General features: G+C 37.8%; 61 protein-coding genes and 2 pseudogenes (2 of these 63 running past the window's edge). 6 read left to right on the forward strand and 57 right to left on the reverse strand.

Translation table 11 applies throughout. The features are described from left to right. Both BFJ97_RS01145 and BFJ97_RS01150 read left to right on the forward strand, forming a co-directional pair. Nucleotides 1-426, forward strand: partial view of a DUF1700 domain-containing protein gene (locus BFJ97_RS01145; RefSeq protein WP_068982819.1) — the 3' portion only. Its footprint begins 174 nt before the window's first position; only the last 426 of its 600 coding nucleotides appear in the window; its start codon lies off the left edge, out of view; it ends in the stop codon at nt 424-426. After that, on the forward strand, nt 426-1,259 hold the full coding sequence (locus BFJ97_RS01150; protein ID WP_068982820.1) for a DUF4097 family beta strand repeat-containing protein: 834 nt from the start codon (nt 426-428) through the stop codon (nt 1,257-1,259). The genes BFJ97_RS01145 and BFJ97_RS01150 overlap by 1 nt, the downstream gene beginning before the upstream one ends. A 414-nt stretch (nt 1,260-1,673) precedes the next feature. Here the strand turns inward: BFJ97_RS01150 and BFJ97_RS01160 are convergent, their stop codons facing one another. From BFJ97_RS01160 to BFJ97_RS01190, 8 genes are all read right to left on the reverse strand, one after another. Next, entirely contained in the window at nt 1,674-2,657 is a 984-nt protein-coding gene (locus tag BFJ97_RS01160; RefSeq protein ID WP_068982822.1) for a biotin--[acetyl-CoA-carboxylase] ligase, read from the reverse strand. Between the two features lie 204 nt (nt 2,658-2,861). Continuing rightward, nucleotides 2,862-2,993 (reverse strand): hypothetical protein, encoded by a 132-nt coding sequence (locus BFJ97_RS25370; RefSeq protein ID WP_302621778.1) that lies wholly within the window; start codon nt 2,991-2,993, stop codon nt 2,862-2,864. A 20-nt stretch (nt 2,994-3,013) separates the two neighbouring features. Next, nucleotides 3,014-3,268 carry a CPCC family cysteine-rich protein gene (locus BFJ97_RS01165; RefSeq protein ID WP_068982823.1) on the reverse strand — a complete coding sequence of 85 codons (255 nt, stop codon included), beginning with the start codon at nt 3,266-3,268 and terminating at the stop codon, nt 3,014-3,016. Nucleotides 3,269-3,543: 275 nt separating this feature from the next. Next, nucleotides 3,544-4,722: a CCA tRNA nucleotidyltransferase gene (locus BFJ97_RS01170; RefSeq protein ID WP_068982824.1), complete on the reverse strand. Its 1,179-nt coding sequence runs from the start codon at nt 4,720-4,722 to the stop codon at nt 3,544-3,546. Beyond that, nucleotides 4,709-5,854, reverse strand: a complete 1,146-nt coding sequence (gene bshA, locus BFJ97_RS01175; RefSeq protein ID WP_068982825.1) for an N-acetyl-alpha-D-glucosaminyl L-malate synthase BshA — start codon at nt 5,852-5,854, stop codon at nt 4,709-4,711. The genes BFJ97_RS01170 and bshA overlap by 14 nt, the downstream gene beginning before the upstream one ends. Nucleotides 5,855-5,887: 33 nt before the next feature. Further along, nucleotides 5,888-6,292 (reverse strand): methylglyoxal synthase, encoded by a 405-nt coding sequence (mgsA, locus tag BFJ97_RS01180; RefSeq protein WP_068982826.1) that lies wholly within the window; start codon nt 6,290-6,292, stop codon nt 5,888-5,890. Nucleotides 6,293-6,311: 19 nt separating this feature from the next. Continuing rightward, the gene (gene dapB, locus BFJ97_RS01185; protein WP_068982827.1) at nt 6,312-7,109 is read right to left on the reverse strand and encodes a 4-hydroxy-tetrahydrodipicolinate reductase; all 798 of its coding nucleotides are present in this window, start codon (nt 7,107-7,109) and stop codon (nt 6,312-6,314) included. After that, nucleotides 7,109-7,444 carry a nucleotide pyrophosphohydrolase gene (locus BFJ97_RS01190; RefSeq protein ID WP_068982828.1) on the reverse strand — a complete coding sequence of 112 codons (336 nt, stop codon included), beginning with the start codon at nt 7,442-7,444 and terminating at the stop codon, nt 7,109-7,111. The genes dapB and BFJ97_RS01190 overlap by 1 nt, the downstream gene beginning before the upstream one ends. A gap of 115 nt (nt 7,445-7,559) precedes the next feature. On the opposite strand from BFJ97_RS01190, the gene BFJ97_RS01195 reads away from it, so the two are divergent. Further along, nucleotides 7,560-8,429 carry a YitT family protein gene (locus BFJ97_RS01195; RefSeq protein WP_068982829.1) on the forward strand — a complete coding sequence of 290 codons (870 nt, stop codon included), beginning with the start codon at nt 7,560-7,562 and terminating at the stop codon, nt 8,427-8,429. 178 nt (nt 8,430-8,607) lie between these two features. Here the strand turns inward: BFJ97_RS01195 and BFJ97_RS01200 are convergent, their stop codons facing one another. The 24 genes and pseudogenes from BFJ97_RS01200 to BFJ97_RS01310 all read right to left on the reverse strand — a co-directional run bounded on the left by BFJ97_RS01200 (nt 8,608) and on the right by BFJ97_RS01310 (nt 30,664). Continuing rightward, nucleotides 8,608-9,282 (reverse strand): zinc metallopeptidase, encoded by a 675-nt coding sequence (locus BFJ97_RS01200; RefSeq protein WP_068983475.1) that lies wholly within the window; start codon nt 9,280-9,282, stop codon nt 8,608-8,610. Between the two features lie 60 nt (nt 9,283-9,342). Beyond that, the gene (locus BFJ97_RS01205) at nt 9,343-9,939 is read right to left on the reverse strand and encodes a DUF1405 domain-containing protein (RefSeq protein WP_068982830.1); all 597 of its coding nucleotides are present in this window, start codon (nt 9,937-9,939) and stop codon (nt 9,343-9,345) included. A 469-nt stretch (nt 9,940-10,408) separates the two neighbouring features. Beyond that, entirely contained in the window at nt 10,409-11,197 is a 789-nt protein-coding gene (locus BFJ97_RS01210) for a menaquinol-cytochrome c reductase cytochrome b/c subunit (RefSeq protein ID WP_068982831.1), read from the reverse strand. Between the two features lie 42 nt (nt 11,198-11,239). Then, nucleotides 11,240-11,914, reverse strand: coding sequence for a menaquinol-cytochrome c reductase cytochrome b subunit (gene qcrB, locus BFJ97_RS01215; RefSeq protein ID WP_068982832.1), 675 nt, complete (start codon nt 11,912-11,914; stop codon nt 11,240-11,242). A gap of 14 nt (nt 11,915-11,928) precedes the next feature. Next, nucleotides 11,929-12,435: a ubiquinol-cytochrome c reductase iron-sulfur subunit gene (locus BFJ97_RS01220; protein ID WP_068982833.1), complete on the reverse strand. Its 507-nt coding sequence runs from the start codon at nt 12,433-12,435 to the stop codon at nt 11,929-11,931. A 154-nt stretch (nt 12,436-12,589) separates the two neighbouring features. Next, complete coding sequence (locus BFJ97_RS01225) at nt 12,590-13,039, reverse strand: YpiF family protein (RefSeq protein ID WP_068982834.1); 450 nt, start codon at nt 13,037-13,039, stop codon at nt 12,590-12,592. A gap of 272 nt (nt 13,040-13,311) precedes the next feature. Beyond that, nucleotides 13,312-13,869: a ReoY family proteolytic degradation factor gene (locus tag BFJ97_RS01230; RefSeq protein ID WP_068982835.1), complete on the reverse strand. Its 558-nt coding sequence runs from the start codon at nt 13,867-13,869 to the stop codon at nt 13,312-13,314. Between the two features lie 14 nt (nt 13,870-13,883). After that, the gene (locus tag BFJ97_RS01235) at nt 13,884-15,134 is read right to left on the reverse strand and encodes a tetratricopeptide repeat protein (RefSeq protein ID WP_068983476.1); all 1,251 of its coding nucleotides are present in this window, start codon (nt 15,132-15,134) and stop codon (nt 13,884-13,886) included. Between the two features lie 121 nt (nt 15,135-15,255). After that, nucleotides 15,256-16,542: a 3-phosphoshikimate 1-carboxyvinyltransferase gene (gene aroA / locus BFJ97_RS01240; protein ID WP_068982836.1), complete on the reverse strand. Its 1,287-nt coding sequence runs from the start codon at nt 16,540-16,542 to the stop codon at nt 15,256-15,258. 83 nt (nt 16,543-16,625) lie between these two features. After that, a complete protein-coding gene (locus BFJ97_RS01245; protein ID WP_068982837.1) occupies nt 16,626-17,723 on the reverse strand; it encodes a prephenate dehydrogenase in 1,098 nt (365 codons plus the stop codon). Then, nucleotides 17,720-18,820, reverse strand: coding sequence for a histidinol-phosphate transaminase (gene hisC, locus BFJ97_RS01250; protein WP_068982838.1), 1,101 nt, complete (start codon nt 18,818-18,820; stop codon nt 17,720-17,722). The genes BFJ97_RS01245 and hisC overlap by 4 nt, the downstream gene beginning before the upstream one ends. Nucleotides 18,821-18,838: 18 nt before the next feature. Beyond that, nucleotides 18,839-19,207 (reverse strand): chorismate mutase, encoded by a 369-nt coding sequence (aroH, locus tag BFJ97_RS01255; RefSeq protein ID WP_068982839.1) that lies wholly within the window; start codon nt 19,205-19,207, stop codon nt 18,839-18,841. Continuing rightward, nucleotides 19,204-20,295 (reverse strand): 3-dehydroquinate synthase, encoded by a 1,092-nt coding sequence (gene aroB / locus BFJ97_RS01260; RefSeq protein ID WP_068982840.1) that lies wholly within the window; start codon nt 20,293-20,295, stop codon nt 19,204-19,206. The genes aroH and aroB overlap by 4 nt, the downstream gene beginning before the upstream one ends. 3 nt (nt 20,296-20,298) lie before the next feature. Continuing rightward, on the reverse strand, nt 20,299-21,480 hold the full coding sequence (gene aroC, locus BFJ97_RS01265; protein ID WP_068982841.1) for a chorismate synthase: 1,182 nt from the start codon (nt 21,478-21,480) through the stop codon (nt 20,299-20,301). Nucleotides 21,481-21,830: 350 nt separating this feature from the next. Continuing rightward, on the reverse strand, nt 21,831-22,601 hold the full coding sequence (locus tag BFJ97_RS01270) for a CheR family methyltransferase (protein WP_068982842.1): 771 nt from the start codon (nt 22,599-22,601) through the stop codon (nt 21,831-21,833). Between the two features lie 84 nt (nt 22,602-22,685). Then, nucleotides 22,686-22,925 (reverse strand): hypothetical protein, encoded by a 240-nt coding sequence (locus BFJ97_RS01275; RefSeq protein ID WP_368072731.1) that lies wholly within the window; start codon nt 22,923-22,925, stop codon nt 22,686-22,688. 148 nt (nt 22,926-23,073) lie between these two features. Then, nucleotides 23,074-24,699, reverse strand: a complete 1,626-nt coding sequence (locus BFJ97_RS01280; protein ID WP_068982844.1) for a long-chain fatty acid--CoA ligase — start codon at nt 24,697-24,699, stop codon at nt 23,074-23,076. A gap of 244 nt (nt 24,700-24,943) precedes the next feature. Beyond that, on the reverse strand, nt 24,944-25,705 hold the full coding sequence (locus BFJ97_RS01285; RefSeq protein ID WP_068982845.1) for a 3-hydroxyacyl-CoA dehydrogenase: 762 nt from the start codon (nt 25,703-25,705) through the stop codon (nt 24,944-24,946). Between the two features lie 15 nt (nt 25,706-25,720). Next, nucleotides 25,721-26,869, reverse strand: coding sequence for a thiolase family protein (locus BFJ97_RS01290; RefSeq protein WP_068982846.1), 1,149 nt, complete (start codon nt 26,867-26,869; stop codon nt 25,721-25,723). Nucleotides 26,870-27,150: 281 nt separating this feature from the next. Then, nucleotides 27,151-27,306 (reverse strand): annotated as a pseudogene (locus tag BFJ97_RS01295) (nucleoside-diphosphate kinase); the annotation flags it as partial. A gap of 156 nt (nt 27,307-27,462) precedes the next feature. Then, nucleotides 27,463-27,531: pseudogene (locus BFJ97_RS25595) on the reverse strand (SHOCT domain-containing protein); the annotation flags it as partial. A gap of 200 nt (nt 27,532-27,731) precedes the next feature. After that, nucleotides 27,732-28,466, reverse strand: a complete 735-nt coding sequence (locus BFJ97_RS01300) for a hypothetical protein (RefSeq protein ID WP_068982848.1) — start codon at nt 28,464-28,466, stop codon at nt 27,732-27,734. A gap of 368 nt (nt 28,467-28,834) precedes the next feature. Beyond that, nucleotides 28,835-29,623: a DUF2971 domain-containing protein gene (locus BFJ97_RS01305; protein ID WP_068982849.1), complete on the reverse strand. Its 789-nt coding sequence runs from the start codon at nt 29,621-29,623 to the stop codon at nt 28,835-28,837. A 471-nt stretch (nt 29,624-30,094) separates the two neighbouring features. Then, nucleotides 30,095-30,664, reverse strand: coding sequence for a recombinase family protein (locus BFJ97_RS01310; RefSeq protein WP_068982850.1), 570 nt, complete (start codon nt 30,662-30,664; stop codon nt 30,095-30,097). 186 nt (nt 30,665-30,850) lie between these two features. Here BFJ97_RS01310 and BFJ97_RS01315 point away from each other — a divergent pair, with 186 nt between their 5' ends. After that, nucleotides 30,851-31,462 (forward strand): hypothetical protein, encoded by a 612-nt coding sequence (locus tag BFJ97_RS01315; protein WP_068982851.1) that lies wholly within the window; start codon nt 30,851-30,853, stop codon nt 31,460-31,462. Nucleotides 31,463-32,079: 617 nt separating this feature from the next. After that, entirely contained in the window at nt 32,080-33,099 is a 1,020-nt protein-coding gene (locus BFJ97_RS01320; protein WP_068982852.1) for a GTP pyrophosphokinase, read from the forward strand. Between the two features lie 84 nt (nt 33,100-33,183). Here BFJ97_RS01320 and BFJ97_RS01325 read toward each other — a convergent pair whose 3' ends face one another. The 24 genes from BFJ97_RS01325 to prsW form a co-directional block, all read right to left on the reverse strand. Further along, a complete protein-coding gene (locus tag BFJ97_RS01325) occupies nt 33,184-33,717 on the reverse strand; it encodes a hypothetical protein (RefSeq protein ID WP_068982853.1) in 534 nt (177 codons plus the stop codon). Between the two features lie 239 nt (nt 33,718-33,956). Next, nucleotides 33,957-34,721 carry a hypothetical protein gene (locus tag BFJ97_RS01330; RefSeq protein WP_068982854.1) on the reverse strand — a complete coding sequence of 255 codons (765 nt, stop codon included), beginning with the start codon at nt 34,719-34,721 and terminating at the stop codon, nt 33,957-33,959. 21 nt (nt 34,722-34,742) lie between these two features. Continuing rightward, nucleotides 34,743-34,922, reverse strand: coding sequence for a hypothetical protein (locus BFJ97_RS01335; RefSeq protein WP_068982855.1), 180 nt, complete (start codon nt 34,920-34,922; stop codon nt 34,743-34,745). Between the two features lie 462 nt (nt 34,923-35,384). Then, nucleotides 35,385-36,674, reverse strand: coding sequence for a hypothetical protein (locus BFJ97_RS01340; RefSeq protein ID WP_068982856.1), 1,290 nt, complete (start codon nt 36,672-36,674; stop codon nt 35,385-35,387). A gap of 933 nt (nt 36,675-37,607) precedes the next feature. Continuing rightward, nucleotides 37,608-38,300, reverse strand: a complete 693-nt coding sequence (locus tag BFJ97_RS01345) for a tyrosine-type recombinase/integrase (RefSeq protein ID WP_254660093.1) — start codon at nt 38,298-38,300, stop codon at nt 37,608-37,610. Nucleotides 38,301-38,311: 11 nt separating this feature from the next. Next, nucleotides 38,312-38,644, reverse strand: a complete 333-nt coding sequence (locus tag BFJ97_RS25020) for a hypothetical protein (protein ID WP_254660094.1) — start codon at nt 38,642-38,644, stop codon at nt 38,312-38,314. 116 nt (nt 38,645-38,760) lie between these two features. After that, nucleotides 38,761-39,177, reverse strand: coding sequence for a nucleoside-diphosphate kinase (gene ndk, locus BFJ97_RS01350; protein WP_068982857.1), 417 nt, complete (start codon nt 39,175-39,177; stop codon nt 38,761-38,763). An 86-nt stretch (nt 39,178-39,263) separates the two neighbouring features. Continuing rightward, complete coding sequence (gene hepT, locus BFJ97_RS01355; protein ID WP_068982858.1) at nt 39,264-40,238, reverse strand: heptaprenyl diphosphate synthase component II; 975 nt, start codon at nt 40,236-40,238, stop codon at nt 39,264-39,266. A 19-nt stretch (nt 40,239-40,257) separates the two neighbouring features. After that, on the reverse strand, nt 40,258-40,962 hold the full coding sequence (locus BFJ97_RS01360) for a demethylmenaquinone methyltransferase (protein ID WP_068982859.1): 705 nt from the start codon (nt 40,960-40,962) through the stop codon (nt 40,258-40,260). A gap of 15 nt (nt 40,963-40,977) precedes the next feature. Then, the gene (locus BFJ97_RS01365) at nt 40,978-41,745 is read right to left on the reverse strand and encodes a heptaprenyl diphosphate synthase component 1 (protein ID WP_068982860.1); all 768 of its coding nucleotides are present in this window, start codon (nt 41,743-41,745) and stop codon (nt 40,978-40,980) included. A 364-nt stretch (nt 41,746-42,109) separates the two neighbouring features. Continuing rightward, nucleotides 42,110-42,328: a trp RNA-binding attenuation protein MtrB gene (mtrB, locus tag BFJ97_RS01370; protein ID WP_049666799.1), complete on the reverse strand. Its 219-nt coding sequence runs from the start codon at nt 42,326-42,328 to the stop codon at nt 42,110-42,112. Nucleotides 42,329-42,391: 63 nt separating this feature from the next. Beyond that, the gene (folE, locus tag BFJ97_RS01375) at nt 42,392-42,961 is read right to left on the reverse strand and encodes a GTP cyclohydrolase I FolE (protein WP_068982861.1); all 570 of its coding nucleotides are present in this window, start codon (nt 42,959-42,961) and stop codon (nt 42,392-42,394) included. 337 nt (nt 42,962-43,298) lie between these two features. Then, the gene (locus tag BFJ97_RS01380) at nt 43,299-43,571 is read right to left on the reverse strand and encodes an HU family DNA-binding protein (RefSeq protein WP_004232618.1); all 273 of its coding nucleotides are present in this window, start codon (nt 43,569-43,571) and stop codon (nt 43,299-43,301) included. Between the two features lie 199 nt (nt 43,572-43,770). Continuing rightward, a complete protein-coding gene (spoIVA, locus tag BFJ97_RS01385; RefSeq protein ID WP_068982862.1) occupies nt 43,771-45,249 on the reverse strand; it encodes a stage IV sporulation protein A in 1,479 nt (492 codons plus the stop codon). 94 nt (nt 45,250-45,343) lie between these two features. Beyond that, complete coding sequence (locus BFJ97_RS01390; RefSeq protein ID WP_068982863.1) at nt 45,344-46,135, reverse strand: hypothetical protein; 792 nt, start codon at nt 46,133-46,135, stop codon at nt 45,344-45,346. Nucleotides 46,136-46,157: 22 nt separating this feature from the next. Further along, nucleotides 46,158-46,370 (reverse strand): DUF2768 domain-containing protein, encoded by a 213-nt coding sequence (locus BFJ97_RS01395; RefSeq protein WP_083226873.1) that lies wholly within the window; start codon nt 46,368-46,370, stop codon nt 46,158-46,160. A 532-nt stretch (nt 46,371-46,902) separates the two neighbouring features. Next, nucleotides 46,903-47,919: an NAD(P)H-dependent glycerol-3-phosphate dehydrogenase gene (locus BFJ97_RS01400; protein WP_068982864.1), complete on the reverse strand. Its 1,017-nt coding sequence runs from the start codon at nt 47,917-47,919 to the stop codon at nt 46,903-46,905. A gap of 190 nt (nt 47,920-48,109) precedes the next feature. Next, the gene (der, locus tag BFJ97_RS01405; protein WP_068982865.1) at nt 48,110-49,420 is read right to left on the reverse strand and encodes a ribosome biogenesis GTPase Der; all 1,311 of its coding nucleotides are present in this window, start codon (nt 49,418-49,420) and stop codon (nt 48,110-48,112) included. A 197-nt stretch (nt 49,421-49,617) separates the two neighbouring features. Continuing rightward, nucleotides 49,618-50,754: a 30S ribosomal protein S1 gene (gene rpsA, locus BFJ97_RS01410; RefSeq protein WP_068982866.1), complete on the reverse strand. Its 1,137-nt coding sequence runs from the start codon at nt 50,752-50,754 to the stop codon at nt 49,618-49,620. Nucleotides 50,755-50,856: 102 nt separating this feature from the next. After that, complete coding sequence (cmk, locus tag BFJ97_RS01415) at nt 50,857-51,531, reverse strand: (d)CMP kinase (RefSeq protein WP_068982867.1); 675 nt, start codon at nt 51,529-51,531, stop codon at nt 50,857-50,859. A 198-nt stretch (nt 51,532-51,729) separates the two neighbouring features. Then, entirely contained in the window at nt 51,730-52,395 is a 666-nt protein-coding gene (locus tag BFJ97_RS01420) for a flagellar brake protein (RefSeq protein WP_068982868.1), read from the reverse strand. 87 nt (nt 52,396-52,482) lie between these two features. Then, the gene (locus BFJ97_RS01425) at nt 52,483-53,766 is read right to left on the reverse strand and encodes a PepSY1/2 domain-containing protein (protein WP_068982869.1); all 1,284 of its coding nucleotides are present in this window, start codon (nt 53,764-53,766) and stop codon (nt 52,483-52,485) included. Nucleotides 53,767-53,781: 15 nt separating this feature from the next. After that, nucleotides 53,782-54,600, reverse strand: coding sequence for a spore cortex-lytic enzyme (gene sleB / locus BFJ97_RS01430; protein ID WP_068982870.1), 819 nt, complete (start codon nt 54,598-54,600; stop codon nt 53,782-53,784). A 366-nt stretch (nt 54,601-54,966) separates the two neighbouring features. Continuing rightward, nucleotides 54,967-55,641, reverse strand: coding sequence for a glutamic-type intramembrane protease PrsW (gene prsW, locus BFJ97_RS01435; RefSeq protein ID WP_068982871.1), 675 nt, complete (start codon nt 55,639-55,641; stop codon nt 54,967-54,969). A gap of 337 nt (nt 55,642-55,978) precedes the next feature. Here prsW and BFJ97_RS01440 point away from each other — a divergent pair, with 337 nt between their 5' ends. Continuing rightward, complete coding sequence (locus tag BFJ97_RS01440) at nt 55,979-56,947, forward strand: asparaginase (RefSeq protein WP_068982872.1); 969 nt, start codon at nt 55,979-55,981, stop codon at nt 56,945-56,947. Nucleotides 56,948-56,975: 28 nt separating this feature from the next. On the opposite strand, the gene BFJ97_RS01445 is transcribed toward BFJ97_RS01440, so the two are convergent. Beyond that, a protein-coding gene (locus BFJ97_RS01445) for an aminotransferase class V-fold PLP-dependent enzyme (protein ID WP_068982873.1) crosses the window boundary here: on the reverse strand, nt 56,976-57,671 show its final stretch. Its footprint extends 846 nt past the window's final position; 696 of the gene's 1,542 nt are visible here — the last part of the coding sequence; its start codon lies beyond the right edge, outside the window; its stop codon occupies nt 56,976-56,978.

Here is a 57,671-nt window from a genome sequence, read left to right on the forward strand (position 1 = left end):
ATGGCGGACTCTGCATTAAGGGATTTAGATGAAACCTCGACTTCGACTAAGAAGAATGTAACTGCTATTTGGCTCATCATTCTAGCAATATTATCTGCCCCACTTTCAATACCGTTATTGGCAGTTGCTATAGCACTTATTTTTTCATTTGGTGTAGTCATTTTCAGCGTTGTCTTTGCTATTATTGCAACTGTACTTAGTATCATTTTCGGTGGAATCGTTGCACTTATTTCAGGCTTCTTCATTTTAACGGAGGACTGGCCGACAGCATTACTCTTTATGGGTATTGGCTTTATTGTTACAGGTTTAGGCATCTTGCTTTTCCCAGTCGTTGCTCGTTTTATTAAAAAAATAGTCGTTATTTGTGTTGAAGCACTAGCTAGACTATTCCATAAAATAACGAAAAAGCGGAAGGAGGGTTACTAATGATGTCTCGACATACACATATCGCTATGACTATGATTGCTTTTGGCATACTGTTGGCGCTAGTTGGTTATTTCTCTGGTGGAAAATGGAGTTTTATGTTAACTGATGAAGGCATCCAGGTACCCAAGAACAATAATCTAGTAAACCATTCTTTTGAACTAGATGATTTTACTAGCATCAATATTGTCAATGACTATGGAAATGTTGAAATTGTTACTAGCGATCGTTATGCATTAGAAACGAATGTTGTGGAAGATGATGATATTACGTACAGCATTAAAGATAAAGCATTAACTATCGAAACGAAGGGTAAGAAAAAAAATGAACTACAACTCGGATTTGGTAGCTTTAATACTCCTTCCATCACAATCTACGTTCCTAAAGATGTGGAATTGAAAACCGTTGACATCGATAGCAATTTTGGAGATATGACCATTCGTGATCTAAACTATCAGCAGTTAAATCTGATTAAAAATTATGGAGATATACTATTTAAAAACACTACTGGTGATAAAACAGAGATTACTCAATCGTTTGGTGATATGAAGCTACAGCAATTTTCAAGCAATGGCTTCGTTGTCGAAAGTGAGAATGGTGATATTAACATCGATGGTACATTAAATGGTCAATCCACTATTACGTCTAACTTTGGAGATACTACACTTGACTTGCAAAACAAAAAAAGTGAAATTGGCTTTGAATTAAACACGGACTTTGGGGATCTTTCGGTTGATAAGAAGGAACAAAACGGCAAAGCATCACAATCATATAAAGGGGATAACCAACTAAAAGCAACAATTTCACACGGTGACTTGGTGTTAACGTTGAAATAAAATGAGCATCGGCAATTTAGATGATAGAAGTGGTTGTTCGTCGGTTGGACTCTTATTTGCGCTGCTAAAGTTTGTTGTTCCGCCGGTTGCACTCCCTTTTGCGCCGCTAAAGTCGGGTTTTGCGCCGCTAAAGTCGGGTTTTCCGCCGGTTGCACTCCCTTTTGCGCCGCTAAAGTCGGAGGTTCCGCCGGTTGCACTCCCTTTTGCGCCGCTAAAGTCGGGTTTTCCGCCGCTTGTTCTCCCTTTTGCGCCGCTAAAAGCCGCTACTCCGCCGCTTGTTCTCCCTTTTGCGCCGCTTAAAGCCGCTACTCCGCCGGTTGCACTCCCTTTTGCGCCGCTAAAAGCTCTAACTATAAATTGCATCGTACACAAAAGAAAGCTGCAAGATTCATAATGATTCTTGCAGCTTTTAGTTTATAAAATTTTTATATCTCCAGCATAAATTGTTCGGACTGTACCATCATCCTGTGTTAGCTGTAGTACACCTTCATCCGTAACTCCACTGGCAATGCCTTCAAAGCGTCCACGTAAAGTTGTCACTTCAACACGTTGCCCAATGGTACATGACATTTGTTCCCATAGCTTCTTAATGCTAGCAAAGCCCTCTTTCACGTATAATTCCGTAAATTGTTCTAAGTATTGTAAAATAGATGCAACAAGGGCTGCGCGATTAATTTCTTCACCCGCTTCTAAGCGTAAAGATGTTGCAATATTCGCAATCTCAGGTGAGAAATCTGATTCGACTTGGTTTGCATTAATACCAATGCCTACTAGTAGTGCTTGAACAAGATCTGCCTCAGCCTGCATCTCTGTTAAAATACCTGTGCATTTCTTGCCTTTAATGAGTAAATCATTGGGCCATTTAATGGCTGGCTCAACATGTTTATATAATGTTTTAATAGCCATTGTAACCGCAACTGCTACGACAAGCGTATATGATGAAGCTTGCTGAGGAGTCACGTCAGGTCTCACGATTATGGTCATCCAAATACCTGTACCTTTTGCAGACTCCCAAGGACGCGCCATACGACCACGACCAGCAGTTTGCTCCTCACCGATGATGATCGTGCCATGTGGTGCACCTTCCTGTGCAAGCTTATGGGCAATTGTTTGTGTTGACTCAACAACATCAAAATAGTGAATTTCACGCCCAAATCGTTCTGTATTTAAAAAGAGCTCAATTTGTGTTGGACTTAAGCTATTTGGCACACCCGTAAGTACATAGCCTTTTTTCTTTACGGTTTCAAATGTATAGCCTTCCTCCTGTAGCGTCTGCATATGTTTCCATACAGCTGTTCGTGATACGCCAAGAGAATTTGCTAGCTCCTGACCTGAAACTGCTTCACCATTAGCAGCTAATATTCTTTTTAAAATTTCATCTTTCATGGAAATATTCATGCTCAAATCAATCCTTTAGTAAGTTCTACTATTCTCATCCTCTTATTAGTAATAATCATACTGTAAATTATGGCAATTGACTACAAGCTATCATCAAATATCTTTTAGCTACCAATTATCCACTTTTTCACCTATATTGTGTCGGATCATTTTCTCTTTTATTAGGTCCTATATGCGTAAAAGTCCATTCAATAATATGGTCAATTATTCTGTCAAATCAATTTCGCACTGAAGTCTTTCAATCGCTCTTATTAGTTCACCTTCAACTGTATCTGCCTGCTCACTATTTGGAACATAATTTTCCCAAATATATTTAGCTTCTTCAAAGTACTTCATAACAACCCCCATAAAGATTCTTAAATCGGTTTCCAATCAGGATTTCTTTGATCTCCCATTCTAGGCTTTCTAACATGATGACTAAATTGCTCTTCTGAGACACCCAAACGAAAATAATTTGCTTGTGCCTCTATCAAAGAGATTTTATTAGCCCCTTCTTCATCTATATTTACTTTCTGAAAAGGATCATCCTCCCAAAAACAAATTGGACAGATGTCGTAATGGCCATCACTATCAATTGTTTTATATCCACAACACGGACAAGGATATTTCATAAATCACCAGGCTTTCAACTCTATTTTAACATTACATCGAAAGATAAAGTTCCGTTAAAGATTTGCTGAGTAGAACCCATTTTGTTACTAAGGTCAAATGCACAGAGACAAGTTAACCAAAACATTAGACGTAGCGAAGTTTCTTTGTTTTTACTCTTAGTTCGTTTTGTCCATCTGCTAACATGTTGTTTATATTTGGCGAAAAAATAGAGCATCCATTAATAAGGAGCCGTCTCATGCATTTTTTGAGACGGCTCCTTGTCATACAGAAATTTTCATTCTTTGTTGAAATAATCATGTGCGATCCAATTCTTTATCGCTTGTCGGTCATTTTGAAGCTCGCCATTCACAACCGCTTCAAGCATTGCCTGCAACGCTTCTTTTATCCAAGGTCCACCCTTTTTTCCAGACCATTTTAACAAGTCCGTACCGTTTACAAGTAACGCCTGCTTATGCCTAATTGGAAGCTTTGTCTGTATTTCCTGAATACTTTGCTGTGGCATTTGAACATCTAACTGTCTAAGCTCCGCAAAATAACAAGCCACCTCTAGTTCCTGTTGTGCATACAAAAAGTAATCCATATTCGTCCAGCCATTTTTTAAAGCTTCTAAAGCAGCTAAAACAGCTTTTACAAACGCCATCTCCTTATTCGATAAACGATAGCTGCCTAGCACCTCTCGCCATTGCTCACCCTGTAACAATGCAAAATATGCCCAGCCTACTAGCTTGTCCTGAACGTTAAACTCACACCAGTGATTCGCTTGAAAATGACCATTCAAATGGGCTGCTAAGCCACTTTCCTCTAACTTTTGAATGCCATTAAAAACATCTTTCCCTATCCATAGTTTATCGAGCTCTGCCTTTATGCGCTCTTTCGCAATCCAAGAAATATCCGCAGCCTTGATCTGCATGGCTGCCAACGTTTCTGATTCAATCACAAAGCCAAGTTGTGCTGAAAAACGCACAGCTCGTAGCATTCGTAAAGCATCTTCTGTAAAGCGTCTCTGTGCATTTCCAACAGCACGGATGACACCAGCCTCAATATCTTGGCGCCCTCCGTAATAATCAATAAAAGTACCATCACGGCGCATCGCTATGGCATTCATCGTAAAATCACGGCGCTGTAAATCTTCTTTCAGCGAACGTACAAATTGCACTTCCTCTGGTCTACGATGATCAATATAATCTCCATCTGTACGATATGTCGTGACCTCCACAGGTCCAGCTGGCACGATTACAAGTACCGTTCCATGCTGAATTCCTACATCAACCGTATGATTAAAAACAGACTTTACCTCTTCTGGCATGGCATTTGTTGCAACATCTACATCGTGGGCAGGACGACCGAGTATCGCATCTCGTACCGCACCACCAACGACCACGGCTTCAAAGCCTGCGTTTTCAAGTTGTTCAATAACTGAATAGGCTGCTTGCCATTCTTTATTGTTTTGCATGATTTCTTTCAGCAACCTTTTCGTACAATTTTTCATATTGTTCTACAATTTTAGATGAGTGGAATTTTTCATCAACAGCACGGATAGCTGCTTCTCGGAACCGTTGCAATTTCTCTTCATCATTCAATAGATTCACTGCATATTCTGCCACTGCATCTGTATCTCCTAATTCCACAATAAAGCCGTCTACTTCGTGATCAATGACTTCTGGAATACCGCCAACAGCTGATCCAATACAAGGTACACCACAAGCCATTGCTTCAAGCAAGACTAGCCCGAATGATTCCTGCTGTGAGAGTAATAATTTTAGGTCACTTATAGCATACAATTCAGCCAAGTTTTCTTGTTTACCTAAAAATAGAACATCCTTCATGTAGGGACTTTCCTTTACTTGATCCATGACACGATGCTTTTCTGGACCATCACCTACAAGCAATAGCTTTACCTTCATGTTTGCACGAATTTTCATAAATGCGTCAATAATATGCGGAAGATTCTTAATTTTACGGAAGTTAGATACATGAATAATCACTTTTTCATCTTCCTCAATTCCAAATTGTTCCTTTAAGGTTCCTGGATTGCGTGGGAAGTATTCACGTTCATCAACAAAGTTGTAAATCGTAGTAATTGGTTTTACTGTATCAATAAGCTCGTAGGTTTGTTGCTTTAATGCCTCTGACACTGTCGTAACCATATCAGATTTGTTAATGCCATACTTAATCGCCTGTGAAAGGGTCGAATCCTGCCCAAGCACCGAAATATCTGTACCATGTAACGTTGTGACAATACCAATGTCACGACCACTCATTTCTCGTGCTAAAACCGCACAAACAGCATGTGGTATTGCATAATGTACATGAAGCACATCTAGTTCTTCATCCTTAATCACGTCCGCCATTTTACTCGCTAATGCTATATCATATGGCGAATATTGAAATACTGAATAATTATTAACTTCTACTTCATGGAAAAAGACGGTTGGATAAATTTTGTTCAATCGAAATGGTACGCTTGAGGTGATGAAATGAATCTCGTGTCCTCTCTCTGCAAGCATTTTTCCTAATTCTGTTGCAATTACACCAGAGCCTCCAACTGTTGGATAACAGGTAATGCCGATTTTTAGCTTTCTCATTCGATTATCATCCTTTCTAAATCACGTCTTTTGTTAATTTCTTCTTTCTTGAATCAATCTCCAATCCACAAAGCCTTCCTGTAGGCCCTTAAGTAAGATTTCAGCCGTTCCCATATTTGTTGCCAGTGGCACTTGGTAAACATCACAAAGACGAATAAGTGCAGAAACATCTGGCTCATGTGGTTGTGCTGTTAAAGGATCACGGAAAAAAATAACCATGTCCATATCATTATTGGCAATCATTGCGCCAATTTGTTGGTCGCCACCAAGTGGACCTGAGCAAAAACGTGTTACTGCTAAACCTGTAGCTTCAATCACACGCTGCCCCGTTGTTCCTGTAGCAAACAGCGTATGCTCATTTAATATATCTCGGTAAGCAATAGCAAACTGTACTAAATTATCTTTTTTGCGATCATGTGCAATTAATGCGATTTTCATAATGCTTCCATCCCAATCTTTAGATGATGTTTTCTAAACCATATACTAGTTGATCCATTTTCATGACCTCTTCTACACAAAAAGCAACACCGGACATAAAAGAATTACGATTTAATGAATCATGGCGAATTGTTAATAGTTGCCCGTCTCCACCAAATAGCACTTGCTGGTGTGCTACTAAACCAGGTAAGCGAACAGAGTGAATGCGCATGCCATCAAATTCTGCCCCTCTTGCACCTTCAATTGTTTCTTTTTCTTCTGGATGTCCTTGCATTTTTGTTGCTCGCACCTCTTGAATCAATTGTGCTGTTTTAACAGCTGTTCCAGATGGTGCATCTAACTTTTGATCATGGTGCAATTCAATAATTTCAACATCAGGTAAATATTTTGCTGCTTCCTTGGCAAATTTCATCATTAGAATTGCTCCGATTGCAAAGTTTGGTGCAATAATGCAGCCTAGCTCTTTTTCTTTAGCAATTGCTGATAATTCTTCTAGTTGTGCATCTGTAAAGCCTGTTGTACCAATTACAGGTCGTACATTTAAATTCAAGGCCTCTTTAGTATGCTTATAAACTGCATGCGGGTTCGTTAAATCCACTAATACGTCTGGTGCAGTGGCCTCTACAAGATCATGCATATCTGTAAAAATTGGTGCTGTATAACTTGCTGGAAACATTTCTAAATCAGCTAATGTTTTTCCTACTTCCTTATAATCAAGTACAGCTACTAATTCCATTTTGTCATGTTTCATGATCGTATGTACAGCTTCAGCTCCCATTTTACCTCTAGGTCCTGCAATTGCTACACGAATCGACATTATTCCTCATCCTTTCTAGTCCAGCGACCTTTATCCCTTGTTTCGAATTTATGTATGACACGTAAAAGTGCTTCATCTAATTTAATCCCCTGTGCATTTGCAAAGCAAATTAAAACAAAGAAAAAATCACCCAATTCTTCTTCGATACTATTCGCTTCCTCTGTGCTCTTTTTCTTCTTTTGCCCGTAAACGTCCTGCACTTCGCGAGACAATTCACCAAGCTCTTCAGTTAAACGTGCCAGTAACTCGAATGGCGGGAAATAGCCTTCCTTAAATTGTCCAATATAATCATCAACACGCTGTTGTAAAGCTTGCATTGTCACTTGTTCAGTCATCAAAATCACACTCCTACATACCATCGTATAAAATTTACACCATTGTTGTCAAAAACAATAAAATGTCAGATAATAGATATCACTACTTCATTTGTTTAGAACTTCAGGAGGTCATATGCTAAAACAGATTAAAATCCGCAATATCATCGCAATAATGCTCGGCGCTGCCATTTTTAGCTTTGGATTTGTCCACTTCAACATGCAAAATCAACTTGGTGAAGGTGGCTTAAGTGGGATTACACTCATACTTTACTTTACAGTAGGCTGGGACCCTGCCGTAATGAATTTACTATTAAATATTCCAATGTTTATTATTGGGTATCGCTTACTTGGGAAAAAATCATTTATTTATACGCTTGTCGGAACTTTATCTGTTTCAGTTTTCCTTAAAATTTTTCAAAAATATCAATTTACTATTCATTTAGAGGACGATTTGTTACTCGTTGCTCTTTTTGCTGGGGTATTTGTAGGACTTGGGCTAGGTATCGTCTTTCGCTTCGGAGGTACAACTGGTGGTGTAGATATTTTGGCTCGTCTTGGGCATAAATATTTTGGTTGGAGTATGGGTAAAACGATGTTCATCTTTGACGCTGTTGTCATTATCTTATCATGGCTAACGTTTTTAGATGCACGCTCGATGATGTATACCCTTGTTGCGGTCTTTGTGGGCGCGCGTGTCATTGATTTAGTTCAAGAAGGAGCATATGCAGCACGTGGAGCACTTATAATTTCTGAAAAGTCTGGCACCATTGCTGAGATGATTGCATTACGAATGGAACGTGGTATCACTATACTAGAAGGTCATGGTCATTTTACAAAGCAACAAAAAGAAGTTATTTATTGTGTTATTGGTCACAATGAAGTTGTACGCTTAAAATCTATTGTTCATGAGGTTGATCCACATGCTTTCGTATCTATAATAGAAGTACGAGATGTTGCAGGAGAAGGCTTTACCCTCGACGACCAAAAACAACCGCTCCATTAATATGCCTCATCACCAAAAGTTGTGAATGACATTTGTTAAAACGTATGCCTTATATATAAGTTAAGCGGAGACTAGGCGACCCCTTGGGGATCAGCGTCACAGAGCATTTCAGTAAAACCATAGTTTAACCGATGAAAAAACTTGCTATAGTGACATACCACTACAACAAGTTTTTTCATTAGTCGTCATTTCGCATATTTGTAAAGATTAATACTAGACGTAATAATTCTAATACAGCTACTGCTGCTGCGGCAACATATGTTAATGCTGCGGCACTTAACACTTTACGTGCTGGACGCTCTTCTTCATTTGTAATAATCCCCAAAGAATTCATTTGTACTAACGCACGCTTTGAAGCATCAAACTCAACTGGTAACGTTACTAATTGGAAAAGCACACCTGCTGCTAACAATATGATACCTAAAAGCAACATATTCGTACTACTTGCAAAAATACCAATCATAACAAAGATCCATGACATATTTGATGAAATATTTGCGGCAGGAACTAACTTACTACGTAATGTAAGCATTGAATAAGCTTCTTTATGTTGGATGGCATGGCCAACCTCGTGGGCAGCTACTGCAGCACCTGCAATACTAGCCTCATAGAAGTTACTTTCCGATAGAGCAACTGTTTTTGTCGCCGGATTATAGTGATCAGACAACACACCTTGCGTTGGAACAACTCGTACATCATATAAACCGTTCGCATCTAAGATCGCACGCGCTACCTCTGCACCTGTTTGTCCCTTCATTGTACGTTCTTTTGCAAACTTATTATACGTGCCCTTTACTTTCATCTGTGCATAAAGTGGCAGTAGCATAATAATTGCAAAGTAAACAATATACATGCTTGTTGACAATTTTCTAACCCCTTTCTACTTCTATGCTATAATTCTATAATCAATTACTTAATTCGGCAAATATTTACGCCACCTAATTGAGCAGATGGCTAGAAAAATGCATGCAATTGATAACCAAAAAGTAAAATAGCCAATATAATTTGTATACTCTGCTAGATCACGATACATTGGCATTTGTCCAAATACATAATCAATCACATCATTATGTAATGTCCACACCGCTGCCACGGCAACATGCCAATATGAAAAGACATATTTACCGATATAAAGGATTGCTTGGACAGCCATCGCAAAATGCGAGCCTACCAGCATCCAGCCCTGCCAACCAATCGATCCAGTTTCAATCAGTGTCCAAATATTCATGACATCAGCCCAGATTCCATACTTCACTAGTGTAACAAGTGCTAGCACTTCCATCAGCGGCCAACTTTTGCCCAAAATCCACGCTAACAATACAAAGCAAAAGAATAAACTGGCTGTCGGACTATCTGGAACAAAAATGTAAAAAATCGGCTCCGTGTTGGCAAGCTGCCCTCCATACCAATAATAACCGTAAATAGTTCCTAATAGATTGATAATGAGTAATAATATTAAGAATGACTTGTGCGTAAGGAGATACCAAATGTTTTCACGAGTAATTTGCATGATTAAAACTCCTTTATTTTCCGTCTTTACTAAGATGTCTTTTTTTATTTTTATTATGTATATATAGTCTTTATTTATTGTTTTATTAATGCCAAAAAACTGGCTCATCACCATAACGTGTGGTTGATTTCCGTTCCGACTGGGCGCTTTCCTGGGGGCGTCCGATGAGCCGCTTCACTCGCGTTGCTCGCTCCAGGGTCTCATCTGTGACGCTGATCCCCAAGGAGTCGCCCAGTCTCCACTCCAATCAACTAATATACAGCGCATAAATTAAAAAAAATGTCATCCACAACTTTTGGTAATGAACCAAAAAGCTACATGCTAGATAATTTCTAGTTCATCCGACCGTCTTTTTCGACATTTTCCCCAAAAAAATATTATTTTTCGGGAACCATTTTGATTCAGGAACAGTCACATTATTATAGAAGTAGAAAAAAAGAGCCAGTTTCCTGACTCTTTTAAACTAAGCTTATTCTTTAGCCTTTAAGCTCGCAATAAATTCAGCTAATTGCTTCGCTTCTTCGTCTGTACCGTGGAATTGACCAGGTGGCATTCCGCCGCGACCATTATGGATAATATCTTCAACTTCTTCAGCCGTTAGTGTATTACCAACTAATTTTGGAGCAGCTGGGCCACCTTTTAAGTCAGCCGCATGACAGCCAATACAAGATTTAGCTTGTTCACCAGTGTCACCATTCCAAATTTTAAATCCTGGAAGTGATTCATCAACTTCAACTTCAGCTACAATTGCGCCCATAGCTTTTTGAGCTTCCCAGTCATGGTTAACAACTGACTCCCATGTTAAGTAGAACATAGCAGCCAAAGCTAATAACATAAACGCTGTAGGTAACGGACGTTTAGATGGACGGCGTTCTGGGCCTTTATCTAAAAATGGCATTAATAATAGCGCACCAAATGCAAGACCTGGTATTACAATAGTCCCAATAACATTATATGGACCAGAAGCAAATGAGTACTTTAATAATTGATACAAGAATAAGAAGTACCAGTCCGGTAATGGCGTGTATGCTCTTGTAGGATCAGCTGGCCCTTCAAGTGGTGATGGATGAGCAACTGTTAATAATAAATAACCAATTAAAAATACCGCACCAACCATCCATTCTTTTAGTAAGAAGTTCGGCCAGAAAGCTTCCGTCTTACCTGGATATTCGGAATAATCCTTTGGAACGTTCGGCATTCTGTGACTCGCTTTAATACGTGAATCACCAACAAATTTCATTCCTTTTCCGCGATGCATTATGTCCCCTCCTTTAAAAAATCATCGAACCGTCAAGAACTATTACAACGGCCCTGAAATTCCTTGACGACGAATCATGATAAAGTGTGCTGCAAGTAACCCAAACAATACTGCAGGTAAGAAGAATACATGAATCGCAAAGAATCGTGTTAACGTTTGAGCTCCAAGAATAGTTGAGTCACCCGCTAATAAGATTTTAATATACTCACCGATAAACGGTACAGATGCAGCAATTTGGATACCTACTTTTGTTGCGAATAATGCTTTCATATCCCATGGTAATAAGTATCCTGTAAAACCAAGACCCATCATTACACCAAAAATACCTACACCAACCATCCAGTTTAATTCACGAGGTTTCTTATAAGAACCTGTAAAGAATACACGAAGAGTATGTAAGAACATCATTACGATTACTAATGAAGCTCCCCAGTGGTGCATACCGCGTACGATTTCACCAAATGCTACTTCGTTTTGTAAATAATAAACTGATTTCCAAGCATTCACTACGTCTGGCACATAGTACATTGTTAAGAACATACCAGATAGTATTTGAATTACTGTGATAAAGAACGTTAATCCTCCGAAACAGTAAACGAATGCTGAAAAATGATGTGCAGGGTTTACGTGCTCTGGCACTTCGTGGTCGGCTATATCACGCCAAATAGGTGTAATATCTAAGCGTTCATCGACCCAATCATAAATTTTATTTAGCACTGTTTTGTACCCCCTTACTTAACTAGAGTATTTGCTTTAGTTGGACCAAGCGATAAGTAACCGTCTTCTTCTTTAACTTCATATTCATCCAATGGACCTAAAGGCGGTGTTCCCGGTACGTTTTTACCATTTTTCTCGTAACGTCCAGCGTGACAACCACAGAAGAATTGATCTGGGTGTGCTGAATCTTCTCCAAAGTTCACCATACATCCTAAATGTTTACAAACAGGTGATAATGCAACGATTTGATCGCCATCTTTGTAAACCCAAGCTACGTTTGTTACTTCTGATTTGTACCATGCGTCAACTTGTTCAAATTTTAAGTCAACTTTAACAGGTTTGTCAGTAATATCAGCGATTTTGTGCTCTGTCTTTACAAAATTCCCACCATCATGCTTTTGTAATACTGGGTCAATTGCAAAGCGAACCATCGGCATCAGCATACCTGCCGCCATAAAGCCACCTACACCAGTTAGTGTATAGCTTAGGAATTGACGACGTGAAACTCGATTATTACTCATTTTTTTCCCCCCTCTAACTTAAAGGTCAGTCCAACGGACATACTTTTACAAATAGTAATACTAGGACATATCTATGATATATCAAGTCCATAGCTTGGTCAATATAGCATTCTGTGGAAAGCTGGAGAATGTGAACATTTATTGAAACAAATTGTTAAATCTGTGCCCATTTGGTCGAAAGTATCGGAATCACTTGTCGCAATTGATCTTCGAGAATAGAGTTTTTCACACCTTTATCCATACTTTCTAACGGAATCGCTGGTAACCAAATAACATTAACTTCATCTCCAATATTTGTCCAAAAATGGTCACAAGTAATGAAGAACACATGCTTAAAACCAGCATTATGTAATTGTGCCTCTAATTGCTTTGGCATTTCTTTGTCTTTTAAGATTACACTGTACGAAAATGGTGGCATCAGTAGTAGACGACCTTTAAATTGTTGTTCGACAAAAGATGTGAGCGATAACAAAAAATTTGCTTCTGAACCACTCTGTTTCATTTTTTCAGAAGTTAAATCGACGGATACGAGTGGAACAATTGCTGTATCAATAAATTCCTTCTGTGCCATAAACGATGTCACATCGTTTGCATTAAAATACATCCAACAAACCTCCCAATATACATAAATTAATTTCGCCTTGGCGAAATTATTGTTGCTGTCGCTTCGCTTTCGCACAGATAAATTGCCACAGGACGTGTTGTTCTTAGACTGTGTCCTCTATCTTCAGTAGGTGTTTGTCACATCCACTGAATGCAGAAAAAAATGCCCTTCTCCACTCTTCAAAAGGATAACCAATAAAAAGCGAAAACAATCATTCACTAGTTATGTTACCATATCGAGGTGGATAAAGGACATTCAATTTTTAACTCTGTCTAACGTAAATTAGCTGTTTCCTTTAATGCTTGTAACAAATTAGACAATTCATAAAAGCGCTCTTCATCTCCTTGATCGAGAGCCTCATCAATCTGTGCGAGTAATTTTTCTTCTTGGAATACGAGTAAGCTGTTGGAAAGCAGCTCTTCTGCCAGTAAACGATCTTTTTCACTGACAATCAGTGCTTCCGGCATATAAGGGTTTTCTTCAAGAACTGCTAAGTATTGTGCACTTGGTGGTACATTTGGAAAATTCAATTGTATATACATATCTTCTTGTTCATGTAAGCGTAAATCATGGAAAGATTTCTCAGCATCTGCTGTCATTACATTGCCTTTGTAAAAACGAAATGGCACACCCGTTGAGTCAACGGTTGACATTACCATCGCTCTAGGACAATAGTGAGCTTCTTCAACAAATCGAATTCGTTTTAATAACTCATCATTACTTAATAAGTAATTCAAAATCCATACACATTCACGACGTTTCAATTGATAATTTTTTAAGAACCATCTAACAAATGCTTTTTTATCGACAACTGATACAGAAGCAGTCATACCCACTCCCTCCTTTACTCTAATTCTAAGGTTTCTAACTTCTCTTGCCACTCGAGTTCACCCGGTTGAATAGTTATTAATTGACCGAGTACTTCTTTAGCTTCTGAACGTTTCCCTTCCTCTAATAAGAAGTAAACGTATTTTTCTAAAAATGCTGCGTCTTCCTTAAAATCATTATATGCCAAATGGTAAAATTCGTATGCACGGTCGTACAATTCTAAATTTTCATATGCATCCGCAGCAAATGGGTATAATGTGCTCCATTCAAAATCATTTTGTTGCAACGTTTCAAATAATTCTATTACATCCTCATAACGCTCTTGTTGTGCCAACACAGAGGTTAATGCTAATACTGCCTCCATGTATTCAGGATCTAACGCAATGGCTTCACGTAGATGCTGTTCGCCCTCAGCTGGCAAACCAGTTTTTAAAGCCATTTTACCAGCGAATAAATATAAGGATTTATCGTATTCGTCACGTGTTAATCCTTCCATAATGGCAGCGTATGCTTTTTTATTGTCCTCAATCATAGCATAGCTTTCGGCTAGCAATAAATAGGCAGAAAAATAATCCGGATCCAATTCTTTTAATTCCTCTAATTGTTTAATGGCCATTTCAAATTTTTGTGATTGGAAAGCAGAATATGCTGCACCAAATAAAATATCTGGCTTTATTTCACCCTCAAGTGCCATTAAATAGTAATCTAAAGCTGTTTCATAGGCAGCCCCTGCACGATACACCTCAGCAAGTCGTTCAACAAGACTTACTCCTGCAAAATCAACTTGTTGTTCATTCAATTCCTCATACAGTCTCGCAGCCTCTAAAAAACGACCAGTTTCAAACAATAGTTCTGCTTTAGCAAATTGTAATAATGGTTCCTCCGGTAATATAGCTAGCGCCTCATTGATGCGCATTTCTGCTACTTCAAATAATCCTTGCATTTGATAATAATCCGCTAATACTAATAATGCCTGAGGATATTCTGGAGTGGTCTCCTCTATTTCTAATAAAAAATCTAACGCTTCATCTTCATCGCCAAGTTCCATTAAAACATTTGCACGATCAATTTTTAACTGTGCCTCTTCTGGGAATAAAAATTGTAAATGCTCCAGTACACGGTCTGCTTCCTTCATATACCCATACTGCATAAAAATTTCAGCCAGCTCATAAATTTCCTCAGGTAACTCCTTCATTAAAAATGATTCAAGTAGCTGTTCTATTAATGCTAAGTCCCCTTGTTCAAGTGCTTGCATCATTTCAGTCATCGCATTGTTCACAGTCTTCACCTATTCTTTCATTGATACCTTTATGCTACAAGACATTTTCTACCGAAACAAGTAAAAAAACTCCCCAAAAGGCTTGGAGAGTCTAGCATTAGCTTTTACTTTACTTTACTACCTCTATATGCTCGAAAAATGGTGGATAAGAAACTGCAATACATTCGGCATCATCTAAAGTTACTGCCCCATCTGTTATAAGTGCTGCAACGGCGCCCATCATTCCTATACGATGATCACCATAGGTTTTAAGACTAGCGCCTTGTAATGGCGTTGGCCCTTCAATAATCATTCCATCTTCGGTTGCTTCAATATTAGCACCTAGTTTTTTCAATTCATCCACTACAGCCGTTATCCGATCAGTTTCCTTCACTTTTAACTCCTCGGCATCCTTAATAATAGTTTTTCCATGTGCCTGCGTTGCTAATAAAGCAAGGATCGGGATTTCATCGATAAGTCGAGGAATAATATCTCCCTCAATTGTAGTTCCTTTTAATGCTGACGTTTCAATTGTAATTGTTGCTGTCGGCTCTGATTGGCTATCTTCGTTCGGCATAAGTGTCATAGCTGCTCCCATATTTTGAAGCACTTCAATGATACCATCTCTTGTTGGGTTCATTCCGACATTTTTTAGCATTATTTTACTACCTTCACAAATAGCTCCTGCAACTAAGAAAAAGGCAGCAGATGAAATATCACCCGGAACAGAAACATGCGTCCCTGTTAGAGTTTGCCCTCCTTGTATTGAAATAACACCATCCACCTCATCAACTTTTGCTCCAAATTGACGAAGCATTCTCTCCGTATGATCTCTAGATATTTCAGTTTCTCGAACAATTGTAGTACCTTCTGCACGTAAGCCTGCAAGTAAAATAGCAGACTTCACCTGTGCACTCGCAACAGGCATGTGATAATCTATAGCCCGTAATGTTGTACCTTGAATGGCTAGTGGCGTATATTGTCCATTTGCTCTTCCAGTAATATGGGCTCCCATTTGACGTAATGGATCAATAACACGGCGCATTGGTCGTTTTCCAATAGACGCATCCCCTGTCATCACTGTGTGCACATTAGAACCAGCTAAAATCCCAAGCATTAAACGCGTTGTCGTACCAGAGTTTCCTGTGTATAGTACCTCTGAGGGCTCTTGCCACCCGTCTATACCTGGACTGTCGATGGATACATTTGTTCCTTCCACGTCAATTTTTACACCGAGCTTTCGGAAGCAGTCGATTGTACTTAAACAATCCTCACCTAATAAAAAGCCGTCAACTGTCGTTTTCCCCTTGGCAATAGCCCCAAACATAACAGAACGGTGAGAAACAGATTTGTCACCAGGAATCGTTAAAGTCCCTTGTAAGGAAGGTTTATCATATTGTAATACTTTTTCACTCATCTTTTCTTCCCTCCAATATGAAGATAGAAAGCGCCGTAATTTCCGACGCTTTCTTTTAAACAGACATTTCCAATATAGATCGTCTATGAAATATAAGTTTCATAGTTAGCACGCTTTTGTATACATGCCGCTGCACGTTCACGGTCACTTTCGCTTTGCAAGCTAATAACAAGGATCCCGAAAACATCTTCACGTGACTCTACGATACGTAAATTGGTAATACTAATCGCTTCGTCTGCAAGCAATCCTGTCACCTCGGAAATAACCCCCGGATAGTCAGGAACATCAACATATAAGTCAAATGATGTAAACATAGCTCCTGCACTTATCGGTAATTCATCCCTTAGCTCCTTGGCAACCGCAAAATAGCTTTCAATGTCAGCTGAACCACCATTTAATAGCAGCTCCTTAACACGAGTCATTTCCTTTTCCCAGCATTCTAGTTGCGCAATAAGCTCATCACGATTTTGCAATGTAATATCTCGCCATAAAATTGGATTGGACGAGGCAATACGCGTTACATCGCGGAAGCCACCTGCAGCAAGTGAACGTGTCATCGGATATTCCCCATTTTCTCCGCCCAACTGATGTACAAGAGAAGCAGCAACGACATGTGGAAAATGACTAACTACAGCTGTCATATGATCATGCTCACGAGCAGATACACTTACAACTTTTGCATGTGTAAATTTTAAAAGACTTTCAAGCTGTGCCATATTGACAATTTCTTCACCAGCGAGTGGCGTTAGCATATAATACGCATTTTCAAAAAGGTGGGCCTTCGCAGCTAATACACCACTTTTATGAGAGCCTGCCATTGGATGCCCACCAATAAAAGTAATACCTAACTCACGTAATTCCCCGGCCTTTTGCATAATCGTTTTTTTTGTACTACCTGTATCTGTTACGATTACTTTATTTTTTAACGGCCATGTTTTTAATTGTTCCATCCATTCAAGTGTTGCGTTGACAGGAGTTCCAAAAATAATGACATCTATGTCGGCTGCAACTTTTTTCGGATCTGTCACAATATCATGAACAATATTTAACGTTTTCGCATGTTCACGTGTTTTTGCATCCATATCATAGCCTATTATTTTTGTTTCAGGTGCCTTTTGTAATGCCAAGGCAATTGAGCCTCCAATTAGACCAAGCCCGATAACGAGCACATTCCGTGTCATGCAAAAACCCCTTGCTCTTTTAGGACGTTTTCAAGGTGACCTAACAACGCTTCATTTTGAGCCTCTGTTCCGATGGTCACACGGATAAACCCAGGTAATCCTAACGCTTTTCCACTACGGATTATAAAGCCTCGCTTCATAAGCTCATTGAAAACAACATCACTATCAGTATTCGTATCAAAGAAAATAAAGTTCGTATCAGAAGGGAAGTATTTTAAATTATATTTTTCACAGAATTCAATATATTGTTTTTTACCTTTTTCATTTGCTTCACGGCAAGCTTTTATAAATTCTTGGTCACTTATAGCAATTGTCGCAACTGCTTGACTTAAAATTGTATTATTAAATGGCGATCTTACTGGATCCAGCTTAGCAATTACTCCTGGTTGCCCTATTGCATAACCAACTCGGAAAGAAGCAAGACCATATGCTTTTGAGAATGTACGCAATAATAGTACATTTGGATACTCGTCGATTAATGGTAGAGTATCTTTGTGACCAGGATGCGTTACGTATTCGATATACGCTTCATCTAATACGACTAGTACATCACTTGGTACCTTAGCTAAAAATGCACGTAATTCAACATCAGGAATCACAACGCCCGTTGGATTATTTGGACTACAAACCCAAACAACCGATGTGTTATCATCAATGGCTGCTACCATTGCATCTAAATCATGCGCCCCTTCGATACAAGGAACTTTGCGTACCTCTGCCCCTTCAATTTCAGCATTATGCCAGTATTGAGAGAATGATGGGTCTGCCATGACTGTGTTCACACCAGGATACAACAGTGCACGAGTAATAATTGCAATAATATCGTCAGAGCCGTTACCAAAAAGAAGCTGTGTTTCATTGACACCTAAATGATTTGCAACAGCCGTACGTAAATTTTGTGCATAGCCATCTGGATAGATCGCATGATTTGCTGAATTATTTTGTAAATAAGCTGTTATCTTAGGTGAGCATCCAAATGGGTTTTCATTAGATGCTAATTTTACGACTTCTTGTAAGCCATATTCACGTTGTACTTCTTCAATTGGTTTACCAGGCTTATATGCTTGCATACCGTCCAGTTGTTGTTTCCATTTCATCTCAAACATCTCCTCTAATTATTTAGCTTGGGCTAAATCTGGTCTTAATTTCACTGCATCATTAAGATACAAGTGCTTTACATCTTTTTGTGCTACTTCCACATTCGCATGTATTAATATACGAATGCAAAGTGGCAATGCGTTTGGCACGTCCATTTCATGCGTACACATAACAGGTACATATTGCCACCCGTCCATTAATCGAACTGCACGTGCTGGAAATGCTGACGTAATATCAGGTGTTGTGGATATAAGTATGGAAGCAATATCATCTACCTCTACATTATTTGCTGCTACCACTTCACGCACTAACCTTGCTGTCTCATCCCATACAAGCTCTGCCTTGTCAGATTCAATTGTAATTGCTCCTCTAAGTCCACGAATCATACAAGCACCTCCGCTAATAGCTGTCGGAATTCGGCATCTACTTCTTTGCACTCCGCTAGATCAATTGGTCGCACAAAAGGTTTACCGATTTTTTCCAATAACACAAATTGTAAAATACCATACTCTGCTTTTTTATCTTTCATTAGATACTCTGTTAACTGTTCAAAAGAATACTCTTTCACTGCTCCAAAAGGATAGCCATTTTTTAATGCAAATTGTAAAAACGCTGTAGTGAAATTACGAGTTAACTCACCGTATCGTTCACTTAATAATAAGCAATATACGAGCCCAATCATGACAGCCTCTCCATGCGCTACTTTTCCATAACCAGCAGCCGCTTCAATTGCATGCCCATAAGTATGGCCTAAGTTTAAAAATTTTCGCACGGATTGCTCGGTTTCATCCTCTGCTACAATTTGCGCCTTCACTTCTATACCTTTTTTAAGTTGCTTTGCTAATTCTTCTGTGCTGAAATGAATAACTGTCTCTTCAGCCATTAATTCCTCTAACCATGCTGCATTAGAAATCATCGCATGTTTTATCACTTCTGCTGTTCCCGAACGTACCTCGCGCTCAGGTAAGCTTTCGATAAATACGGTATCATATATTACGCCTTCAGGTTGATAAAACGCACCAATCATATTCTTGCCTAGTGGATGATTAATAGCTGTTTTACCGCCTACCGCCGAGTCATGTGCTAAAATCGTCGTTGGGATTTGAATAAACGGTACCCCACGCATGTAAGTGGCAGCAACAAAGCCTGTTAAATCACCTACAGCACCTCCACCGAATGCAAAAATAAATGATTTACGTGAGCATTTTTGTTCAAGTAAAAATGTTTGGGCCGCATTGTATTGTTCGAAGGTTTTACATGCCTCACCACCTGGTAAAACAAACACCTCAAAATCATAAGGGAAATTCGCCTTGAAATAATCACCTTGTGCCACCCATACATTAGCATCCGTAAAAACAATGAGTTTATCGGCTTTTTGTAGCTGATCGTCAAATGCTTTTACTGCTTCCGTTAAAAATTTATGCCCAAGGACAACCTCATATTGATGTGATTTCGTCGCTACTGGTACTCGCATAAATTAGAACCCCTTTGTATAACGACGCTGTTCGTCGATTTGAGCTTTTAGTTGAGGTAATTGATCACTATGGAATTGTTCCAATATTGCATTCGCTATTTCCCAGGCAATAACATGCTCTGCAACTACTGATGCTGCCGGTACTGCACAGCTATCCGAGCGCTCTACACTAGCTTTAAATGGTTCTTTCGTTTCAATATCAACACTTTGTAACGGTTTATATAACGTAGGGATTGGTTTCATCACACCACGTACGACAATAGGCATTCCTGTAGACATGCCACCTTCTAAACCACCCAGTCGATTTGTTGCACGAGTGTAGCCTTCTTCCTCTGACCAAATGATTTCATCATGTACTTCAGAGCCTTTACGACGTGCCATTTCAAATCCAATTCCAAATTCAACACCTTTAAACGCATTGATAGATAGCATTGCAGCTGCTAGTTTTGAATCTAGCTTACGATCATAATGAACATATGAACCAACTCCAGCTGGCATTCCTTCAACGATCACTTCAACAACGCCACCAATTGAGTCTCCCGCTTTTTTCGTTTCATCAATCGCTGCTACCATTTTTGCAGAAGCCTCTGGGTCAACACAATAGCAAGGGTCTGCTTCAACAATGGCACGAATTTCATCTGCAGATTTCCCTTCTACTAAGGAAGAATCTGCCTTAATACCAACGATTTCTGTTACATGTGACACAATGGAAATACCTAATTCATTTAATAGTGCCTTTGCAACAGAACCTACTGCTACTCGAACAGTTGTCTCACGTGCTGAAGAACGCTCTAACACATTGCGCAAATCACGGTGTCCGTATTTCATGCCACCTACTAAATCCGCATGCCCTGGACGTGGACGTGAAATTTGGCGTTTGATATCATCAGGATTCACATCTTCTGCCAATGGCTCTGCTCCCATAATTTTTGTCCAGTGCTTCCAGTCATCATTTGTGACTACGAGTGCTACGGGAGAACCAAGTGTCTGTCCGTGACGAACACCAGCAACTATTTCCACTGTATCCGTTTCGATTTGCATCCGACGACCGCGTCCATGTCCTCCTTGGCGACGTTTTAAATCGTGGTTAATTTTTTCTGCTGTAATTGGTAATAGTGATGGTAAGCCCTCAATAATTGTTGTTAGTTGGGGTCCGTGTGACTCTCCCGCTGTTAAGTAACGCATAAACGCTTTCTCCCTTCAACTCGCTAAAGTATGTATTTTTCACTATAACATATATTCTCTAAAAAAACAGTCCTTTTGCAAATGTCATTAAAGTATCGCTTTAAATGTTCGCAAATTTCTAATTGTTCTAGCAACTCTCAATCTTAAATGCGAATATTCTGAACGATTCGGGTAAAAAAACTTTTATCACTAGTAGATAGAAGCATTTAAAAAGGTTTATTTGATTTTAATAAAAATACGCTTTTTGCTTATAACAAGCGAAAAGCGTACGATTATCTATATCTAAACCTTAAAATATGTACATGACATTCGCGTTGTCTACTGTACGATTGCTTTTCTTATATTATTAATTATTTTCGTCTATAGAAGAATGTATCCTCTACTTCAAACTCGTAACGAGATGGATTAAAGATTTGCTCTGTTGATCCAACAAATAAAATCCCATCCTTACGCAATGATTTACTAAAATTCGTATAAATCTGATCCTTTGCCTCTTCAGTAAAGTAAATCATAACATTGCGACAAACAATTAAATCATAATTAGAATCGTATTGATCTTTCAGTAAATTATGTTTCTTAAACGTCACACAGCGTTTAATTTCATCCTTGACTCTATAGAAAGAACCTTCTTGCTCAAAATACTTCGCTTTTATTTCATTTGGCACTTCTGCTAAGGAACGCTCTGGATAGACACCAAGTTTCGCTTTTTGGATTACATTCTCATCTAAATCAGTAGCAATTATTTGAATTTGAGATAATGGTACTAATTGAGATAACACCATAACTAAAGAATAAGGTTCTTCACCAGTTGAACAAGCAGCACTCCAAATTTTTAAACGCTTATTAGATTGCAATAATTTCGGAAATATTTTTTTCTGCAACACTTCCCAACGCTTACCATTTCGATAAAATTCGGAAACATTGATCGTCATACGGTCTAAAAACTCATTCATTAAGTCACGATCTTGTTCAAGTGCCTTTAGAAAGTCTACAAAATTACGATAACCCTTTTTCTCGTAGAGAGATGTTAATCGTCTTTTCATTTGCGCTTCTTTATATAAAGCTAAATCTATTCCTGTTTTGCGCTTTATACCATCTATAAATTGTTCATAATCAGACATACGGTCTTCTTCCCCTCTAGCGTCATATTTCCATTATAGCGGAAAAGTGCCATTCCTGAAATAGTCTTTCACATGTAAACTAAGTTACTTAGTTGACTTGTGTTTTTCCTCTAATAGTAAAACTTTCGAATGTTCTAATTCTAAGCGCATCTTTTCGGTTTCCATCGTGTATGATTCTAGTCTGAGCTTTTCTAGCTCTACTTCCTTTTCGATAGCCTTTAATTTAATTTTTTGCTTTCTTGTGTTTGCATCAGTAAAAATACCTGCTAATGCAATTAATACGCCTCCCAAAATTGCAATCGTTGCAATTTCCAATACGTCCACTTCCTTTCATTACTAATGATTATACGGCAAAATGGAAAAAATAGTTTCATTTTTCTATTCATTCTTGCATTAATTTAACTATAATATTCTCTTTGAAATTCACACATAAAAAATGAAGGTAGTTAGTCACCACCTTCAAAGATTCAGTCTAAACCTCAACTCGATAATCCTTTAGCTCTTCTCTCAATTTTATCTTCATGAATTTTCCTACAGAGGTTTTCGGTACCTCATCTAAAAACACAACATCATCAGGAATCCATGTTTTATGGAATTGTGATCGTAAATCATCTAATAGCTCTGATTTCGTAATAGAATCCTTAAATTCAGGTTTTGGTACAACACATGCAAGAGGTCGTTCAATCCATTTTTCATGCGGAATTGCTATAACTGCGGCCTCAAACACTTTAGGATGTGACATCAAAGCATTTTCAAGTTCCACTGAAGAAATCCATTCTCCACCGCTTTTAATTAAATCCTTTGTACGATCTGTTATTTTTATATAACCATCTTCTGTCATTACCGCAATATCTCCCGTGTAGAGCCAGCCATCTTTGAAGGCTTCTGTAGTTCGCTCATCGTTGTAGTATTCTCCAGCAATCCACGGGCCCTTAATTGTTAGTTCTCCCATTGTTTTGCCATCCCAAGGTACTTCACCATTTTCATTGACCACCCGTGTTTCAATGAGTGGCACCGTTAGCCCCTGTGTAATACGAACATCCATTTTCTCATCGTTTGTATAATCTTGCATATGTGTTAAATACGTCGATACGCTAACAAGTGGCGATGTCTCGGTCATACCAAAGCCCGTCATGTATGGAATCTTAAGCTCCTCCTCAAAGCCACGCACTAGACCGAGCGGTGAGGCGGAACCACCACATACAATCAACCGTATTGAAGACAAATCACGAGGATTTTTGCGTTGCTCCTGTAATACACCAAGCCAAATCGTAGGTACTCCTGCAGTCAACGTGACCTTATATGTTTCAAATAAATCCAGTAGTAACTGTGGTGTAAACATTGGTCCTGGTAGCACCTGTGTAGCACCAAATAATACACCAGCAAACGGAAACCCCCACGCATTCGCATGGAACATTGGTACGACAGGTAGTACTACATCTGCCTCGCTTATACCAACACCCTCGGAGAGTCCCGCTACCATACTATGAAGGACAATACTACGATGAGTATACACTACACCCTTTGGCATTCCTGTAGTCGCACTTGTGTAGCACATTCCAGCAGGTGTATTTTCATCTAGATCCTCTGGAAATTTAAAATCATCATTTGCCGCTGCAAGTAATGCCTCATAAGAAAGAGCATTCGGTAATGGAATGTTTTCTATCACGATATCATCTCCCATTACGATAAAATGCTTTACTGATTTAAGCTGTGAGACGATTGGTGCTATAAGAGGAACTAAATTATCGTCAATTAACAATATTTCATCTTCGGCATGATTAATGACATAAGCAATATGCTCAGGCGATAATCGAATATTAATCATATGCAATACAGCTCCTGCGCACGGAACTGCAAAATATGCTTCTAAATGGCGATGATGGTTCCAAGCAAAAGTACCCACCTTCATACCTCGCTCCATCCCCAGCTTTGTAAGGGCATCTGCTAATTTACGAGTCCGTTTTACATATTCTTTATAAGTAATCTCGTGAATTGTTGTAGGGCTTGTCCGCGAATATATTTTTTTCGCATGGAAAAATCGTTCTGCTCGATCCAAAAAACTAGTTAATAATAAAGGTGTATCCATCATATGCATAATAACGTTCCCCTTTGTTCTTAAATTTTCTTAAATCTCCCAAGTCGGACTACTGATACCAACAAAATATACGAAACAAAATATGTTGAAGAACCTAATCTTTTTTCTCACTATCCGCAAACACCTTTCTACATTCGAGCACCATGAAGGTAATCACAAGAAGATGGTTTTTGCGTTCGTTCATCCACTAAGCTTTGTGCAAGGTCTTGCTTTTTAGTAGGAGTTGCGCCCTTCTGGATATCCCCTATTTTGGCTGCATTCGGATTGCGCCGTCTAAACGAATGACTTCACCATTTAATAAACCGTTTTGGATAATACTTTCGACCAATAGCGCATATTCAGATGGTTTCCCAAGTCGTTTAGGGAACGGAGTCATTTGGGCAAGCGCAATTCTTGCTGGCTCTGGTAACGATGCAAACATTGGTGTTTCTACTATTCCTGGAGCAATAGTCATAACACGTACACCAATTTCAGCAAGCTCTCTAGCAATTGGCAAGGTCATCGCTGCCACACCACCTTTTGAGGCACTATATGCCGCTTGTCCTATTTGCCCATCAAATGCTGCCACAGATGCAGTATTAATAATAACGCCACGCTGACCATCCTCATTTGGCTCATTATGTTGCATTTTCTCAGCTGCAAGGCGAATAACATTGAAAGTGCCAATTAAATTTACAGAAATGACCTTTTCAAATAATCCAAGTGCATGTACACCACGCTTTGAAAGTACTTTTTTTGCATCAGCAATTCCCGCACAATTCACTGTGACGTTAATGGACCCAAATTTCGCCACTGCTTGCTCTAGCCCTGCCGCTACATCAGCTTCTTTTGTGACATCAACACGTGCGTACTGGACATTCTCCCCTAACTCCTCAACTAATGCATGTCCTCGCTCGTCATTTAGATCAAAAATTATTGCTTTGCCACCCTCTGCAACAATTTTACGAACAGTCGCCTCTCCCAAACCAGATGCTCCCCCTGTTACAACTGCTATTACTTCATTCATTAAACACAACCCCTTTTACATTTTTTCAATAATAGTGGCATTCGCCATCCCCATACCTTCACATATAGCAAGTAAACCGTAGCGTAAATTTTCTCGCTCCATCCGATACAGCATCGTTGTTAACAATTTTGTACCCGACGCTCCTAATGGATGCCCTAAAGCAATTGCTCCACCATCTGGATTTAATTTATTTGGATCTGCACCAGTTTCATGCAACCAAACAAGTGGTACAGGTGCAAAAGCTTCGTTCACTTCATACGTATCAATTTCTTCAATCGTAAGACCTGACCGTTCTAATGCTTGTCTAGTTGCCTCAATTGGACCCGTTAACATTAACATCGGATCTGAGCCAACGACCACTCTAGTAACAATTTTAGCAAGCGGTCGTATACCAAGCTCCTGTGCCTTTTCTAAAGACATAACAACTACAGCAGAGGCACCATCACTCATTTGACTTGCGTTTCCAGCTGTTATTACCCCATCTTCCTGGAAGACAGTTTTTAGTCCATTTAATTTATCAACTGTCGTTTCTGCCCGAGGTCCCTCGTCAACAGAAAACGTGGTAACTGAGCCGTCTTCTTGTGTAACGTGAACAGGCAATATTTCCTTTTCAAAACGCCCCGCCTCAATAGCAGCTAATGCTCGTCTATGACTATTGTAAGCATAATTATTTAGCTGTTCCTTCGACAAGCTCCATTTTTCCGCTATTTTCTCGGCGGATAACCCTTGATGTATAATTGTATAGTTATCTTGCAAGCGTTTACCTGCATGAGAACCCTTCATGTTAGAACCCATTGGTACCCTCGTCATGCTTTCAACCCCACCAGCTATGACAATGTCCATATCGCCTGCTAAAATGGCCTGTGCTGCAAAATGTACAGCCTGCTGACTTGAACCACATTGACGATCAATTGTCACACCTGGGACAGTCTCTGGAAAACCTGCCATTAACAATGCTGTACGGGCTATATTTGCTCCCTGCTCAGCTGTTTGCGTCACACAGCCAAAAATTACATCCTCCACTTGTTCCTTTCCAATCCCAGCTCGATGGACAACCTCTTGCAGCACATCAGCAGCTAAATCGTCAGCACGAACATTGCTTAACGCCCCTTTACTCCTGCCAACTGCTGTACGAACAGCCGCTACGATTACCACTTCTCTCATAATTAAAACCCCTTTGCTCCATTGATTCTCATTCCCTATCATCCATCACGATAAAGTCTATTTGGGCGCGATGAAATATATACTGATATAATTATCAGAATATTATAGCATTTATTTTACATGAATAAGAAGATATTAACAATTTTAATAGACTAGCATGTTGCTATTTTCTAGTTAGTCGTCCATCCACCGCGTGTATATTAGCCGTTCATCTCATAAACCAGAGCATAAAAAAAAAAGCAATCTCAAAGTAAATTGAGATTGCTTAATCTATTTGCTAATTAAGCTAAATCTTCACCGAAGAATAAGCCAATTTCGCGCTCTGCAGAAGCAAGAGAGTCAGAACCGTGGATGATGTTGTGAGAAACAGTTGTTGCATAGTCACCACGGATTGTACCTGGGTAGCTACCAAGAAAAGAGACTTTAACTATTGTCTCTGAAATCACTAACATCAAGAGTTCTGCGAGTAAAACGAAAAAAACTAAATTAGAACTAAGTTTTTTTACCTTCTTAACTCCAAACTATACACAATTTCAGCCATTTCAACAAGTATTTCAACGATAACAAAAGAGCGATTATTCACATCTTTTTTTCTATTTATTTAATATTTTTTCTTTTTGCTTATTAAATTCTTCTTCCGTCAATATCCCAGCTTCTTTTAATCGAAAAGCTCCTTAAGCTCTTAAAGAGTGTTTTATTAAAATAGGAAGTAACACATCTTCCTATTGCACCTTTAGCTCCCACTCATCTCAAAATAAAAAACGAGATAAATCCTTAGTTTACCCCGCTTTGCTACTCTTATACTATTGCTCCCTTAACACTTGAGCTTGCTCTGTATGCTCTTTGGAACGCTTTTCTTACCTCATATTTCATGTATCTCACAATAAAGTCGTTCAGGAAGCTCATCCCAAAAACTCTGTAACGCTTCCTTATACTTAATGAAATCTGAATCACTAACGTTCAATACTTGCTCATTTAGCACTGTTCTATAAACTTTTAATAAGTTATTCTCAGTTATTTCAGATTTAAAGAAATCAGGTCTCAGCTCTTCTAATTCTGTTGCAGAACCACCATCACCATGTTTAATAACATTGGCTAACAATCTCAATTCATTTATATCTGACCATCTCGTCATTTTCTCTAGGTCTTGTCCAAAATCTGCAAACTCTTCTTTAATAGCATTTATCCCACGTGTACAATAATTTTTAAAATCAATTTCTTGACCTTTCTCATTACATAGCGTTACTCCTGAATGTGTAATTTCATCATATAAGAACTTCCTCACTTGTTGTTCCCAAAACTGATACATTGTAGAAATCCACATCAACTGACTATTATACTTAACTAAAGAAACAGCTTCATAATATTCCAAGCCTTTTTCAAATGCAGAATCTGCAAAATCAGCTTCATCATGTCTATCAGGGTCAAAATACTGTCCTAACTCTTCATAATGACTTTGTGCCATCTCATTAGATTCTTCTTCCAAGTTATTAAAAACTAAAGCAACTTTATTAAAGTAAACATCGATGTAATAATCATAAGGTTTTTGAAATCTTTCACGCAACTTTTGATATAAGTACAACTGTGCTGTTGCCATCATCTCCACCTACTTTAACATAATTAAGAAGAGAGCCTATTTCAGCTCTCTCAGTCTTTATTCATTAGTGGCTCACCGCCAAAGTTAACTTATGGAGAGTTGACCCTAACTCAGAAGTTTCACTTGGCTAGCGTGTTGGATACGAGCGGTAATGCTCTCGAACATATTCTAAACGTCCCTTGCGGAAACGCTTATATGGTCTTACCTTTACAGCTTTATGTACCATGCTAACACCTCCTAATTAGTTAAGGCGGTGAGTTGCTTTTATTTTACAATTTTATGGTAATGTAGTATATAATACTTTTTTGATATTGCATAGTAATATTAACCGTGTGTCGACAGCTCTGTATAAAATAATGATTTTAAAGTTACCGAATAAGTAGTGAACTCTTTTGGATTGTGGCTTCAGGATTATACTTTTCAACTAAATCCTCAATTATTGTAATTTGAGCATATGACGTCTTAGGACCACAAAGTATCTCCATATCCTCAAAGGCTTCTCTAGCTATATGTAAATCTACATATGCTAAATTTTTTCGAACATATATCCATTCGTGAACTAAATCCTTAATTTTATTTTCTAATTGAAAGCTCTCTAATTCTCTCATTGAAAACGGAAGTGAATGTATTCGATACCTTAATTCTTTTTGAAATTCCCATACTTTCCTTTTAAATTTCCCTATCCCACTTCTATTTACGGAAAAACTCAAATTATCGCCATTTTCTACCGAGTTTGTTGCTTGAGGATATAGTAGACTTCTATCGTTTGTGTATGTCACTTCTATAAGTTCTGCTTTATATGGCATAAATATTACATTGTTTTGATTTTGTAATTCTAATAATCCCTTAGAATATTCAATATCTTCCTTTTGAATATTTTCATCTTTCTCCTTAATTTCCGTATCGAATATATTCCGTTTCATACGAATCCTTACACCCGCCATATTAGGTGTATATAAGTTCCATAAAGGAATAGATTCTTCGCTTTCAGCAGTCCAACTACTTACGTATGTATATCTTCCAAACTTACCTATATCTGATGTTTCTCCTTCCTCTAAATCATCCATATTGGCTAAACTTGATAATCTAAACGTTCGGTTTTTTAAAATCAAGGCTAAGGATTCAAGACTTGTGTAATGATAAATATAATCAGACATAATGCTACCTCCTCTAAAAAAATCAATTCACAATAATATGTTACATGATAATCCAATTTTTACATAATAAAAACATAGCCCATAACACCTCAAAGGTCTTGTTGCTCTTAGTCATTACAGTTATACCTTCCCTCGTGTCACTTCATTTTCCTTTTGGTGTGCGTGTAGTAGGTAGCCCCGATTCATCATTCGCCATCATTAAATTATCGGAAAATACCCCCCTCTATTCCCACACTCTGTAGCGTTCCAATCGTCCATCTTACACGCTTCTGACCATCACTGACCAATGTATCAACTCGACCTCTAGAGAGAGAGCGAGATAGCCTGCAATCCCCCTCTAGCAAGCCATCTATCACTCTGTACTCGCACTCAAAATAAAACGATGATTTTACGGCTTCACGATAGCAACAAACGAAGCGGGTTAAAATCATATAAATCAAGGGATAAATCCCGAAGGATACGTTTAGGTAACTACTGTGATTCCTGTGCTTTGCGTTTCTTTGCTTCACGTTTTAAGGTACTCATGCTAATTCCTGTTGCTTCTTCAACCTGCGAGAATGAATGAGTTTCTTTCATTTTCATAGCATGGTCAAGCTGTGCCTTTGTGTATGTAGGCTTACGACCTTCACGATAGTTGGGGTTCTGCTTTGCTATTGCTTTACCTTCCTGTGTACGCTCAACAATCATGTCACGCTCGAACTCTGCAAAAGCAAAGAAAACAGTACGAATTAGTTTTGAAGTTGGTCTGTTATCCATGATACCCATATTAAGGATATTCACTCTAACCCCCTTTTCTATTAGTCCTTTGACCAAATCACTTCCTTGTGAAGCTGAACGAGCAATACGGTCTAACTTAGTAACCATTAGTGTATCGCCTTCCTGTAGCACCTCTAAAAGCTCATTGAGTTGTGGTCTATCAGTTTTAGTACCTGTAAACTTCTCTTGATATATTTTTGTTGCTCCTTCTTTTTCTAATGCTTGAATCTGCGCTTCTAGGTCTTGTCCAACTGTTGATACACGAGCATATCCATATACTGTCATTTCAGTTCCTCTTCTCACGTTCACTTGCGACACTTAATTATGACACCGTTTGATACCTTGATGTTACAGCATCGGACTTTCGGTGTCAATACTTAAAAAGTTACGACACCTAAAACGATATAAATTACAAATTACAAAACATCCATATTTGTATATAATTACTGTAATTAAAGGAGGCATCTATCAATGAATCTCAAACATCAGCTATTTAAAATATTCTTTACATTCGAGGTAAAGGAAGCTCATTATCAACTAAGTTTTATTGGATTATCTTTTGTCATTCTAGGAATTATCCATTCCTTCGATATAGTAACATTAAGTCAAATGACTATAATCGGACTAACTATATCAGGTATTTTTTTTGTACTTGGTGACTTTTGTCAGCATTTCATAGACAATTATGCATACAACCCGAAAAAAGTTATAGCTTATAAGGATTGCACTCGCATCCAAAACAGATGGAAAGTTTGTAAATTCTTTTGTCTTTTAATAGCTATTTTGTCACTTATCATAGCACCATACATTAAATTAAATGTATCTGTAGACAAACTCGAAGTTTTAAGCACCTCTTTGTCTTTAGTTGCTATTGGATTAACTATATTAAATGTTAGCTTATACAATAATAGAAAACTTGAATCACTTTATGAAGACTTAGCAGATTCTTACGCAGAATCACTAAAACTAAAAGCAGAACTAATTGATTTAAAGGCAGATACATCTTTAGAAGAAAATGACTCTAAAAACATATTGGAGAGTGACAATAATACAAGTCCACCACATGAACGAGGAAATATCTGAACAACTTTTAACTAATTTTACAATTCTTACAAGTGCTTTCACACGCATCGAGAATCGAAAATATCTATAGTCGTTCATCTCGATTGCATTGAGAGCTGTTTACCGAATAAACACCGACCCTTATTTGCTAAACACCTCATAAGCTCTTCGCAACTTCCCAATTACATATCAGCTAAAGGCTCACTATGCTCCATAACAAATTGCCTTTAGTTGCCTCTCCTCATCATTTAGATTCTTTTGTAGCTTCGTAATGGTCATTGAAATCGTTACCAATAGAGTTTGTACCCAAACGGTATCATACTCCTCTCGATACTCGCTATCGTAAAGACCCTAGTTCTTCCATGAAATTATCTATATACCATCACATGCTTTAGATGATGTTACCTTTACCCTTATGTACCGCTTCGATATGGCTTACTATTCAATTTGAGCATTATATAGAAATTTTCCCATGAAATGCTGCGCTTTATTGTTGAATAGATTTCTAAGTTACTTAGAGGCTCTCGTGTCGGTTGGAAGTAACAGTCTCATGATTCTGTTACATATGCACCCTCTTGAAATTCCCTCTATAATGAATTAAAGTTAAATATATCTAAATTCAAAGGAGGCAATTCCTTTTGGTTGCAATTGCACTTGATAAAAATAACGACATTAAAGCAATAGAAGATGAATATTCACAGCGACTCAACATTTACAAGCAGCTTGCAGATGAAGGAAAACATACATTACAACACGCTCTACTAGAAACAAACATTAAAATACATACCATTCTATCAAGAGTTAAAGAAATAGAATCTTTCTTAGGAAAAGTAAAGAGAAAAGAACTTGAGAAGCCTTTTGAAGAAATAAATGACATTGTAGGTATAAGAATTGTTTGTCTATTTTTATCAGATATAGAAAAAATCGAAAAAGTTATAGCTGATAATTTTGAAGTTATTTCAATAGACAATAAAATCAGCAATATTGAAAATTCGAATATGTTCGGTTACATGTCTGCACATTATATTGTCAAATTCAAGGAAGAGTTCACAGGTCCTAGATATGATTCCATCAAGAATATGATTTTCGAAATTCAAGTTAGAACAATTTCAATGGATGCTTGGGCAAATATCTCTCATTTCTTAGAGTATAAGAATGAGAATGACATTCCTCTAGAACTTAAGCGTGACTTTAATGCCCTCAGTGGACTATTCTACGTCGCAGATACTCATTTCGAAATGTTCTATAAACAAAGTCAGACAAACAAACAAATTGTTCTAGAAAAAGTAGATGAAATAATTCACAAAAAAGTAGAACACACAATTGAACAACAGCTTAACTTAGATAGTTTAACTGCGTATTTACATACCAAGTTCCCTGATAGACGAAATGCTAAAAGTGAAGATATTTCTCAATTAATAACAGAGTTGATTGAATGTGACTATAAAACAGTAGAAAGTGTTGATAGAATAGTCGAAAACAACTTTGAAACTTTTTTAAAATACGAAGAATTGTATCACCCTAATTTCCAATCTTTTTATGCTGATGTTGGTGTCATAAGAATATTGTTCTCTCTAGCAGATGAAAATTATAGGAAATATTCAAATATGGTTATTAAAAATTATGAAGATTTTGTAAATAAAACAAACAACTCATAACATTTTAAGGACTTTTAGCTTTTTTTGCTGTTAAGTCCTTTTATATTTATGCTTATTTTGAACTTAACCTGATTAATACAGGCTCTATGCTTCTTTAAAGATTTTAATAAGCCTTGTACCATTGTTCTCATAAGATAACTCAAAATTGAATCTGTTGAGCTTTGCAACATGCTTGATTTCAGCTAACAGCTTGTGTTTGCTTTTGCGCTTCTTATACTCGTTAATTTTATTAATATCACGCTGAATAGCTTTGAATGACCGCATGAGCATAGCAGAACAACCTACCATTTCATCTAGGTCAACAATGAATAGCAAGGCTTCCAAACGACTACTAATGATGGCATGAGCTTGTTCATCATTGGAAGCAAATGAACTGAACATGATTTCATCAGTGGCGAAGGATAAACGAGCTTCTAAGCGATTAGCAAAGGCATAATCAGATTCACCATTACTTGAATTGCTACTGCTTGATTCCTCTCGCTCGTTCCTATCATAGTTAGCTAGTAGTTTTGCACCTGCTCTATTAGAATATTTCAACGAGCCTGTATAATCTGTGACTCTATGCTCTAAGTCTGCGAAACGTGTTCCCTTGACATTCAAATGATGTTTGATAATCACACTGTTATCTTTATTGCTAAGGAAATCAAAGGCTATATGAGCGTTTTTGACGCACCATTTGTCACAATATAGATTAATGATTTCTAGCAAGTAACCAACATTATCAGCTTCATAGAACGTTCTGTGAAAGGTTATTCTTGCTGTGTAAGATATTTCCCTTCAACTCGAACGAGATAGCACCTCTCAAAAGAAAGGCGCTAAAATAATCTAAGAGTTATACTTTTTTCTTGTTACGACTTTTACCGCAACTCAATATAGTTTCCCTCTAGAATCTTTGCTATCTGCTTCTTTTCACGTTCTGCTCGTACTTCGGGTCTCTCGTAAGTGATACCATAAGCTTCACATTGAGCTTTGTATTCTTCTTCACTGTTGGTTGGCTCTAAGGTTTTGACAGGCATAGATAGAACTGTTCGATTAGTTGTAGTTACATTACCTTGCTCATCAACCACAAATTCACTATATGGCTTTTTGGTCATATTCTTTACTTTGGTATAACCTATACCTAAGAATCTCTCTAAAGCTCTATTACTCTCAAACATTTGGAAGCCATTAGTTCCTTGTTCCGCAACCATTAGTGCAATGGGCTTCTTCTTGTCATTGTCTGAAAGCTCACGATTTTCTTTTTGAGACTTCATGCGAATGTTGCCACGTTCATAATGTTTTGAAGAGTCAATTCTATCAATCGTTGGCTTTGCGTCTTCTTTGGCTTTTTCATCTTTTATCTGTTGCATTACCTTTGTTTGCTCTTGCCATTTTTCCCATTCATCAGGTAATTCTGTGATGAAATAGATTGCCATATCTAACGGTGAATCAAATCTAAATTCAATACCTTTATAAGCAGGTTTCTGCTTTGGTGTAGGTCTTGTGTCTTCTTCTCTCTTTAGGCATGAATTAGTAAGAATACAAGTAGCTTCCTCCTGACTTTCACTAACGTGACCTAATTCTAATAACTCTAGGTAGAGCTTCTCAGCTTGAATTTTTCTTGCGCTTTTGTTTTTTGTCATTGTAATTTCTCCATTCTCTTGTTAGATAGTTGTAGTTTCAATTTCAGCATGTTCTACAAACAGGCTAGTTTCCTCCTGTCTGTCACTAATCAACGTGATTGCCTCAATCTGTTGGGAATACATTGTTTGAAATAGCTGTAACTCTGTTTCTTTCATTAACAAATCAATTGTTAATGTTACAATTTGCTTTTTCTCTGTCATTTTTCATCCTCCAATAAGAATATTTGTTTGTGTGTGTGCTTACCTTGATAACCATAATATTCAAAATAATCTTCTATTACTATTCTATTAATAAAAAACTTTCGTGGTATAATAGGAGATAGGAGGAGAAGGTAAAAGTAACATAATAATATGTAATTGATTAAATGAGACTACGAAAAAGCACACCACCCTAATGATGTGCTTTGCAGATTCTTCGAATCGATTTCAGTATAACTTCACATATACTATTACTAGCATACCTTTACTACTCCATATATACTGTCCCACTCCCTAGCTGTATAGCTGTTAAGGGCTAGAAGTAATAATACATATAAGTGGAATCATCATGTCTATGATTCAACGATTTGAGGTTGCATCACATTCAGATAATCATACACATACTACACTACCCACCATACTGCATTTAAAGGCAGGTAGTAATAATACATATAAATAGAATCATCATGTCTCATTCTTGAGTTGTGATTTCATTCTACTAATTGTTCGTGGATGCACACTTAGCAGTTCTGCAAGGTCATTGTTCTTCAAATGTGGTTGTTCCAATATTAACCTAGACATAGCATTAAGACGGTCATTAGCAAGTTTTTTTCTATCAGTTTGATACTCCTCTTTAGGACGTACACCCTTCTCACGTCTCTTAGCTTCCTTACGCTTCTGCTCTCGTTCCTTTTTGACTTGCTTACTAATAATTGTTGCAAGCTGTCTCTGCTGTTCTAACGTGATATTCAAATCAGCAATCAGTGTAGCATTAGTCATTTTATATGCCACTTGGTTCACTGAATTTATTGCTCCTCTTATTCTCGTATCAGGCAATGGTTTATAGAACCTTGCGTTGATGCGTTGCAAATTTCGTTCAATCACCTTATCATCCATCCCTACTGCTTTACCGCAAATAGCATAGTTGAACAATAAAGTCTTGCGGTTCACTACAGGTTGAATTTCAAGAAGCTTCTCAAAATCTTTCAAACGTGCTTGATTCAAGCTATATTCTGTCAATAAATGACTAACGGCTTTTTTGTCTCCCTCTTTCTTCTTAGTCTTTGGAGCAACGGCTTCCTCATTTATCACTTTCGGTTTACTAAGAAGCTCAGGTAAAAGAAACTCCTTCATTTCTCCAATTGAGTAACGAGCATCTCTTAAATACTCTGCTCGTATAATACCACCTGTTTTTGACGAAATGCTTCCTGCTAAACGAAAAATCTGCGTGACCGATTTCGCTTTACTATCAGAATGAAGGTGTTGGAATCGTTTGTATATTTCGTTCTGCATATGCCCCCACAACTTGAGATAATTGTCATACTTCATATACTCCATTAACCAAATAAGCTGTAGACCACGCCCACTGTGAATGATAATATTTGGTGACAATATGACTTCATTAGCTATCATTTCATCAATTTGATAACGTGCCTCAATCAAATCAATTTTCGGTTTCGCTTTATAGAAATCTAAATCTGTATAGAGTGCATTAAGTCTTACACAGTCTTCTGAGACTCTCTTATAGCTCTTAAAAGTGTTTAAGGAAAAATACACATCCTTCCCTAACCATTCACTCTGAGGAATCTCATAATAGATTGCTTTACCTATTCTACTCACCATCTTAGGTCGTTCTTCTCTAAGTTGGAATAGTTGGGCAAATCTCTCATTATCTCCATGTACAAATTGAAGTAAATCAATAGCAGATATTACATGGGGGTTTGTGTCAAAACAATTGTGGGTAAAGTGATACATTATAATTTCTTCCTTTTCCTAATTAGTTTATTAGGTACTCGGAGCCAACAAAAAAGGTAGACAACACTAATCAGACCTTCTTATCTCTAAGAAAAGTCCAATTTAGTATTGTCTACCACTGCATGTTAGTAGAATGTTATTGGTTTCAAATAATGCCTTTAAGGCTCAGTTAAAGTTTAGATTTCATTGTTAATATAAAGTTTCATAAAATGGCTTCAAGTGCCTTAATGCAGTATTATACAAGAATAATAACTTTTTGACAACTCTTTCTAATTATCTAAAACACGAAGCTAGTGTTGAGGACAACGGCTTGGTGCAATAATGACTGCCTATGTTTCAGAAACTAATTAAATAGAATCTAAAAAATAGACAGCCATTGCCACATGAATCCTTCATTTGAGGTATCCGTATATGTATGCCCTTGCTTAAATGCGCTCTCTCGAACAATACATCTACTAATCTACTTCTGCCCCCGATAGTTCTTGTAATCCTTATATTCACCTTCTGCAAATATCGTAAATGCTTATTCTACTGTTATGAGAAACTCGGCAACAATTACAATGTGTGATGTATCCTGTGTAGCCGTAGCCACTCAGACCTTCCACTCCTAGCCGTTAATGGTCGCTAACACCATTCACACCCAAAGCGAAACAAGGAACGCTTATAGAGGGTGCTAGACGTTTGTGTGCGATGGGAACGTCATAACCTGTCAAGTTTAGTTGCAATTGGTGTTACTAGGTTTCCACCAACGAGCCAACATGACCTCATGCTACCTAAAAAAGACAATAGAAAACTAGACCTTTGCATTTCCACTTTTTTTGAAGTAGAATGAAGGCATGTTAAACGCTCATATTTAGTTGTATTTGTCGTATGGCTAAAAGCGTTGGAGGGTAGCATTGCGAGTGCTAACCCTCTATTTTATTGCTTACTTCTCTATAAGAACTCACGTAAATTTCGTGCCACGTTATTTACATTTAATCCCAAATATTTGGATGTTGTTGACAAATCCGAGTGGGCTAATGCATGAGATACTAAATTTATATCTGCACCTCGCTTCACCAAATTTTGAGCGTATAATCTTCGAATCGAATGAGGATTAACATTCTTTAAATTCCACTTTTTACTGTATACCCATAAATTTTTTGCAATTAAATTTGAAGGTGAAACTGTATTTGAAATTGGTACGCCAATGTTTGAAAGAAAAATATAATCATTCTTTTCTCTATGTTCCTTCCTGACTCCATCGTTTATTGAAATCAACTCCCTTAATAAAGTACACATTTCATCATCTAAAGGAAGAATCAATGGTCTATGCGCCTTCATTATTTCTCCCTGTAATTTCAAGAGCATATTATCAAAATCAATATTTTGCTCTCTCAACAAACCCAATGTTTTAATTCGGATACCTGTTTTATATAAAAGTAAAATCGCTATGCTATCACGTAATCCCGAATACGTTGATTTATCTAAAAGTGATAATAAGAGTGTCAGTTCTCTCTCCGTAGTAGCTTCTTTAACGCTTGTATTTACTTTTATTTTGATGTTTTTCCAAAACATCGATTCATACCAGCCATTATCGTGACACTTGCTTAAAACGGCTTTAATTTGCTTTAAACGACCATGCAAAGACGTGTCCTTCACATTTTCAAAACTTGATAAATATTGATAAATTTTTTCATTGTTGATTTCGTAGAGATATTCAACTTTAGTACCTCAACAAAACGTTTAAAATTATAATTATAACTATCAATTGTCCTTGGTCTTAATCCATTTAGTCGCCATTGTTGATTTAAAATTTTTAATGCGTGTTTAATTGTTATATTTCTGTTGTCCAATTCATCAAAAGTATCAATTTTAACTATTGAGTTATTGATTTTTTTCACCATTTCTTTCTTTGGTTCTTTTTCGGCTTTGATAGTCAATAAGCTTAAATCAATGTTTGCGTTAACTTTATTGAATGATTTTGACAAACAAAAAACCCCCTAACATTTTTTTGTTAGAAGGTAAAAGTCACATCGGAAAATAGATGATTTTTTTATTTAGTTCTATCCGTAGTTTTTTTCGCTACTCTTAATCTATTTGCTAATTAAGCTAAATCTTCACCGAAGAATAAGCCAATTTCGCGCTCTGCAGAAGCAAGAGAGTCAGAACCGTGGATGATGTTGTGAGAAACAGTTGTTGCATAGTCACCACGGATTGTACCTGGGTTAGATTCTTCAGGTTTAGTTGCTCCCATCATTGTACGAGCAAGCTTGATTACATTTTCGCCTTCCCATACCATAGCGAATACAGGACCAGAAGTGATGAAATCAACTAATTCACCAAAGAATGGACGTTCAGCATGCTCAGCATAGTGCTTTTCTGCTAATTCTTTAGGAATTACCATTAATTTAGCACCTTTCATTACAAAACCGCGGCGTTCAAAACGATCTACGATATCTCCTACTACTTGACGTTCTACGCCATCCGGCTTAACCATTAAAAAAGTTTGTTCGATTGCCATGTTTAAAACACTCCTTAAATTCGTCTAACAGGTTTTACACCTACCGATAAATATTAACAAAAAATGAGCATTTGTACAACAAAAAGCTAGAATTTACGCTTGCCCATAAATAAGGCGACATCACGCAATTTTTTCTTAACAGGATGTTTTGGTAATGCATCTATTTCCTGTAATGCCTTTTTCAAATATTTATCACTCATTTTATTAGCTTGTTCAATCGCGTCAGATTTACGCACATACCGCAACATTTTTTGACGTTCTGTCTCGGTCAATGTCCCTGCAAATACTTTTACTAAATAAGGTTGCATCTCTGGATCATCTTTTAATAAAAGAATCGGTAATGTAATATTGCCCTGCAATAAATCGCTGCCTGCTGGCTTTCCTAATTCTTTATCAGTCGCCATAATATCTAAAACATCATCGATAATTTGGAAGCTCATGCCAACAAAGTAGCCGAAGCGTTTCAAATGTCTCACTGTTTTGGCATCAACACCTGCCGCTACAGCACCAAGCTCACAACTAGAAGAAATCAGCAATGCCGTTTTTCGTTTGATTCTTCTAAAATAATCCTTTAAACCTTGATCTAATCTAAACTTATCTTCGATTTGAATGACTTCACCGTTACAAATTTCCACCATTGTACGTGCTAAAATTTGATGAACTAATGGGTCTTCAAGCTTTGTAATATATTCAAGTGCACGTGCAAAAATAAAATCGCCCGTGTACATCGCTACTCTATTATTCCATTGTGATTTGACAGTCGGGCGTCCTCTTCGCATATTGGAATCATCAATTACATCATCATGCACTAGTGACGCCATATGAATAAGCTCTACAGGCACAGCTACATCTTTCATCTTATCGATATCATATTCGCCAAATTTCGCGCCAAGCAACACAAAAATTGGTCGTATCCGTTTACCACCAGCTTGCAATAAATGGAGAGAAGCATCATTGATCAAATCTGAAGAAGAGTTCACCGCTTTTTCTAACTCTTTTTCAATAATATCGATATCTGATTTCAAATCGGAATAGAGTAGTTTCAACTTCATCTTTTCCACGTGTGAAAACCTTCCCCCATTAACGTACCTTTTTAAAGCCTATATGCATTGCCGCAGCACCGCCACTGTATGCTTTGTACGTTACTTTTTCTAAACCTGCCTGCTCAAACAATGCCGCTAACTTCTTCATACCTGGGAAATCATTTGCTGATTCCTGTAGCCAAGAATATTCTTTATAGCTTTTCGCAAATATTTTACCAAATATCGGCATTATATATTTAAAATAAAAACGGAATAATTGTCGATAGCCCGGAATTTCAGATTGCGAAGTTTCTAAACAAACAACTATTCCACCTGGTTTTACAACACGATGCATTTCCTTCAGTACTTGTAAATAATCTGGTACATTACGAAGACCAAAACCAATCGTTACATAATCAAATGTATTGTCTGGAAAAGGTAATTCCATAGCATTTCCATGTATTAGTTCAATCTGTGGATAAGGCTTTACCTTTTGCTCGCCAACCTTTAACATGTTTTGACTAAAGTCTAGCCCCTTAACTTCTCCGCCTTCACCCACAGCCTCAGCTAAGGCAATTGTCCAATCTGCCGTACCACAGCAAACATCTAGTGCCTTCGCTCCAGGTTTTACTGCCATATGCTTCATCGTATCATTGCGCCAGCCAACATGCATCTGGAAACTGATTACACCATTCATTTTGTCATAGTTTTCCGAAATACTTTCAAATACTTCGTGCACGTGCTCTTCTTTCGTTTTAGCCATTTTGAAAAACCTCTCTTATCCATTAGTAGAAGCAATGGATGCCTCTACACGTGCTTGTAGAGCCTGTTTTACATCACTTTGTAAAAACGATGCATTTTCTATCACCTGTAACAGCTCTGTTTTTAATTGCACAATTTTGTTCTGGATGACGTCGTTATATGTCAATCCAGCATATCTCGCACTTTCTTCAAGGGCCCTACTCATTGAAGTTACTTGCCCACGTCGATATGTCGCCCATTCTCTCTCTAAACGCAAGATTAATAAACTCTTCTCCATAATTGGAATATATTCACTAAACGAATAGAGCTCAAAAAATTTTGAGATTAATCCTGATTCAATATTACTTATTGAGTCAAACCATTGTTCGATTGTACGTTTTTCTGTCTCATATACTTTAATTTGGTGTTCACAACGTGCCACAATCCCTTGCGACAAACTTCGAATCAATGCGACATTTCCTGACATCGCTAATATTTCATAATAACGGCCACTATAAAAGTCACCAGCTAAAACGGTTAGCTGCTGTTCTTTTGATGTGGCATCAAATTCTTTTATATGATCGTGCGTCGCTAAGGCTGCGTACACAATCCCAACAGTGATAGCAGCTTCTCTTTGCTCTTGTTGCCACTCTTCACCATTCAAAAAGGGAACTAACAAGTAAAATAATTGATTTTCATCGAGCACAGGTACCCCTGTATATTTTTGCAAAGTTCTATGACGAACATCCATGAAAATCTCTGTTTTTAACTGTGCAATTGAATTTTGAATGTATGTTGCATTCATAGACCTTACTCCATTTCACTTTCAAATACGTTAGTCGCATTCATAACCTAACGCTTGCTTACTGAGTCATTATAGCATACGCGACGATTCGGAATAAAAAATTTTTGCTGCATTCAACATGATAGGCAGTAGCGCTTCACCAATCAATTATGCCTAGGCATAATTGATTCGATGATGTGAAGTTCTTCGCCAGAGTTCCTCTATTTCAGCAAATGTTTAAACACCTGTTAAAATATATTAAAAAATTTATCTTAAATCCCACTGCCTAAAAATCGAATCAAAGACATTACTAGTTTTACACATCTATTCGATTAATATGTGTCATCATAACTTTCACAAAGTACTTCAAATAGATTATTCTCTATTACTTTTTAGCCTCGCTATTAATGACACCATGAGCCGTATGAATCTGCGCTTTTCCGCGAATTTTCATGGCGGATGTGTGTTCAGTAAATTGAGCAATCATAACTTCGCCCGCGTCTAATTTTTCAGAGTGATGAAACTTTGTATCTGTACCTCGTGTTAAACCGATGACGTGCACGCCATCTTCCTCTGCTTGAATAACAATATAATCTTGTGCCATTGTCTGTACGCTCCTTAAATCCGACAAATTCTTAGTCCATCATAACATAATTACACTTGCAATTTAAGACATTTGAATAAATGATAATACTTCTCTACGTTTCACTTCGTCTTCTTCGTAAATGCCGCGTGCAACAGATGTCACAGTTTTAGATCCTGGCTTCTTAAGTCCTCGCATAGTCATACACATATGTTCTGCTTCAATCACTACATAGACACCTTTAGGAGTGAGCATTTCCATAATTGTATCTGCCACTGAAGAAGTAATACGTTCTTGTAATTGCGGACGACGAGCAATGGTTTCTACTGCACGTCCTAATTTACTTAGTCCTGCAACAATGCCGTCGTTTGGTATGTATGCTACATGAGCTTTTCCGTAAAAAGGAACTAGATGATGCTCACACATTGAATAAAACGGAATATCCTTTACAAGTACTAACTCCTCATGATCTTCATGAAACACTGTTTTAAAATAATCTTTTGCGTCTTCATGTAAGCCACTAAACATTTCCGCATACATTTTTGCAACACGTTTCGGTGTATCGAGTAAACCTTCACGATTTACATCTTCACCTACCGCTTCTAAAATCATTTTGACTGCTTCCTCTATTTTCAATAAATCAATATTTGACATCCGAAAAAACCTCCTGCGTATCTATACATTACACATTTCTTTATGCATCGTAGCATATCCAATAGGTAAGCGCAAAACGACTTACTTGATTCAAAAGAAATTCAACGCTATATGAGCAAAATAGCCACTAAATGACTTCTAGCTAGGGGCACATTTTATAATTGTGCATATGATAACTATAATACTCAATTCACGACCGAACATCTCTTATAAAATTAATTCTTGCATCTTTTTATGTACTAAAACTTATTATGCATACTTTTTCAGCGTGACGTTAAAAAGAGCAGTCTTCATGTTATTTACATGAAGACTGCTCTATGTAACTACTAGACGTGTATTATTTTACAGCATCTTTAAGCGCTTTACCTGGTTTGAAAGCAGGTACCTTGCTAGCAGCGATTTCGATTTCTTTACCAGTTTGTGGGTTACGACCTTTACGAGCCGCACGTTCACGTACTTCAAAGTTACCAAAACCAATTAATTGTACTTTGTCACCCTTTGCAAGAGCATCTTGAATTGTATCAAATACAGCTTCAACTGCTTTAGAAGCGTCTTTTTTAGAAAGACCTGCAGCTTCAGCAACAGAGTTTACTAATTCTGTTTTATTCACACCATTCACCTCCTCTCAAAGGGTCATGAATCAATTCTGTAAAAAGAGTAACACATAGAAAACCGCTACGCAACTGTATTCATTCATGATTATAACCAAAAAATAAGTTTTTCACCCAAAAAATAAAAATAACAGGACTTTTCGCATAAAAACGAAAAGACCTGCACCAATTTTTTGCTCTTTTTTTTAATTTTCAACACTATAAAATAAATGTTACTAATCCTCTATCACCCTCGTTCACCATTCGTTCAATTGTTTGACGCATGCGTTTTTTGGCTGTAGATGGGACAGCATCCATTTTATAGCGAATTCCTTCTTTTAACACTTCATGCAATGGCGTTCCAAAAAGCTGTGTACTCCATAAAGCTTCACGATCATGTAAATAAGCATGATTTAAATCTTTAAGTAATTGTTGACTATGGAATTCTGAGCCTATTAATGGCGCAAATTCTGATTCCATATCTACTCGAATGATATGATAAGATGGTGCCTTCGCTTTCATACGCACACCAAAAAAATTATTTTGCTTAATAAGCTCTGGGGCTGTTGGTTCAAATTCCTGCATCATCGGCAATGTTACGCCATAGCCAGTCGAATCCGCTTCATGAATGGCAGTTTTAAAGCGTTTTTGCGCCTCTTTTGCTTCTGCTGCCTCTTTAATAAAGAGTAGCCAATCCCGCTTCGTCTCTATTGGTTCTTCTAGCCATTCATTGCAAACCGACTTATAAAGCTCACCTTGTAATGACACTCGAATGACCGCGGTACCAACTCCAGCATCTACATGTACCACTTCGCTTTGGTCAATAAAATCGATGGCTTTAAAGGCATCTGACGCCTGTTGCACATCTCGAATTTTCATAACAGATGATAATACTTCTTCCATCGAATCAATTAGTGCTACATTCAATGGATGTGTTGCATCTAAAACATCTAACCAATCTGGTTTCTCAACCTCAATTGTTCGGATTGGAAATTCAAATAACGCTTCTTGCAAAATATACTGAATATCAGATGTGCGCATTTGATCAATTGAAGTAGCAATCACTGGGACATTATAGCGCTCAAATAGCTCATTTCGAAGCTGTACCGTTTCTTCCCTTGCCGGCATTTGGCAATTCAACACAATAACGAAAGGTTTTCCTATGTCCGCTAGTTGTTCAACAATTTCCTCTTCGGCCTTCTCTGCTGCACGACGACTTATACCATTCACCGTACCATCCGTTGTGACAACAATTCCAATATTAGCATGGTCACGAATAACTTTATCTGTTCCTATTTTCGCCGCTTCCTGAAATGGAATAGGCTCAGTGTGCCAAGGTGTATGCACATATTTCGGCCCATTTTCATCCTCATATCCCTTTGTACCTTCAATGACATAACCAACACAATCTGCTAAACGAATTTGGAACGTCATTTCATCTTCACCGACCGCAATACGTGTTGCTTGAGCAGGCACAAACTTCGGCTCAGCAGTCATTATGACTGGCCCCGGCGAGCTTTGTGGCATCTCGTCTTGTGCGCGCATTCTTTCTGTTTCATCCACAATATTCGGTAACACGACCGATTCCATAACCTTTTTTACAAATGTTGATTTACCTACACGTACTGGACCGACAACACCAATATAAACATCGCCATTTGTGCGCTCTGCAATTTCTCTAAATACTGCTTCACTCAAGGTTTCTGCCTCCTTTATCTACGCTTTTTCACTATATGCGAGCTGGTAGATAAATATGAAAAGCCCCTCACAATAATGTAAGGGGCTTATCGATTTATTCTTTTTTAGATTGGGCTTCTGCCTCTTTTTCAGCTTGTTCTATAGCCTTTTCTCGAGCTTTTTTTGCATCACTATTATAAGCATCCATAAAGTAAACTGGCTCACCATTTTCATCTACTGTATAGGGTACAGAATATGCGGGTACTACTGGATATTTATCGACAAGTAGCTGACGAATGTCATCTCCAGGCTTTACATCAGGCTTGTCTTTTTTTAGTAGTTGACCTAAATCGATTGAATAGTCAACATGTATTTCGCCATCACCTGTCATAAACATTGGCAATTCGGCACCAGAATAGGGACTTTTCACGGTTACGTCTTCTTTATATCCCAATTCTTCAAAGTTAATTTGATATACATTATCTGAAGTTGCATCCTTTATCGGTAAATATTGGGTAGACATTTTACGAATATTAATTTCACGAATACGTTCTGCAGCATTTAAATCTACCAATTTTACTTTAGCTTCATTCTCAGGATCCCAAATAATATACTGGAAAATACCACCTTTTTCATAGGCATTCCCAGGAATTTGTGCAAGATATTTAGGCACTAGTTTATCAAAATCAATTAAATATTTTATATATATATCAGTATCTAGCTCACTATTTTTAATTGGAACTAATCCACCAGTTGCTTCACGGTATTCGTCAACAGCACGCTGAACCGCTGCTAATTGGTCAACATCAGGCACTAATTTTGCCTTTTTTTCATCTTCTGGATATACGCAACCAACTAAAAGTACTGCTGATGCTATTACCAAAAGAAAAGCACTTAGTTTTTTCATGTCACTTCCACCTCATTATTTTTTATGCTGGCCATGTGGCAACAATTAGTACCATTAAAAATGTGCCAAGCCCAAACAGTATGTATGCAGATAAATTTACGATTGTACGTAAAAAAACGTTGGAAACCTTATTACGACCTAAATAAATTAAACCGACTGATATAATCATAAAACCGATACAATAAAATGATACCCACATTACATCAAGCGCAGGCAAATGTGCTAACGGACCCATTCAAGACAACCACCTTTCTTCTATGTCAGAAAACAATCAAAATATATTAGGTGTGTTGATTAACCATTTTTATCCACCCGAATTAAAGCAGAGCAAGGTTTCCTGCGGGCGAGCGTCGAGTCGCTTCCTCCGCTAGTGGAACGAAGACTAAGTGCGTCACGTTCTGTGACAATGCCTTCGTGACCAACATCGTGTTGGCCTCAGGGTCTCGTCTGTCTCGCTTTCCCGCGGGAGTCGAGTAGCCCTACACTACAATCAGTTAAAAACGAGAATATATTAGCAAAATAGCAACAAAAAAAACCTTTTATCGCTCAATAATAAACCTATTTTTTCCTAATCAACACGCCTGAAAGTATATTATACTATGTGCTTTCGCTAAAAAGAAATAGTTGTCCAGTAACTATCATCAAATGGACAACCTTTTTAACGGTATAGATTATTCAGCTAAAAGCGCACAATAAGGTGTCTCAGTTACTCTCTGAGACACCTTATATATGTCCATTTTATGACAAAACTAATTAAATTTATATTATTAGTGCATCATGTCATCAATTTCTCGCTTTTTCATACGCATCATTAATGCGTCAACTGCTACTTTCGGTTCTATATCATTAAATAAAACACTATAGAGCTCCGTTGATATTGGCATAGCAACGTCATATTTCTCTGCTAGTTGATAGGCAGCTTTAGTTGTGCGAACGCCCTCAACGACCATGCCCATTTGGTCGAGTACCTCTGGTAATTTCATGCCTTGCCCCAGTAAATTACCTGCGCGCCAATTACGCGAGTGCACGCTTGTACACGTTACAATCAAATCTCCCATACCAGTGAGCCCTGCGAATGTAAATGGATTTCCTCCCATTTTGACACCAAGGCGTGTAATTTCAGCCAATCCTCTAGTAATGAGTGCAGCTTTGGCATTATCTCCATAATTTAAACCATCTGTAATACCGGCAGCTAATGCGATGACGTTTTTCAACGCACCACCTATTTCTACACCGACCACATCCTCATTTGTATAGACACGGAAAAATTGATTCATAAATAAATCCTGAACCTTTTCAGCAGCTTCAATATTAGCACAAGCCACTGTCACTGTTGTAGGATGATGCAGAACAACTTCTTCTGCATGACTTGGGCCTGAAAGTACAACAACTTCTTCTACAAATTCAGCCGGGAGACTTTCTATTAAAATTTCTGAAATTCGTTTTAACGAATCAGGCTCAATCCCCTTCGAAACATGAACAAACAATACTTTTTTATCAAGTGCTGCTGTCATTTTTTCACACACTTCACGAATGGCCTTCGTAGGAACAGCCACGACAATTATCTCCGAATGAGCAACTGCCTCAGCAATATCACTTGTTGCATGCAAATTTGCAGGCAATATCGTTTCCGGCAAATACTTCCTGTTCGTATGCAGGTTGTTAATTTCTTCAGCCTGATCAGTTCGGTGAGTCCATAAAAGCGTATCATGCCCATTTTCTGCAAGTACCATCGCTAGTGCTGTCCCCCATGAGCCTGCCCCTAACACACAAACTTTTTCCATTCAAAATCCTCCCTTATTAAGAAAAGATAATTCCTTGTTAGCTACGATAAATACTAGAGAAAGGCTTACAATGCACTTGAACTCAAGCAACTTTAAAGTAGACATTAGAAAATTTATACTTTCCTCTCTTGTAAAAAGACGCCACCCAACAATGAATGTCGGGTCGGCGTACTGTATGTGTATATTTTTCCTAAGCACGAGCACGGGAAATTAATCGAATTGGCGTTCCTTCAAAATCAAATGTTTCTCGAATACGGTTTTCTAAGAAACGTTCGTAAGAGAAATGCATTAATTCTGGTTCATTGACAAATACCACGAACGTCGGTGGTTGTATCGCAACTTGAGTTGCATAGTAAATACGAAGGCGGCGGCCTTTATCAGCTGGCGCTGGGTTACGCGCCACAGCATCCTCAATCACTTCATTAAGAATAGATGATTGAATACGCATTGCATGGTTTTCACTTACACGCTGTATAATCGGTAAAATTTGATGTACACGCTGTTTAGTATTAGCCGATACAAAAATAATTGGCGCATAATCTAAGAATAAGAAATGTTCACGAATTTGTTGAGTAAAGACGTTCATTGTTTTCTCGTCTTTTTCAATCGCATCCCACTTATTCACAACAATGATAACAGCTTTCCCAGCTTCGTGTGCATAGCCTGCAATTTTTTTATCTTGCTCTTGAATGCCTTCTTCTGCATTTAGAACGACTAAAACAACATCAGAGCGTTCAATTGCACGTAGCGCACGCAATACAGAGTATTTCTCTGTTGTTTCGTACACTTTCCCTTTTTTTCTCATACCTGCAGTATCAATAATGACATATTCTTGGCCATCATACGCGTAAGGTGTGTCAATAGCATCTCGAGTAGTACCAGCGATGTTACTAACAATAACGCGATCTTGGCCTAAAAATGCATTGACTAATGAAGATTTCCCAACATTAGGACGACCAATTAACGAGAATTTAATGACCTCGTCTCCATATTGCTCTTCATCTTCTTTTGGGAAGTGTTTTGCACATTCATCTAATAAATCCCCTAAACCTAAGCCGTGAGAACCTGAAATAGGCCAAGGCTCACCAAAGCCAAGCGCATAGAAGTCATAGATCATTTCGCGCATGTCTGGGTTGTCAATTTTATTCACTGCTAAAACGACTGGTTTTTTTGTTTTGTATAAAATTTTTGCTACTTGCTCGTCTGCAGCTGTTACACCTTCACGTCCGTTTGTCATAAAAATAATAACGTCTGCTTCATCAATGGCGATTTCTGCTTGTTGACGAATCTGCTCTAAGAACGGCTCGTCCCCAATCTCGATACCACCTGTATCAATAATATTAAAGTCATGTGTTAACCACTCTGCCGAACTATAAATACGGTCGCGTGTTACCCCTGGAATATCTTCCACAATCGATACACGTTCTCCAACGATACGATTAAAAATCGTCGACTTACCTACGTTCGGACGACCTACGATGGCTACTACTGGTTTCGTCATCTGTACTTCATCCTTCCAACTTCTTGTCTTTCGCTATTATACACGAAAAATGCCATTATATCATATCATATCCATAATAGTGCGCGCTATGTACTGTTCTATCCATCTCTTTTTAAATTTTTTCGTCATTTCCCTCTTCTACTCGTTGCCTCCATAAAAAAAAGCAAGGACACAAACTGTATCCTCGCTTGTCAAGTTTATTTAAAGTTTTTTAGTTTATCGCCAATAACATCACCGAAAGAGAAGCCTGTGTTTTCTTCTGGTAATTTATAGTCGATTACTTCCTCGGCATCAGGATTTTCAAGTAAATCCTTAATACTTAATGCTAAGCGGCCATCTTCAGCATTTACATCAAGCACTTTCACCTGTACTTCTTGTCCTTCTTTTAAAGCTTCGTGTGGCGTGTTAATATGCTTATGCGCGATTTGAGAAATATGCACTAAACCTTCAACACCTGGGAAAACTTCCACAAATGCTCCGAATGAAGTAAGACGTTTTACTTTTCCATCTAATACTGTACCTTTAGCAGCACGCTCTTCGATGTTCGACCAAGGACCAGGAATCGTGTCCTTAATAGATAACGAAATGCGCTCATTTTCAGGATCTACAGAAAGGACTTTAACCGTCACTTCTTGCCCTTCTGATAAAACCTCGCTCACTTGACTCACATGCTCATGAGACACTTGTGAAATATGCACAAGGCCATCAATACCACCAAGGTCGATGAATGCACCAAATGATGCGATACGTTGTACTTTACCGTCTAACACATCGCCAGTTTTAATTTGGGTAATGACATTTTTCTTTTGAGAAGCTTTTTCCGCTTCCACTACAGCACGATGTGATAAAATTAAGCGATTTTTTTCTTTATCAAGCTCAACAATTTTAAAGCTAAGAGATCTGCCTTTATAGCCCTCAAAATCATCAACAAAGTAATCTTCTACAAGGGATGCTGGAACGAAGCCACGTACTCCTAAATCGACGACAAGTCCACCTTTAACAATATCTTTTACTTCCGCCTCGAAAACTTCCTCAGCGTTGAATTGTTGCTCAAGTGTATCCCATGCTTTTAATGCATCTACTTTACGTTTTGATAATACATAGTTTCCTTCTTCAACCTTTGTAATCACCAACTCCAACTCATCTCCAACAGAGATTATGTCAGACGCTTTTTCAATGTGTAAGCTTGATAATTCACTTATTGGTATAATACCGTCAAATGGTGCACCTGGAATTGAAACAGTTACTGCTTTTTCATCAACCTGCTCTGCAATCCCTTTGACGATATCACCTTCGTTAAATGTTTGTTCTGCATAGTTCATTTCTTCAGACATATGTAACCCTCCTTCGCATCTTCCCTTACTATTTTATTCGATTTTGAAGACAAAGACAAAAATAAATCCTTTAAATTCAAAAAATGTCTGAAATTTTTGGATTTACTTCATTTTTTCTTGCGCTAATTTTAAAATGGCTTGTGCTGCATCATCAATTGACAAGGCTGTCGTATCTAAAAATATGGCATCTGCTGCTTGAATTAGTGGTGATGCTTCACGCTCACTATCCATTTTATCGCGTAGAGCAATATCTTCTTGAAGTTTTTCAATGGAAGATTCAATTCCGCGCTTTTGATTGTCAATAAAACGACGTCTTGCTCTCTCTTCTACCGTTGCAGACATAAAGATTTTTAGTTCTGCATTCTTTAACACATGCGTAGCAATATCGCGCCCATCCATAACAACACAACCATTAGCCGCAAGCTTTTGTTGCTGTGCTACTAATAGTTCACGCACTTTAGCATGAGCCGATACTTGTGAAACAGATGAAGTTACTTCATTTGATCGAATTTCTGCCGACACATTCTTCCCGTCCAAAAAGACAAGCTGTCCTTGAGGAGAAGGTTTTAATTCAATTGTGCTAGATGCTAACATTTCTGCTAATTTTTCTTCATCATCTAAATATATGTCTTGTTGCAGTGCTTTATACGTCACAGCACGATACATTGCTCCAGTGTCGATATAAGTAAACCCGAGTGCCTCTGCAACAATTTTCGCGATTGTACTTTTACCAGCGCCAGCAGGTCCATCAATCGCAATTTGAATGTTTTTCTTCATATTCTTCCCTACTTTCTATCACACCACATTGTATCATAAAAAAGCCCTCTTCTAGCAGAGGGCTTTCTTAAATAAAACGACTAATCGATTTGAAGGATAACTTAACTGCATGAAGTGAAACTTACTCAATGGGGATTTTATGGGCAGTTCAGCTCCCACCTTAGTTCTTTGCATTCGCTACATTTTCAGCGAAAAAAATTAAGCATCAAAAGGGTTCGTTTCTTTACGACGATTGACTAACTGACGTTCAAAACAGAAACGAACAATATGCTGTTTGTCTACATCATCTGTATCTGTTAACTGTATAGTTGCTATTTTTTTGTTATCGTTATCGTTTTCGGATATGCGAACAACCATCGCATCCGTGATTACGTATTTAACATCTCCATTAGCAAACGGTAAAACGATCGTTAACTTAACCTCATCACCATCTTGGAAAGCAAATGCCCCTCTTAAGCCAACTGACAAACCACCTGCGCTAATATCTTCTGTTACTAGCTGATATTTGTGATCCTTAAATTGGATCGCTACATCCACTGGTGTTTCTACACGTACATATTCACGACGTTGAATTTTGATAAAGTCCTCTGCATTTGGACAGTGCAACATAATCATTGGTATATTGCCAGCTTTACGTCCAGTCACTTCTGTAATGAATGCAAATGATTGTTTGTCATCCGTACGAAAAGATGCTCTAAATTCAGAACCATCTATTAGAAATGCTGTTTTCTTTGTAGCAACATTTGTTGGATAATCGATGTAAATAATATTGTCTTTTTGTTCTACAACTTTACAGCGGAATTTTTCAACACGCTCTGTATAAGTTGGTTCAAGTTCTAATTGTGTACCAATTTTTATTTCCATGAGCATCTCCTCGAACACAAATATATATATCTTCATTATCGCATGAGATGCCCATTTTGGCTATATGAACTGGTGTTTTTTATTAAATTACGTTAAATATTCCACTTTTAAAACATTGTGATTTTCTGCATCAATAACAACCCTGAATGTTTCTTGTGTATTTTTATCACGAACCGCAATCACTTCATAACAAAGGCGTTGTTCAAATTGACCGTTATCTGTATAAATCTTTCTTACTTCCTCTACTTTCACATCATTATCGAAGAAAGTTTTCCAATCAATTGGTCTTGGGGTTTGTGGTTTAATCGTCTCTTCCTGAATATATTCCATTGCATTAGCACCTAGTAACTCGCCTGTATCCTTTGCCAGTTTTAGTTGGACGCCATCTGCATAAATCAACGCATTGTCTCCAGGATGCACACGTGCAAATGTCAAATGCCATGCTTGATGGTTTTCACGAGATTCCACAAATGCAACATCATTCATGCCAAGTTGTTTTAAATATTCCTCAGCCTTTTTCTTAATTTCATCTTGTGATAATCTTGCTTCATCTACTGGACGTTCCACTAAGTAGGATAGTAAATGTCCACCCTTTTCTGTTAAATCGACATATCCTAAACGAATACCTTGGTGGAATTGGATATGATAAAACGGATATGGTGCAGTATCACTACTTTTCGTAACAGTAAATGTTGCATCTTTAATAATAGGGAATAAATTTTTTACTTTTTCTAATGCCTCTTTTTCAGTAATGACCGAATCTTGTAATGCTTTAAGTTCTATTTTTTTCTGCCAATCAGATTCACTTAATGTAAGTGGGAAATCTTTTTCGCTGTAATCCTTTAATGTTTTTTGAACATTATCAAATGTTGTATTTGGCTTCTTATTATCTACTTGTTGCACCCAGACGTCCATATTTCCGTTATTTTTATAAAAATCTACTGTTGCGGCTGTCCATTCATCTGAAAGTGATTGTAAATTTGTAGAGACCTGTGGCATTTTTTCTTGCCAAGCTTGATAATCTCCTGTTTTTTCTGTTCTCTTGGCTTCATCTCCCAGGCGCCCTAAGTAACTTAGCCACTGGTTCGAGACTTCTTGCCCGACAGGAATATTAGATAAAGAAGATCGAACTTCAGAGCTTAGTCGCCAAACAGAATCTAACTCATTGTTCATCGCTTGGTCATCCTGAAACAATAGTGATTGTGAAACAGCTTGTTGTAGTCCAGATAATTTCTCAGAAGCATCCGTTAAATTATTTGTGTACTGAGCTAGCACAGTACGTTGTAAACTAGTGTTTTCTTTGTGCATATGAATGCTATATGCCCCTAAACCAATAACTGCTACAGTAAGTATAACGAGCATAGTTCTCATTTATTTTCCTCCTTTCTATGAACAGAAAATGTGTTCTCCAATTTGTTTAATTTGAGGTCTTGACCAAATCCACTTACTTGTAGCTGTTTTCGGATTAAAATAATAAAGTGCATTTTCTGAAGGATCCCATCCATTCATAGCGTCAATTACGGCTTCTTTTGCACGTTCGTTTGGTTCAAGCCAAATTTGCCCATCTGCCACCGCTGTAAACGCCAAAGGTTGGAAGATAATACCTGAAATTGTATTTGGGAATTCAGGACTTTCCAGACGATTTAAAATAACAGCAGCTACTGCTACCTGACCTTCATAAGGCTCTCCTCTTGCTTCACCATAAACCGCATTCGCTATTAACTGTACGTCTTTTTCAGTATACTTTGGAGGTACTTGAGTTTTAGTGCCATTATTATTACTACTACCACTACTTTTACCACCACCACCACCGCCAGTGTTTGTTTTTACTTGCTGTTCAAGTGGCTTGCCTCCATAATAGGTAAATTGATTACCTGCATTTAATTGAGCTTTAACCCAGCCTTCATCGTAATCTGAATTGCCAGATAAAGCTTTTTTTGTATTAGCGCCGGCTACCCCATCCACTGGTAAACCATATTTCTCTTGGAAGTTCCGTAAAGCCCAATATGTGTTATAGCCAAATTTACCATCAATTTTACTTTTATAAAATCCTAAGTATTGTAGCCTTGCTTGCAGTTCAATTACATCATCTCCATAAGCACCACGAGAAATCTGTTGCTCGGTAAATGCAATGGCGTCATTTTGTGGAATAGCGAATATACTAATCCCCAACATCAAAGCAAAAATTAAGCTTACTAAGCGCATGATCATCACTCCTTTTTTCATAGCTTGAAACAAACAACTCATTTTATACATATCAATTTTGCCTCGGCAAAAATTGCGTCTAGAATCGTGCGAAGGCTTTAGCTTCTTTCAGCAATGTCGACAGGTACAGCTGTTTGGACACCTGCTGAAAAGTAACTTAAATCTATATTCATCTCACCACCTATCGAGAAGGAAGATTCCTGTAGCTGACGCTTTGCTTTCGCTACGAAAAAACATTTGTAGCTGACGTTTCACTTTCGCTACGAAAACATTTGTAGCTGACGTTTCACTTTCGCTACGAAAACACATTTGCTGAAAGAAGTAAAAAAAGAAAAGCGCAGAAATCTTTTTTTAGATTTCTACGCTTTATATTTTTTTATGCATATGCAAATGTTGCACAAGGTGATAATGAGCAAGTTTGACTTTTCTAAGCCCAAACCACCACAAAAATAGCATAAACGGTATCATTAAATATACCCAATACCCTTTGAATGATAAAATTGTATTATAAAGAATGTGTAATACTACCGGTGCACAAAGCGCCATAGCAATCATTTCTGTCGTCTTTGCATGCTTCGAGAATTTGGCACGTCCATAATAATAACCCATTACAACGCCAAATAATGCATGACTTGATACGGGTAATAATGCTCGCATAAATGCCGTATCTAATCCGAACGAAAATAAGTAGAGAACATTTTCAATCGTGGCAAAACCAAGAGATACACTTGCACCATAGAGTATGCCATCATACGGATCATCAAATTCGACATGATTGTAGATTGCGATTAAAAGAACAAACCATTTAAAAAATTCTTCAACGACACTAGAAAAAACTACATCTTGTAGATAAAGAGATCGAAAAATCCCTTCCTCTGTTAAAACATATTGTAAAAACAAGATTGGGAACGTTAAAAATGCGCCATACAAAAACGTTTGAAGTAAGGTTCTTCTTGGCTCCGTTGCCATCTGATTGCGCAAATAGAAGTAACTAAAAAGCGCTAGACCGGGAGCAATGGCAGCTGATAATAAAATGATCATGTTGCCGGCTCCTTTCAAAAATCAATTTCGCCTTGACATAATTATGATCAAATTTTAAATTATGTTAGCACAATTCAAAATCTGTGACATCGTCTTGAGGCTTTAGACCAACATAAAGTTGGATAATTTGGCGTTTTCCTAGGATGAAATTCCTTAGCCCAAGTTCTCAGTCAATTAGTGGAGACCACTAAAAAAATACATTCACATATTTTAGGTGGAAAACTTCTGTAGTATTAAGCTTTCGTTTTCAACAAAAAATAGCTATTGAATAAACATAAACTGCTATTATTATACCATGTAATGACATAAAACTTTTTAAAAGGAGACATTATTTTTTATGAAAAAAACAATTTTATTAATTCATACCGGTGGAACAATATCTATGGCGATGACGGATGAAGGTGCCGTTATACCAAACAAGGAAAACCCTTTAATGAAGGAAAGCAACAAACTCGACACGCTTGCCACAATTATTGAAATGGAGGCTTTTAACCTCCCATCGCCACATATTACGCCAAAAGAAATGCTTAAGTTACGTAACCTCATTATCGAAAAAGTTTCAGAGGAGCAAATTGATGGCATTGTCATCACCCATGGTACCGATACATTAGAAGAAACAGCCTATTTTTTAGAATTAACAACTGATTTATCAATTCCTATTGTACTAACTGGTGCAATGCGCTCCTCCAATGAACTAGGTGCAGATGGAATTTACAATTTAGTGGAAGCTGTACGAGTAGCTGTTGATCAGGAAGCACGTGAAAAAGGTGTGCTAGTTGTGATGAATGACGAAGTTCATCTTGCCGTAAATACAACCAAAACAAGCACCAGCTCTGTAAATACATTCCAATCACCACAGTATGGACCAATTGGACTTATTACAAAAACACGTATTTTATTCCATCATGCACCGATTCGTCGTCAATATGTAGATATTCATGCATTATCAAAACGCGTAGCCATGTTAAAAGTTTATGCTGGCATGGAGGTTGATCTACTTGAAGTAGTGCTCGCATGCAAATATGATGGTGTCGTTTTAGAAGGACTCGGACAAGGCAATGTTCCTCCATCAGTTGTTAAAGGCATCGAAAGCTTAATAGAAAGAGGAATTCCTGTTGTATTAGTCTCTCGTTGCTTTAATGGTATTACCGAGGGCGTATATGGCTACGTAGGTGGTGGTAAAATGCTCGAAGATTTAGGAGCCATATTTGCAACTGGTATTAATGGTCAAAAAGCGCGATTAAAATTATTAATTGGGCTTAACAAAACAGGAACTCCTCTTGATTTAAAGGAATTTTTCATGTAAAGCTAATGTATTCAATCTTCACTTTAACTTATGCATCTTCAACTTGCTTATAATAACTTAAGATATTATGTAAACGTTCGATTGCTAACTCAAAATCTGGCTGGATAACAGCAAGCTGTATAAAATTTCTTCGTCGTAAATATTGGCTATCTGCATGAACATATAACCCATTTAACTTTAAATCGCTCTGTAGATTTGCCAAAGCTTTAGGAAGTTGTAAAGTAATTAACATAGGATATTGTCTAGTTGAAACTTGATAGTGCATAAATGGTAGCTGCAGCAATGTATTAAAGCGTTGCTGTAGCTGTCCATATCTTTCTGGATATGCTTGTAATGCTGTTTCAACATTTGCTACAAGTACTGCTGGTAACGTAAACGGAATCGCACCTTGCTGGTAATTAGCTAAATCTAGATAAGCTGGTAATGTTGTTGAAGATTTAACAATGTTTTGCGAAAACACGAAAGCCAAGCCACTAAGCGCACCAATAGCTTTTCCACTTACCGCAGTTGCTAAGTAACAATCTTCTAAAGTAAATGGCATTGCTCCGAACGAACTAATGCAATCAACGCAAAGCTTTGTATCATAACGTTTAGTCAGCTGTAAAATCCCCTTTAAGTCATTGCAAGTACCAGTCGACGTTTCTCCATGTACTACCAGAAGCCATTGATAAGATCCCTTTTGTAAATAAGACTCCAAAATATTTATAGCAAACGTACTGCCCCA

Source organism: Lysinibacillus xylanilyticus, assembly GCF_001708185.1.
GTDB classification, from domain to species: Bacteria; Bacillota; Bacilli; order Bacillales_A; family Planococcaceae; genus Lysinibacillus; species Lysinibacillus xylanilyticus_A.

What these genes read in the sequence shown, in the direction of transcription:
- BFJ97_RS01150 (WP_068982820.1), top strand. Translation starts at nt 426, where the DNA reads ATGATGTCTCGACATACACATATCGCTATGACTATGATTGCTTTTGGC.
- BFJ97_RS01160 (WP_068982822.1), bottom strand. Translation starts at nt 2,657, where the DNA reads ATGAATATTTCCATGAAAGATGAAATTTTAAAAAGAATATTAGCTGCT.
- BFJ97_RS25370 (WP_302621778.1), bottom strand. Translation starts at nt 2,993, where the DNA reads ATGAAGTACTTTGAAGAAGCTAAATATATTTGGGAAAATTATGTTCCA.
- BFJ97_RS01165 (WP_068982823.1), bottom strand. Translation starts at nt 3,268, where the DNA reads ATGAAATATCCTTGTCCGTGTTGTGGATATAAAACAATTGATAGTGAT.
- BFJ97_RS01170 (WP_068982824.1), bottom strand. Translation starts at nt 4,722, where the DNA reads ATGCAAAACAATAAAGAATGGCAAGCAGCCTATTCAGTTATTGAACAA.
- bshA (WP_068982825.1), bottom strand. Translation starts at nt 5,854, where the DNA reads ATGAGAAAGCTAAAAATCGGCATTACCTGTTATCCAACAGTTGGAGGC.
- mgsA (WP_068982826.1), bottom strand. Translation starts at nt 6,292, where the DNA reads ATGAAAATCGCATTAATTGCACATGATCGCAAAAAAGATAATTTAGTA.
- dapB (WP_068982827.1), bottom strand. Translation starts at nt 7,109, where the DNA reads ATGTCGATTCGTGTAGCAATTGCAGGACCTAGAGGTAAAATGGGAGCT.
- BFJ97_RS01190 (WP_068982828.1), bottom strand. Translation starts at nt 7,444, where the DNA reads ATGACTGAACAAGTGACAATGCAAGCTTTACAACAGCGTGTTGATGAT.
- BFJ97_RS01195 (WP_068982829.1), top strand. Translation starts at nt 7,560, where the DNA reads ATGCTAAAACAGATTAAAATCCGCAATATCATCGCAATAATGCTCGGC.
- BFJ97_RS01200 (WP_068983475.1), bottom strand. Translation starts at nt 9,282, where the DNA reads ATGTATATTGTTTACTTTGCAATTATTATGCTACTGCCACTTTATGCA.
- BFJ97_RS01205 (WP_068982830.1), bottom strand. Translation starts at nt 9,939, where the DNA reads ATGCAAATTACTCGTGAAAACATTTGGTATCTCCTTACGCACAAGTCA.
- BFJ97_RS01210 (WP_068982831.1), bottom strand. Translation starts at nt 11,197, where the DNA reads ATGCATCGCGGAAAAGGAATGAAATTTGTTGGTGATTCACGTATTAAA.
- BFJ97_RS01220 (WP_068982833.1), bottom strand. Translation starts at nt 12,435, where the DNA reads ATGAGTAATAATCGAGTTTCACGTCGTCAATTCCTAAGCTATACACTA.
- BFJ97_RS01225 (WP_068982834.1), bottom strand. Translation starts at nt 13,039, where the DNA reads ATGTATTTTAATGCAAACGATGTGACATCGTTTATGGCACAGAAGGAA.
- BFJ97_RS01230 (WP_068982835.1), bottom strand. Translation starts at nt 13,869, where the DNA reads ATGACTGCTTCTGTATCAGTTGTCGATAAAAAAGCATTTGTTAGATGG.
- BFJ97_RS01235 (WP_068983476.1), bottom strand. Translation starts at nt 15,134, where the DNA reads ATGACTGAAATGATGCAAGCACTTGAACAAGGGGACTTAGCATTAATA.
- aroA (WP_068982836.1), bottom strand. Translation starts at nt 16,542, where the DNA reads ATGAGTGAAAAAGTATTACAATATGATAAACCTTCCTTACAAGGGACT.
- BFJ97_RS01245 (WP_068982837.1), bottom strand. Translation starts at nt 17,723, where the DNA reads ATGACACGGAATGTGCTCGTTATCGGGCTTGGTCTAATTGGAGGCTCA.
- hisC (WP_068982838.1), bottom strand. Translation starts at nt 18,820, where the DNA reads ATGAAATGGAAACAACAACTGGACGGTATGCAAGCATATAAGCCTGGT.
- aroH (WP_068982839.1), bottom strand. Translation starts at nt 19,207, where the DNA reads ATGATTCGTGGACTTAGAGGAGCAATTACAATTGAATCTGACAAGGCA.
- aroB (WP_068982840.1), bottom strand. Translation starts at nt 20,295, where the DNA reads ATGCGAGTACCAGTAGCGACGAAATCACATCAATATGAGGTTGTCCTT.
- aroC (WP_068982841.1), bottom strand. Translation starts at nt 21,480, where the DNA reads ATGCGTTACTTAACAGCGGGAGAGTCACACGGACCCCAACTAACAACA.
- BFJ97_RS01270 (WP_068982842.1), bottom strand. Translation starts at nt 22,601, where the DNA reads ATGTCTGATTATGAACAATTTATAGATGGTATAAAGCGCAAAACAGGA.
- BFJ97_RS01280 (WP_068982844.1), bottom strand. Translation starts at nt 24,699, where the DNA reads ATGCATATGATGGATACACCTTTATTATTAACTAGTTTTTTGGATCGA.
- BFJ97_RS01285 (WP_068982845.1), bottom strand. Translation starts at nt 25,705, where the DNA reads ATGAATGAAGTAATAGCAGTTGTAACAGGGGGAGCATCTGGTTTGGGA.
- BFJ97_RS01290 (WP_068982846.1), bottom strand. Translation starts at nt 26,869, where the DNA reads ATGAGAGAAGTGGTAATCGTAGCGGCTGTTCGTACAGCAGTTGGCAGG.
- BFJ97_RS01300 (WP_068982848.1), bottom strand. Translation starts at nt 28,466, where the DNA reads ATGGCAACAGCACAGTTGTACTTATATCAAAAGTTGCGTGAAAGATTT.
- BFJ97_RS01305 (WP_068982849.1), bottom strand. Translation starts at nt 29,623, where the DNA reads ATGTCTGATTATATTTATCATTACACAAGTCTTGAATCCTTAGCCTTG.
- BFJ97_RS01310 (WP_068982850.1), bottom strand. Translation starts at nt 30,664, where the DNA reads ATGACAGTATATGGATATGCTCGTGTATCAACAGTTGGACAAGACCTA.
- BFJ97_RS01315 (WP_068982851.1), top strand. Translation starts at nt 30,851, where the DNA reads ATGAATCTCAAACATCAGCTATTTAAAATATTCTTTACATTCGAGGTA.
- BFJ97_RS01330 (WP_068982854.1), bottom strand. Translation starts at nt 34,721, where the DNA reads ATGACAAAAAACAAAAGCGCAAGAAAAATTCAAGCTGAGAAGCTCTAC.
- BFJ97_RS01335 (WP_068982855.1), bottom strand. Translation starts at nt 34,922, where the DNA reads ATGACAGAGAAAAAGCAAATTGTAACATTAACAATTGATTTGTTAATG.
- BFJ97_RS01340 (WP_068982856.1), bottom strand. Translation starts at nt 36,674, where the DNA reads ATGTATCACTTTACCCACAATTGTTTTGACACAAACCCCCATGTAATA.
- ndk (WP_068982857.1), bottom strand. Translation starts at nt 39,177, where the DNA reads ATGGCAATCGAACAAACTTTTTTAATGGTTAAGCCGGATGGCGTAGAA.
- BFJ97_RS01360 (WP_068982859.1), bottom strand. Translation starts at nt 40,962, where the DNA reads ATGGCTAAAACGAAAGAAGAGCACGTGCACGAAGTATTTGAAAGTATT.
- BFJ97_RS01365 (WP_068982860.1), bottom strand. Translation starts at nt 41,745, where the DNA reads ATGAATGCAACATACATTCAAAATTCAATTGCACAGTTAAAAACAGAG.
- mtrB (WP_049666799.1), bottom strand. Translation starts at nt 42,328, where the DNA reads ATGGCACAAGATTATATTGTTATTCAAGCAGAGGAAGATGGCGTGCAC.
- folE (WP_068982861.1), bottom strand. Translation starts at nt 42,961, where the DNA reads ATGTCAAATATTGATTTATTGAAAATAGAGGAAGCAGTCAAAATGATT.
- BFJ97_RS01390 (WP_068982863.1), bottom strand. Translation starts at nt 46,135, where the DNA reads ATGAAAAAACTAAGTGCTTTTCTTTTGGTAATAGCATCAGCAGTACTT.
- BFJ97_RS01395 (WP_083226873.1), bottom strand. Translation starts at nt 46,370, where the DNA reads ATGGGTCCGTTAGCACATTTGCCTGCGCTTGATGTAATGTGGGTATCA.
- BFJ97_RS01400 (WP_068982864.1), bottom strand. Translation starts at nt 47,919, where the DNA reads ATGGAAAAAGTTTGTGTGTTAGGGGCAGGCTCATGGGGGACAGCACTA.
- der (WP_068982865.1), bottom strand. Translation starts at nt 49,420, where the DNA reads ATGACGAAACCAGTAGTAGCCATCGTAGGTCGTCCGAACGTAGGTAAG.
- rpsA (WP_068982866.1), bottom strand. Translation starts at nt 50,754, where the DNA reads ATGTCTGAAGAAATGAACTATGCAGAACAAACATTTAACGAAGGTGAT.
- cmk (WP_068982867.1), bottom strand. Translation starts at nt 51,531, where the DNA reads ATGAAGAAAAACATTCAAATTGCGATTGATGGACCTGCTGGCGCTGGT.
- BFJ97_RS01420 (WP_068982868.1), bottom strand. Translation starts at nt 52,395, where the DNA reads ATGGAAATAAAAATTGGTACACAATTAGAACTTGAACCAACTTATACA.
- BFJ97_RS01425 (WP_068982869.1), bottom strand. Translation starts at nt 53,766, where the DNA reads ATGAGAACTATGCTCGTTATACTTACTGTAGCAGTTATTGGTTTAGGG.
- sleB (WP_068982870.1), bottom strand. Translation starts at nt 54,600, where the DNA reads ATGCGCTTAGTAAGCTTAATTTTTGCTTTGATGTTGGGGATTAGTATA.
- prsW (WP_068982871.1), bottom strand. Translation starts at nt 55,641, where the DNA reads ATGATCATTTTATTATCAGCTGCCATTGCTCCCGGTCTAGCGCTTTTT.
- BFJ97_RS01440 (WP_068982872.1), top strand. Translation starts at nt 55,979, where the DNA reads ATGAAAAAAACAATTTTATTAATTCATACCGGTGGAACAATATCTATG.